General features: G+C 34.4%; 44 protein-coding genes and 2 tRNA genes (1 of these 46 cut by a window edge). 32 read left to right on the top strand and 14 right to left on the bottom strand.

Annotated features, from left to right (window positions below):
• Positions 1-133 precede the first annotated feature (133 nt).
• Positions 134-979, top strand: coding sequence for a T9SS type A sorting domain-containing protein (locus tag EYD45_RS02900; protein WP_130962835.1), 846 nt, complete (start codon positions 134-136; stop codon positions 977-979).
• Between the two features lie 84 nt (positions 980-1,063).
• On the opposite strand, the gene EYD45_RS02895 is transcribed toward EYD45_RS02900, so the two are convergent.
• A complete protein-coding gene (locus tag EYD45_RS02895) occupies positions 1,064-1,510 on the bottom strand; it encodes a universal stress protein (protein WP_130962834.1) in 447 nt (148 codons plus the stop codon).
• Positions 1,511-1,681: 171 nt separating this feature from the next.
• On the opposite strand from EYD45_RS02895, the gene EYD45_RS02890 reads away from it, so the two are divergent.
• Positions 1,682-2,140: an RNA methyltransferase gene (locus EYD45_RS02890; protein WP_130962833.1), complete on the top strand. Its 459-nt coding sequence runs from the start codon at positions 1,682-1,684 to the stop codon at positions 2,138-2,140.
• On the opposite strand, the gene EYD45_RS02885 is transcribed toward EYD45_RS02890, so the two are convergent.
• The 7 genes from EYD45_RS02885 to tsaD form a co-directional block, all read right to left on the bottom strand.
• Positions 2,130-3,314 (bottom strand): class I SAM-dependent methyltransferase, encoded by a 1,185-nt coding sequence (locus EYD45_RS02885; protein WP_130962832.1) that lies wholly within the window; start codon positions 3,312-3,314, stop codon positions 2,130-2,132. The two genes, EYD45_RS02890 and EYD45_RS02885, sit on opposite strands and share 11 nt — an antisense overlap.
• Positions 3,315-3,321: 7 nt before the next feature.
• On the bottom strand, positions 3,322-4,410 hold the full coding sequence (locus EYD45_RS02880) for an AI-2E family transporter (RefSeq protein WP_130962831.1): 1,089 nt from the start codon (positions 4,408-4,410) through the stop codon (positions 3,322-3,324).
• 52 nt (positions 4,411-4,462) lie between these two features.
• Positions 4,463-4,963: a TrmH family RNA methyltransferase gene (locus tag EYD45_RS02875; protein WP_130962830.1), complete on the bottom strand. Its 501-nt coding sequence runs from the start codon at positions 4,961-4,963 to the stop codon at positions 4,463-4,465.
• 433 nt (positions 4,964-5,396) lie between these two features.
• On the bottom strand, positions 5,397-6,038 hold the full coding sequence (locus EYD45_RS02870) for a DUF4159 domain-containing protein (RefSeq protein WP_130962829.1): 642 nt from the start codon (positions 6,036-6,038) through the stop codon (positions 5,397-5,399).
• 4 nt (positions 6,039-6,042) lie between these two features.
• Entirely contained in the window at positions 6,043-6,747 is a 705-nt protein-coding gene (locus EYD45_RS02865) for a 16S rRNA (uracil(1498)-N(3))-methyltransferase (protein WP_130962828.1), read from the bottom strand.
• Entirely contained in the window at positions 6,748-7,386 is a 639-nt protein-coding gene (locus EYD45_RS02860; RefSeq protein ID WP_130962827.1) for a peptidylprolyl isomerase, read from the bottom strand.
• 110 nt (positions 7,387-7,496) lie between these two features.
• Complete coding sequence (gene tsaD, locus EYD45_RS02855; protein ID WP_130962826.1) at positions 7,497-8,519, bottom strand: tRNA (adenosine(37)-N6)-threonylcarbamoyltransferase complex transferase subunit TsaD; 1,023 nt, start codon at positions 8,517-8,519, stop codon at positions 7,497-7,499.
• 196 nt (positions 8,520-8,715) lie between these two features.
• On the opposite strand from tsaD, the gene EYD45_RS02850 reads away from it, so the two are divergent.
• The 5 genes from EYD45_RS02850 to EYD45_RS02830 all read left to right on the top strand — a co-directional run bounded on the left by EYD45_RS02850 (position 8,716) and on the right by EYD45_RS02830 (position 17,468).
• On the top strand, positions 8,716-13,128 hold the full coding sequence (locus EYD45_RS02850) for a translocation/assembly module TamB domain-containing protein (RefSeq protein ID WP_233702498.1): 4,413 nt from the start codon (positions 8,716-8,718) through the stop codon (positions 13,126-13,128).
• Positions 13,129-13,273: 145 nt separating this feature from the next.
• Positions 13,274-14,260, top strand: a complete 987-nt coding sequence (pfkA, locus tag EYD45_RS02845; RefSeq protein WP_130962825.1) for a 6-phosphofructokinase — start codon at positions 13,274-13,276, stop codon at positions 14,258-14,260.
• An 18-nt stretch (positions 14,261-14,278) separates the two neighbouring features.
• Entirely contained in the window at positions 14,279-15,280 is a 1,002-nt protein-coding gene (gap, locus tag EYD45_RS02840; RefSeq protein WP_130962824.1) for a type I glyceraldehyde-3-phosphate dehydrogenase, read from the top strand.
• An 82-nt stretch (positions 15,281-15,362) separates the two neighbouring features.
• A complete protein-coding gene (locus tag EYD45_RS02835; protein ID WP_130962823.1) occupies positions 15,363-16,223 on the top strand; it encodes an N-acetylglucosamine kinase in 861 nt (286 codons plus the stop codon).
• A gap of 9 nt (positions 16,224-16,232) precedes the next feature.
• Positions 16,233-17,468, top strand: coding sequence for an ABC transporter ATP-binding protein (locus EYD45_RS02830; protein ID WP_165453874.1), 1,236 nt, complete (start codon positions 16,233-16,235; stop codon positions 17,466-17,468).
• Between the two features lie 4 nt (positions 17,469-17,472).
• Here the strand turns inward: EYD45_RS02830 and EYD45_RS02825 are convergent, their stop codons facing one another.
• Positions 17,473-18,513, bottom strand: a complete 1,041-nt coding sequence (locus tag EYD45_RS02825; protein ID WP_130962905.1) for a GMP reductase — start codon at positions 18,511-18,513, stop codon at positions 17,473-17,475.
• Positions 18,514-18,633: 120 nt separating this feature from the next.
• Here EYD45_RS02825 and EYD45_RS02820 point away from each other — a divergent pair, with 120 nt between their 5' ends.
• A complete protein-coding gene (locus tag EYD45_RS02820; protein WP_130962821.1) occupies positions 18,634-20,070 on the top strand; it encodes a response regulator in 1,437 nt (478 codons plus the stop codon).
• A gap of 4 nt (positions 20,071-20,074) precedes the next feature.
• Here EYD45_RS02820 and EYD45_RS02815 read toward each other — a convergent pair whose 3' ends face one another.
• Together EYD45_RS02815 and EYD45_RS02810 are read right to left on the bottom strand one after the other, a co-directional pair.
• Positions 20,075-20,455 carry a RidA family protein gene (locus EYD45_RS02815; protein ID WP_130962820.1) on the bottom strand — a complete coding sequence of 127 codons (381 nt, stop codon included), beginning with the start codon at positions 20,453-20,455 and terminating at the stop codon, positions 20,075-20,077.
• A 39-nt stretch (positions 20,456-20,494) separates the two neighbouring features.
• Entirely contained in the window at positions 20,495-23,278 is a 2,784-nt protein-coding gene (locus EYD45_RS02810) for a putative LPS assembly protein LptD (protein ID WP_130962819.1), read from the bottom strand.
• Between the two features lie 159 nt (positions 23,279-23,437).
• Here EYD45_RS02810 and EYD45_RS02805 point away from each other — a divergent pair, with 159 nt between their 5' ends.
• From EYD45_RS02805 to EYD45_RS02780, 6 genes are read left to right on the top strand one after another with little or no spacing between them, the layout of a single operon-like run.
• A complete protein-coding gene (locus tag EYD45_RS02805) occupies positions 23,438-24,526 on the top strand; it encodes an N-acetylmuramoyl-L-alanine amidase family protein (RefSeq protein ID WP_130962818.1) in 1,089 nt (362 codons plus the stop codon).
• 51 nt (positions 24,527-24,577) lie between these two features.
• A complete protein-coding gene (locus tag EYD45_RS02800) occupies positions 24,578-25,519 on the top strand; it encodes an MlaD family protein (RefSeq protein ID WP_130962817.1) in 942 nt (313 codons plus the stop codon).
• A gap of 17 nt (positions 25,520-25,536) precedes the next feature.
• Complete coding sequence (locus tag EYD45_RS02795; RefSeq protein ID WP_130962816.1) at positions 25,537-26,850, top strand: (Fe-S)-binding protein; 1,314 nt, start codon at positions 25,537-25,539, stop codon at positions 26,848-26,850.
• Positions 26,843-27,181, top strand: coding sequence for a hypothetical protein (locus EYD45_RS02790; protein ID WP_130962815.1), 339 nt, complete (start codon positions 26,843-26,845; stop codon positions 27,179-27,181). The genes EYD45_RS02795 and EYD45_RS02790 overlap by 8 nt, the downstream gene beginning before the upstream one ends.
• Before the next feature lie 43 nt (positions 27,182-27,224).
• The gene (locus EYD45_RS02785; protein WP_130962814.1) at positions 27,225-28,013 is read left to right on the top strand and encodes a (Fe-S)-binding protein; all 789 of its coding nucleotides are present in this window, start codon (positions 27,225-27,227) and stop codon (positions 28,011-28,013) included.
• A gap of 44 nt (positions 28,014-28,057) precedes the next feature.
• Entirely contained in the window at positions 28,058-28,540 is a 483-nt protein-coding gene (locus tag EYD45_RS02780; RefSeq protein WP_130962813.1) for an ABC transporter ATPase, read from the top strand.
• A 43-nt stretch (positions 28,541-28,583) separates the two neighbouring features.
• On the opposite strand, the gene EYD45_RS02775 is transcribed toward EYD45_RS02780, so the two are convergent.
• Together EYD45_RS02775 and EYD45_RS02770 are read right to left on the bottom strand one after the other, a co-directional pair.
• Positions 28,584-29,333 carry a C40 family peptidase gene (locus EYD45_RS02775; protein WP_130962812.1) on the bottom strand — a complete coding sequence of 250 codons (750 nt, stop codon included), beginning with the start codon at positions 29,331-29,333 and terminating at the stop codon, positions 28,584-28,586.
• An 8-nt stretch (positions 29,334-29,341) separates the two neighbouring features.
• Positions 29,342-30,523, bottom strand: a complete 1,182-nt coding sequence (locus EYD45_RS02770) for an acetyl-CoA C-acyltransferase (RefSeq protein ID WP_130962811.1) — start codon at positions 30,521-30,523, stop codon at positions 29,342-29,344.
• A gap of 127 nt (positions 30,524-30,650) precedes the next feature.
• On the opposite strand from EYD45_RS02770, the gene EYD45_RS02765 reads away from it, so the two are divergent.
• From EYD45_RS02765 to EYD45_RS02730, 8 genes are all read left to right on the top strand, one after another.
• Positions 30,651-32,699, top strand: coding sequence for an HD family phosphohydrolase (locus EYD45_RS02765; RefSeq protein ID WP_130962810.1), 2,049 nt, complete (start codon positions 30,651-30,653; stop codon positions 32,697-32,699).
• A gap of 95 nt (positions 32,700-32,794) precedes the next feature.
• Positions 32,795-32,878 (top strand) — tRNA-Ser (locus tag EYD45_RS02760).
• Positions 32,879-32,898: 20 nt separating this feature from the next.
• Positions 32,899-32,973: transfer RNA gene (locus EYD45_RS02755), tRNA-Pro, on the top strand.
• A 259-nt stretch (positions 32,974-33,232) separates the two neighbouring features.
• Positions 33,233-35,749 (top strand): nitrite reductase large subunit NirB, encoded by a 2,517-nt coding sequence (gene nirB, locus EYD45_RS02750; RefSeq protein ID WP_130962809.1) that lies wholly within the window; start codon positions 33,233-33,235, stop codon positions 35,747-35,749.
• 26 nt (positions 35,750-35,775) lie between these two features.
• Complete coding sequence (nirD, locus tag EYD45_RS02745) at positions 35,776-36,153, top strand: nitrite reductase small subunit NirD (RefSeq protein WP_130962808.1); 378 nt, start codon at positions 35,776-35,778, stop codon at positions 36,151-36,153.
• A gap of 237 nt (positions 36,154-36,390) precedes the next feature.
• On the top strand, positions 36,391-36,975 hold the full coding sequence (locus EYD45_RS02740) for a DUF4202 domain-containing protein (RefSeq protein ID WP_130962807.1): 585 nt from the start codon (positions 36,391-36,393) through the stop codon (positions 36,973-36,975).
• Positions 36,976-36,987: 12 nt separating this feature from the next.
• Complete coding sequence (locus tag EYD45_RS02735) at positions 36,988-38,802, top strand: sensor histidine kinase (RefSeq protein ID WP_130962806.1); 1,815 nt, start codon at positions 36,988-36,990, stop codon at positions 38,800-38,802.
• Between the two features lie 56 nt (positions 38,803-38,858).
• Positions 38,859-39,239: a RidA family protein gene (locus EYD45_RS02730; protein ID WP_130962805.1), complete on the top strand. Its 381-nt coding sequence runs from the start codon at positions 38,859-38,861 to the stop codon at positions 39,237-39,239.
• A gap of 79 nt (positions 39,240-39,318) precedes the next feature.
• Here the strand turns inward: EYD45_RS02730 and EYD45_RS02725 are convergent, their stop codons facing one another.
• Positions 39,319-40,569 (bottom strand): multiheme c-type cytochrome, encoded by a 1,251-nt coding sequence (locus tag EYD45_RS02725; protein ID WP_130962804.1) that lies wholly within the window; start codon positions 40,567-40,569, stop codon positions 39,319-39,321.
• Between the two features lie 157 nt (positions 40,570-40,726).
• Between EYD45_RS02725 and EYD45_RS02720 the strand changes: the two genes are divergently transcribed.
• From EYD45_RS02720 to EYD45_RS02675, 10 genes are all read left to right on the top strand, one after another.
• Positions 40,727-41,392: a response regulator transcription factor gene (locus EYD45_RS02720; protein ID WP_130962803.1), complete on the top strand. Its 666-nt coding sequence runs from the start codon at positions 40,727-40,729 to the stop codon at positions 41,390-41,392.
• 541 nt (positions 41,393-41,933) lie between these two features.
• Positions 41,934-45,455 (top strand): nitrate reductase, encoded by a 3,522-nt coding sequence (locus tag EYD45_RS02715; RefSeq protein ID WP_130962802.1) that lies wholly within the window; start codon positions 41,934-41,936, stop codon positions 45,453-45,455.
• A complete protein-coding gene (locus tag EYD45_RS02710; protein WP_165453873.1) occupies positions 45,455-46,894 on the top strand; it encodes a rubredoxin in 1,440 nt (479 codons plus the stop codon). The genes EYD45_RS02715 and EYD45_RS02710 overlap by 1 nt, the downstream gene beginning before the upstream one ends.
• A gap of 72 nt (positions 46,895-46,966) precedes the next feature.
• Entirely contained in the window at positions 46,967-47,704 is a 738-nt protein-coding gene (locus EYD45_RS02705; RefSeq protein ID WP_233702496.1) for a Crp/Fnr family transcriptional regulator, read from the top strand.
• A 431-nt stretch (positions 47,705-48,135) separates the two neighbouring features.
• A complete protein-coding gene (locus tag EYD45_RS02700; RefSeq protein WP_130962800.1) occupies positions 48,136-51,459 on the top strand; it encodes a hypothetical protein in 3,324 nt (1,107 codons plus the stop codon).
• A gap of 13 nt (positions 51,460-51,472) precedes the next feature.
• A complete protein-coding gene (locus EYD45_RS02695; RefSeq protein WP_130962799.1) occupies positions 51,473-52,723 on the top strand; it encodes a hypothetical protein in 1,251 nt (416 codons plus the stop codon).
• 577 nt (positions 52,724-53,300) lie between these two features.
• On the top strand, positions 53,301-54,692 hold the full coding sequence (locus tag EYD45_RS02690) for a CmpA/NrtA family ABC transporter substrate-binding protein (RefSeq protein ID WP_130962798.1): 1,392 nt from the start codon (positions 53,301-53,303) through the stop codon (positions 54,690-54,692).
• 135 nt (positions 54,693-54,827) lie between these two features.
• On the top strand, positions 54,828-55,934 hold the full coding sequence (locus tag EYD45_RS02685; RefSeq protein WP_130962797.1) for an ABC transporter permease: 1,107 nt from the start codon (positions 54,828-54,830) through the stop codon (positions 55,932-55,934).
• A gap of 252 nt (positions 55,935-56,186) precedes the next feature.
• The gene (locus EYD45_RS02680) at positions 56,187-57,035 is read left to right on the top strand and encodes an ABC transporter ATP-binding protein (protein WP_130962796.1); all 849 of its coding nucleotides are present in this window, start codon (positions 56,187-56,189) and stop codon (positions 57,033-57,035) included.
• Between the two features lie 7 nt (positions 57,036-57,042).
• A protein-coding gene (locus EYD45_RS02675) for an ABC transporter ATP-binding protein (protein WP_130962795.1) crosses the window boundary here: on the top strand, positions 57,043-57,671 show its 5' portion. Its footprint extends 199 nt past the window's final position; only the first 629 of its 828 coding nucleotides appear in the window; it begins with the start codon at positions 57,043-57,045; its stop codon lies beyond the right edge, outside the window.

The raw sequence follows: 57,671 nt of genomic DNA, 5'->3' as shown, positions 1-57,671 counted from the left end.
TAATTTATGTTGAGAATCATTAATCTCATCAAAAAGAGTAATATCGTTTATGTTTTGATAATTATTATCCATTAAAACCCAATAGGGTTTTTCTAAATTTAAGGGATAATTAACAAACTAAAATATAGATATTATGAAAAAAACTACATTATTTAATTTATTCTTTTGTTTTTGCGCCTTTTATGGTTTTGCACAAACCATGGTGGATGATTTTGAATCTGGAGCTGGTGGATTAGTTTCAAATGCCGGAGGAATAACTACCGCTGTCGTTGCCAATCCAGACCCTTCAGGTATCAATACTACTGCTAATTGTATGGAGGTTAAAAGAACGGGGGCGCAATGGTGGATTATTGGTGGAGTTAATGTTACTCCAGATTTAGCTATCTCTGATACCGAAACCAAATATGTAAGTATGATGGTATATTATCCTGCACAACCAGATTTAGCAATTCGTTTTGATGCACCTGATGATAACTCAAATGGAACAGGTACTGTTAGAGCTTTAAACGCCTATACCACTCCCAATCAGTGGCAAGAAATTGTTTTTGAAATAAAAGACAATGATACAGGATCAACATCGTTTACACACGGTACATTATTTAGACTATCAATTCATCCAGATATGGGGTTCGAAAATGTCCCAGCAGGTCAGGTGCTTGATACTGGAGGTACAATAGCAGGATACATAGATCAGATTCAAATTTTAGATTCAAATCCTTTAAGTAATGATGAATTTAAACTAGAAAATGACATTTCAATATATCAAAACCCTTCATTATCTAGTTTTAGAGTAGAAACGAGAAACAATATTAAGATTTCTGATGTATCGCTTTATGATATGTTAGGAAGTAAAGTAAAAAATATCTCTAAAGTAGACACTAACGCATACGACATGAGTGATTTATCTTCAGGCTTGTATATTGTTAAAATTATTGACGAAAGAGGTCTATCGGTAAGTAAAAAATTATTAAAGCAATAAATCGCAGAGATTCAAGCTTAAGTTTGAATCCTGTAGAGGTTAAACGAATCCTCACCAACCTTGGTGGGGATTTTGCTTTACCTGTCATTTTTCTTCTACAGGAACCAGTAAAACTGGAATATCTGATTTTTTAACAATACTATCAGAAACACTTTCTAAAAAAAACTTGAAAATAAAACCATGTTTATTGTTTCCAGTTATGATCAAATCGATATTTAACGATTCAACTTTTTCCATGATGGTTTCAATGGTTTGCCCTTGCACCATTAAAGCTGCAGATGATATGCCTTTTTCATTAAGCGCGTCAGAATATTTCTGGATTAACCTTCGTTCTCTTTTTAATACTTCAGCTCTGGCCTCTCTTTCATCATTCGGCCTGGTACCACTAGTGTATTGTACAAAATCAGGCTCTGGTGCTGCAATATGAATCAGCCAAATTTTTGAATGGAATTTTTCAGCCAAAGTAGTGCCCATATCTATTAATTTCTGAGCCATCTCGTCGAATTCTATGGGTATTAATATATTTTTCATAATTATATATTTTGGATTGAATAAAATTTAAGAAAATTTATGAAAAAATTAGATGATAATAGTCAGTATTTCAATATTTTAAGATTTTTTAGGTTGCAGTAGTAATTTTGTTGCGAGCTGATTTTAGATAACATTGCTTGATACAATTGTATCTTTTTTATTTTTAACCTCATGAATGATAATTTTGTAAATGAGTTTTTTGGTATCGGAATCCAAAATGGAAAGACACCAGAAAATTTAGGTGTGCTATGGCGTTCAGCTCAGAATTTGGGTGCTAGTTTTATTTTCACCATTGGGAATAGATATGCAAAACAGGCTTGCGATACCCACAATGCCGTTAAGGCTATACCGTATTTCCATTATGATACGTTTAAGGAGTTTTACAATAATTTGCCCAAAGGTGCGAGGTTAGTAGGAGTAGAGCTTACTGACAAAGCCGAACCTTTAGAAACATTTCATCATCCAAGGCGCTGTGTATATTTGTTAGGTGCAGAAGATCACGGATTGTCAAAAGAAGCTGTCGAAAAATCGCATTTTTTGGTAAAGTTTAAATCTCAATTGAGCTTAAATGTTTCCGTAGCTGGAAGTATTGTAATGTATGATAGAGGTATCGATAAGCCTAGATCTTAACTTTTTTACAAGCAATGATTATTTTATTGCCTTCGATATTGGTTGTGAAAAAGAGATAAGTATCACCACCGTCCTTAATTTTCAATTTTTTCCGAATGTTTTCAACCCTGTCTGGGAAGTTTCTTGTAGTTACATTGGCTTTATCGATATTTAAAGTTTTGAAGGCTTTTTTATTATAAGGAATTACAGTTTCAATTTTAAAAATTCTTCCAGGGAAATCCACTAAGGTTTCACTAGTATATAAGTGAGAATGCGGATGTAATTTATATACATCTAATTGGTGTGAAACTTGATGAAATGCACCAGACTTTAAAATGGCAGCATTTGGCTCATATAAATAGCTTAGAGGCATACTAAGCTTGGGTTCAGTTGATTTTTCGTCTTCAAATTTAAAATTGAATCTGTCAACGGCATCACTTTTAATATCGACAGTATTTATTGAAATGGAACCTTTAAACTCCTTTTCTAAAATCCATAGCAATTCCTTTACCTCATTGCTAACAGCTACAATATGAATGGACTTCACGTATTTTAGTTCATTTATGCCTGAAGAAATATCCAGTAGCGGAGAGGTTTTAATTAAGATGTGGTTTGAATGTTGAAATAGTAAGTCTAAATGTTTTGGAATATCAGGCAAGCAATCTTTTAGGAAGAATACCTTTCCTTTTGTACCATGCCGTCTTGATGGGTCGCAATAAATCCAATCGAATTGGGATTTTATTTCGGAAAGAAACGCAATACCATCCGTATTTTTAACCTGAACATTCTTGACATTGAGTTGAGAATAGTTATGTCTTGCAATGGATGATAATTCACTATTTATTTCACAATGCATGACATTTTTAAAGCGTTTTGCAAAGTAATAACAGTCAACACCAAAACCTCCTGTTAAATCGATTATAGTTTCTCCTTGGAGTAATTCTGATTTGTATTTTGCAGTGACTTCGGAAGATGTTTGTTCTATATGAAGCTTATTCGGATAGTAAATACACTCTTTTTGAAACCAAGATGGAAGCTTCTTTTTACATCGTTTTTTAGCTTCAATTTGATTAACAATTTCAGAAGTTTCTATGCCTTCAAAATGTGTGCCTTTTAAAAGTATTGAATTTAAGTCTGATTCAATATTTGATTTTATAAATTCCTGAATTTCAGTATTTAAAATTAACTTATTCAAACTAAAACTATAAGTTTTTAGTTAGTTTTTTAACGATTTTATTTTCTGATAAAAACGCTTTTAGAATGACTTTAATGGCAGTATAAGCGGGTACGGCAATTATTAAACCAATAACACCAAATAAAATTCCAGTAATAAGAATGACCAAGAAGATTTCCAGCGGATGTGATTTTACACTTTTTGAGAAAATGATGGGCTGACTTCCAAAATTATCAACCAGTTGACCGATAGCAAAAACAAGAAGCACCCAAAAGGTTTTGGGTAAAATGATGTCGCTAAAGCTTTCACCTAAATTACTGGTCATTGTTAGTGTAATCATTAGTACAGCCCCAATAACTGGACCAACATAGGGTATTAAATTTAGAAGTGCGCAAAGGAAAGCAATTACCACGGCGTTTTCGACGCCAATAATCAACAACCCAATCATGTAAATAATAAAGAGGATTAATATTTGAAAAATTAAGCCCACAAAGTAACGAGATAGTAAATCTTTAATTTTTGTAGATGATGTTTTCCAACGACTTTCCTTGTTGTCAGGAATTAACGTTAAAATGCTGTTTTCAAACAGCCTGCTGTCTTTTAAAAAGAAAAAAGAGATAAAAAGTACTGAAAACAGGCCAATACTGAAACTCCCTAAACCACCTATTACTGAATTCAAGAAATTTGGAATCAGTGAAAAATCTATTTTTGATAATAAATTTGACTCTTTCAGTGATTGTTCCACGTCAATTTGATGTAAATCGAAATAGGTAACAATTTCGGTGTATAGATTTTCGATATTACCTTGAAGCTCTTCAATATTTAAAAGTGATAAATTTTGCCCCTGTTTTATGATTAGCGGAATAAACAAACTTACTAGCCCAATAAAAATTCCTAATAAAAGTGTCATGGTTACCACGACTGCAATAGTATTTTTAAATTTCAATTTACGCTCTAGAAACAGGACGATAGGCCTGCCAATAAGAGAAATAACCGCTGCAATGGCAATATAACCTATAACCGATTGTATTTGGTAAAGGAAATAAAGTAGAAGTGCGATACCGCAAATAATGGCAATGGCTCTTAAAATACCGTTGGCGATGGTGTTTGAATTCATGAAGTAAATATAAACAATGAAGTTGTAAGCATGAAAGGGAAGTAAAGAGATTTTACCTTAACTGCTTTGTGATCTCATAAAGAGCGATATTGGTGGCCTGTACAACGTTCATACTACTGTTTTGACCAAACATGTCAATGTGAACTATCTTGTCCGATAATTTCAAGATGTCTTCTGAAACCCCGAAATTCTCATCTCCAACCACTAGAACAATAGGTTTTTCAATAGAGAATGAAATTTGATGAAGAGGTTCACTAGAACCTGTAATTTCCAAGGAAATCACTTCACAACCTAATTTTTTGTGTTGCTTAACAATTTCTAAAGCTGAGTTTTCAATTTGAAAATCTACTACCTTTTCAGTAGCTCTGGAAGTCTTAGTCATCTTCCTTCCTAACGGAATGTGTTTTCCACAGAGTACAAGCTTTTCAATACCAAAAGCATCTGAAATTCTAAATAAACTACCAATGTTTGGTGCGTTTGTAACATTGTCGCAAATCAACGTAATGGGAAATATTCTCTTTTGGAAATTTGTATTGTAGTGGGTGAGTTGCATTATAAAAAGAACGCTTTGTTTTTAGCGCGAAATGGTAATGGATTTATTATGTCCTAGAAGTAAATATAAACAGAACATTAAAAAAATAATAAAGAGCAAGACTTTTAAAACTACTTTACATAATTTTCTAGGTGATAAATCGTTATTTGAATCAATTTCAAAAAATAGTTCGACAAACATGATTAAAAGTTCTTTCATTATAAGTAAATGACTATTCTAAATGAAAGGGTTTTCCGCATTCATAACTCATGTGAGAAGGAATTCCAAAACAGCAAGTAACCCCTTTTGGGTAGTGTATATGGATATTAGAGAAGCCCGTTGAATATGTATGGCTATTTATTTGTACTAAAGAATTAAAAATAAAAATTGATGCAATTAATATTGCAAAAAGCTTATAACGTAATTTGAATTGCCTCATATTCAAAAGTACTATTTAATTCTCAAAAGCATACTTCACGATATTAGCACCCATTCTTAATGCTTTTTGTCTTACATCTTCAGGGTCATTATGCACTTCGGGATCTTCCCAACCATCGCCTAAATCGCTTTCAAAGGTGAAAAGCAGTATCAATCTATCTTCATGAAAAATACCGAAAGCTTGTGGACGCTTGCCATCATGCTCATGAATTTTTGGCAAACCGTTTGGAAATTTATAAGCACTATTAAAAATTGGGTGGCTAGAAGGTACTTCAACTAAATCTTTATTAGGAAATACTTTTTTAAGCTCTTTTTTTAAAAATGGTTCCATGCCATAGTTGTCATCAATATGCAGAAAACCACCAGAAATCAAATAATTACGTAGATTTTCAGCATCATCTTCAGTAAAAAACACATTACCGTGACCAGTCATATGTAAAAAAGGATATTGAAAAATATCTGTACTTCCTGTTTCAACAGTTTCCGGTTGTTCTGTAATTTTCGTTTTGATGTTTTCATTACAGAATTTTATCAAGTTTGGCAACGCTGTTGGATTACTATACCAATCGCCTCCACCTTTGTACTTTAAAACGGCCAGTTCTTGGGAAAACGACGCAAGGCACAACAGGTAAAAGATGAAAGAAAAAATTAGTTTCATAATATTACTCATTAACAAAAGCAACAGAATGGCACGCTACAATAGCTGCGGTTTCTGTGCGTAATCTTGTTCCGCCCAAAGTTACTGGAATAAAATTATGATTTAAAGCCAATTCTATTTCTTTTGTGCTAAAGTCGCCTTCGGGTCCAATTAAAATGGTAACATCGGTTTTTGGGTTTAGTTGTTTTTTTAACGATTTCCTGTCAGTCTCCTCGCAATGCGCAATAAACAAATCGCCTTTAAATTCGTTTTCCATAAATGATTTAAACGTAATGGCATTATTTAATTTTGGCATATAACAACTTAAAGATTGCTTCATGGCAGATTGTAAAATACGCTTAAAACGTTCAGGTTTAATCATTTTACGTTCGCTATGGTCGCAGATGATAGGTGTTACGGTATCGATACCTATTTCAGTAGCTTTTTCTAAAAACCATTCATAGCGGTCGTTCATTTTGGTTGGAGCAACAGCTAAATGTAATGTGTAATCTTTTTGTTTTTGAAATGTTTTTGAAATTATAGAAACCAAACATTTGTTTTGGGTGGCTAAAGTGATTTCTCCAGTAAATAACCAACCTTTCCCATTAGTGATTTTAAGTACATCACCAACTGATTTGCGCAACACTTTGGCAATATGCTTGCTTTCATCCCTAGGAAAGGAAAAATCTTTTGAATTTTCGTTGATGTCTGGGCTGTAGAAAAGTTGCATCTAATCTAAAGGTTCTACAATTTTTAAAACTTTTATTTCTGAAATTTCTTTTGGTTCATGAGATTGTAATACCAAATAATACCACTGTTTTGAAGGAATATCAACAGAGTAAATATCTTCAAGACCATGATTGTCTAAAATTATGGCATTCTCTAATTCAGTAGGCATACTTCCTAAGGTAAACCATCCCGTATCTCCTCCCTTTTTGCCATTCTCATCCATGGAATATTGATTAGCTAGTGTGCTAAATGGAATACCGTTTTTATGCTTTTCTATTAGATTTTCTCTCAGTTTATCGATACTTTCCAGATTGTAGGTGTTTCCATCTAAAAAGATATAGTTCACGCGATAATAGGTGTTTGTGGTCTTTTCTAATATTTTGTAAATGGTTTTTTCGTTTGCTGCTTTTTCTGTTTTTACGTTGCCCTTTTCCAGTTGAAATAATGCTTTTGCTAGTTGGGACTTGTGTTTTTCTTCATTAAAAGTAAAAATTTTACTGTTGAAGGCATATTTATCTTTTATGAATTGTTTGGCTTGTTCTTGAGTTTCAATATCGGCAAGTGCTGCTTCTGTTTCATCTTGAGCGGATATTTGGAAAAAAACGGATAAAAAAACGAATGTAAGTAGGTGTTGTTTCATGTTTAGTTTAAGTTTTATCAAAAATAAATTTTAAACAAAACAATATGTTTTCAACTGCAGGAAGTTTTTAAGAATTGGTTGTTTACAACTTATTTTCATTGCAAACTGGTTTATATTTTCAACCTTGCAGAAGCCATCACATCCTGTTCTGCAAAATCACTTTCAAGAAATTTCAAATATCCAACTATAGCTATCATAGCGGCATTATCGGTGGTGTATTCAAATTTTGGAATGTAGGTGGTCCAACCAAACTTTTGTTCGCCATCTTTCAGAGCTTTTCGTATACCAGAATTAGCCGAAACACCGCCACCAATTGCAATATGATGTATACCCGTTTCTTTTGACGCTTTTTTCAGTTTATCTATCAAAATACCAATAATGGTATATTGAATGGACGCGCAAACATCGTTTAAATTTTCTTCTATAAAATTTGGATGCGCTTTAGTTTCTTTTTGAATAAAATATAGAATAGCAGTTTTTAAGCCGGAAAAACTAAAATTTAATCCATCCACTTTAGGTTTAGTAAATGGGAAAGCTTTTGGGTTTCCTAATTGCGCGCGTTTATCAATTTCAGGGCCAGCAGGATAGCCCAGCCCTAAAATTTTCCCGCTTTTATCGTAAGCTTCTCCAACGGCATCATCAATGGTTTCACCAATTACGGTCATATCAAAATAGTTATTTACTTTCACAATTTGTGTATGTCCGCCTGAGATGGTCATCGCCAAAAAAGGAAAAGGTGGTTTTTTAAAATTTTCTTCTTCAATAAAATGTGCTAAAATATGCGCTTGCATATGGTTTACATCAATTAATGGAATATTAAGGCCGTAAGCCAAAGATTTTGCAAAAGAAGTACCTACCAACAAACTTCCCATAAGCCCTGGGCCTCTTGTAAATGCAATGGCACTTAAATCTTCCTTGGAAATACCCGCTTTTTCAAGAGCTTGGTCTACCACGGGCACAATGTTCTGTTGGTGTGCCCTAGAAGCTAATTCTGGTACTACGCCGCCATAAGCCTCGTGTATTTTTTGGCTAGCCACAACATTGCTTAAAACCTTACCGTTTTGTATTACAGCAGCCGATGTGTCATCGCATGAGGATTCAATTCCAAGAATATAAATATTTTGTTTTGCCATTACTGAATATTAGGCACAATAATTGTTAATTTTGAAATCGAATTTACATCCGTTTTCATTTAAAAAATCGTAAATACAAAACTAGGCATTATTTCAATGTTAAATAAGCTAAGTTTTATGGTTTATTGATAAACTAATTTTAAACAAGTACAAGATTAAAAAAGCACTTAAAATATTATACAAAGTTATTGCAATAGTGTTATTGCTCTTTGTTATTTTGGTGCTTATCCTTTCTATTCCATCGGTACAAACAAGTTTAGGTAATTACGCTACACAACGCCTAAACGAAGAATTTAAAACTAATATTAATATTGAAAAAGTAGGCCTTCAGTTTAATGGTGATGTAGAACTGAAGCAAATTTATGTTGAGGATTTTAAGCAAGATACACTTATTAGTATCCAAGAGTTGAATACTTCCATACTCAGCTTTTCAAACTTAGTTAATGGTCAATTGGTATTTGGTGATATAGATGTTATGGATTTGATATTAAATATTAAAACCTACGAAGGCTATAAAGATACCAACCTTGACATATTTGTAGCAAAACTAGAAGGGGATAATCCTAAAAAAGGTGATGGTAGCTTTTTGTTGTCTTCCAGTGACGTATCCATTTACGACAGCACATTTAGGCTTTTGGATGAAAATAGAGAAACCACAAAGGTGTTGGAATTAAATAGTTTAAATATTAACGCGACCAATTTTTTAATTAGAGGGAGTGATGTTAGCACACGGATAAACACCCTGTCTTTTGAGGATAGTAGGGGAGTTTTTGTTAAAAACTTAATGACCAATTTTAAGTATACGCTATCAAGTATGACATTTGATGCGTTGGAAATAAAAACGGATAATTCTGTTTTAAAAGGCGATCTAAAATTCTTTTACAAAAGAGAAGACTTGCAGTTTTTTACGGATAAAGTTTTGGTTGAAGCTTCTTTTAAGGATTCAAATGTGTTAATGGATGAATTAAATACATTTTACGATGAATTTGGAAAAAACCAAGAAACTACCTTTAGTGTAAATCTATCCGGTACTCTTAATGATCTAAAGGCTGAAAATCTTGAGCTAAATACAAGCAGCAATACTTTAGTTTATGGTGATATTAATTTTAAAAACCTATTTAGTAAGGCATCCAATGATTTTTTAATGGATGGTAAATTCTCAAACCTCACTTCAACCTACAAGGATTTAAAGGCGTTATTGCCTAATGTTTTAGGTGCTGCAATTCCGTCGTCTTTTGATAGATTGGGGAAATTTAAAATTACAGGAAACTCGCAGATTACGGCTTCGGAGGTGGATGCCAATATTAGGATGAATACTGAGCTAGGATTTATTAAATCCGATCTTCATATTACCAAAATAAACGATATTGATAATGCATCCTACAAAGGAAAAATGGTACTAGATACGTTTGATTTAGGCACTTTTATTGAGGACCCTAAAGTAGGGCAAGTATCTCTCAATTTAGACGTAAATGGACAGGGGTTCCTTGCGGAAACCATAGACACAGAAATAAAAGGAGATGTATACGCTTTAAATTACAATAACTACAACTACAATAAAACTCAGGTTTCAGGCAAAATAAGAAATAAGATTTTTGATGGTATTTTACTGGTTAATGATGATAATCTGAAACTGAAGTTTAATGGTTTGATTGATTATTCTGAAGCTGTAAACAAGTACGATTTTGAAGCTGATGTAGATTATGCTGACTTAAATACTTTAAACTTTGTAAAAAAGGATAGTATTTCAATATTCCGAAGCAAGGTTAATATGAATATGAACAGTAGCAGTCTTGATGATGCCTATGGTAGAATAACATTTAGGAATACATCATATAGAAACGAACATGATGCTTATAACTTTAAGAGTTTTAAGATCGCATCGCGTTTTGAGGGTAAAACCCGCTATGTTGATATTGATTCTCCAGATATTATAGAAGGAGGTATAAGCGGAGAGTTTAGAGTAAGAGATATTGTAAAACTTTTAGAAAACTCCGTTGGCAATATTTATACCAACTATAAGCCTTATGAAGTAGCAGATAATCAAAGAATTGACTTTAACTTCAAAATTTACAACAAAATTATAGAAGTTTTTTTCCCAGAGGTTGAACTTGGCAAAAACACATTTATACGAGGAAGCATTCAAAGTGAAGCGGACCAATTTAGGCTGACGTTTAAATCTCCAAAAATTAAACTTTTAGAAAATTTCGCAAATGATATTGAGCTTCAAGTGGATAATAGAAACCCATTGTTCAATACCTATGTTGAAGTGGATAGCATTAATACCAAATTTTATAATGCATCTAAATTTAGCTTGATTAACGTTACTGTTAATGATACGCTTTTCATGCGATCGGAATTCTCGGGAGGCAAACGAAATAACGATAAATTTAACCTTAGCTTTTATCACACAATTAACGAGGATAATAATTCAGTAATTGGTTTCAAAACCTCTAATGTTACAGTTAAAGACTATAAATGGTATATCAATGGAGGCGATGATAAATTCAATAAAATTTCGTTTGCCAAGGATTTGTCATCCATAAATATAGATAGGTTGAATATAAACCATGGTAGGGAGGAGGTAACCTTATCAGGTTTTATAAAAGATTCTACAGAAAAGGATTTAAAATTGAAATTCAAGGATGTACTACTTTCAAAGATAACTCCAGACATAGATAGTTTAAGACTAAATGGACGCGTGAATGGAAAGCTGGATATTTTGCAGAAAAATGGGAGTTATTTACCCAATTCAACCGTAGTTATTGATAATTTTAAGGTTAATAACTTTCCACTGGGAGATTTTAATGCACAAATTATAGGTAATGATGACCTAACAAAGTATAACGTTGATGTCAGTATAATTGATGATGTTAAAAGTACTTTTGCTGCCATTGGAAACATTAGCGTTAAACGTAATAACGCAGATATTGATGTAGATTTAGAGTTCGACCGATTTAATCTAAGTCCACTAAATCCATTGCTAGCTGGTGTTTTATCAAACATACGAGGCGAAGTTTCAGGAGATGCAAATATTATTGGAGACCTAAATAGACCTGATATAATAGGAAACTTAAATGTAAATGACGGCGGTTTTACAATACCATATTTAAATGTAGATTATAAGTTTAATGATAACGCAAAAGTAGGGTTAGATAATCAAAGTTTTGTGTTTCAGGATATTCTTCTTACGGATACTAAGTATAATTCTACAGCACGATTAAATGGAAAATTAAGTCATATTAATTTATCTGATTGGAGATTAAACTTAGGGCTTTCTACTGGCAGATTTCTAGTTTTAGACACTCAAGAAACAGAGGAATCTCTCTATTATGGTACAGGTTTTGTAGGCGGAACCGCTAGTATTTACGGCCCAACAGAAGAATTAGTGATAAAAGTAGTAGGCGAAACCAAGAATGGAACAGTGTTTAAAATTCCGTTATCCGATACAGAGTCATTCGGAGATAATTCCTTTATTCACTTTATAACACCAGAGCAAAAGCTGGCAAGGGAAAAAGGCGAAGAATTTGTTTTAGAGGATGTTGAAGGCTTAGAATTGGATTTTGATTTAGATGTGACTCAAGATGCCGAATTGGAGATTATTATTAACAAGGAAACAGGTCATGCGCTCAAAGGGCGAGGTGTAGGTGGTGTTTTGGTAGAAATCAATACTAATGGAAAGTTTGATATGTGGGGGGATTTCTCTGTGTTTGAAGGTGTATATAATTTTGCATATGGTGGCTTGGTTCAAAAGCAATTTATAGTGCAACCGGGTGGTACTATAGCTTGGAACGGTGATCCATTACGGAATACAACAATAAATATGTTGGCAACCTATAAAACCCAAACAAACCCTTCACCACTGCTTGACAATCCCATCAATAGAAGTATTCCCGTTGAACTGAATATTACATTAACAGGTGATTTAGAGCGCCCAGATCCAACATTTGATTTTGAATTCCCTAATGCAAATTCTACCATTAAATCAGAGTTGCAATATCGTTTAGATTCAGATGACGAACGTGCAAATCAGGCGCTATACTTTTTAGCAACAGGCGGCTCTTTTCAAAATAGAGGTTCAGGAGAACTTAATGTTTCAGGTACCATTGCCGAACGTTTGAATGGTATCGTAAATGGAATCTTTTCAAGCGAAGATGGTAAGGTGAACTTCGGTTTTAATTATGAAGCAGGCCAAAATAGGCCAGATTATCAAACAGACGACAGGGTAGTGGCCACATTTCAAACACAAATAAACGATAAAGTATTTTTTAACGGGAGTGTTGGTGTGCCAGTAGGAGGTGCAGGAGAAACACAAACAGTAGTTGCAGGGGATTTAGAAATCAATTTCTTATTGAATGAAGATGGTACCTTATCAGCTAAGGTGTTTAATAGAGAAGTGGATATCCAGAGTTTTGGTCAAGATATCGGTTACAAACAAGGTGTTGGATTGTCCTATAATGTAGATTTTGATACCTTCAAAGAGCTTATACGAAGTTTATTCAAAAAGAAGCCAAAACCCAAAGAGGTTACAAAAGAGGAAACTCAAGAAAAAGAAGCCGAAGCACTCCCCAGTTTTATTACTGTAAAATCATCCAAAAAAGAGGATTAAACCACTGTTTGACTGCTATTTTAGTTGGTAAATCAAGTTTTATTATTAACTAAAACGTTATAGTTTTATTATATCATTAAAATATGACATATGTTATAAAAATATGGTATTTGTTTAGTAATTTTACCTCGAAATAAAGGAATTGATGTCTAGAAAAATTAAGAAAATAGGTGTTTTTACTTCTGGAGGAGATGCTCCTGGAATGAATGCCGCTATACGTTCAGTAGTTCGAACGTGTGCTTTTCACAATATTGAATGTGTAGGGATTTACAGAGGTTACGAAGGACTTATGGAAGGTGATTTTGAGCCTATGGGTCCTAGGAGTGTGAAAGGTATCATAAATAAAGGAGGAACGATTTTAAAGTCTGCCCGATCAAAAGATTTCCGTACAAAGGAAGGACGACAAAAAGCTTTTGAAAACTTGGTTAAGGCTGAAGTTGATAGTTTAGTTGCAATTGGGGGTGACGGTACGTTTACGGGGGCTATGATTTTTAATCAGGAGTTTGATTTCCCGGTTATGGGTATCCCTGGAACCATAGATAATGATATCTTTGGGACATCCCATACCTTAGGTTTTGACACAGCGCAAAATACTGTGGTAGAGGCTATCGATAAAATTAGAGATACTGCAAGTTCTCATAACAGATTGTTTTTTGTTGAAGTTATGGGGCGAGATGTAGGGCACATCGCACTTAACGTTGGTATAGCTGGTGGTGCAGAAGAGATTTTAATTCCTGAGGAAGATTTGGGATTAGATCGTTTGGTTGATTCGTTAAACAAGAGTAGAAAATCAGGTAAATCTTCTAGTATCGTTATCGTTGCTGAAGGTGATAAAATAGGTAAAAACATATTTGAACTTAAGGAGTATGTTGACGAAAATATGGAAGGCTACGATGTTAGGGTATCTGTGTTAGGACACATGCAACGCGGTGGGTCACCATCATGTTTCGATAGAGTACTGGCCAGTAGAATGGGTGTAAAAGCTGTAGAATCCTTAATGGAAGGCAAAACAAATTACATGGTAGGTTTAAAAAACAATGTGATGCAATTAACACCATTGGATCAAGCCATAAAAGGAAAATCAAAAATTAACTTAGAATTACTTCGTGTCTCAGATATAATGAGCACATAAACATTAATAAATAAGAACATGTCAAAATTAAAAATTGGAATTAACGGATTTGGAAGAATAGGTAGAATCGCTTTTAGAGTAGCAGCTTCTAGACCTGATATTGAAATAGTTGGAATTAATGATTTATTAGACGTTGAGCATTTAGCGTATTTATTGAAGTACGATTCTGTTCACGGAAGATTCAACGGAACTGTAGACACTAAAAACGGTAACCTAGTAGTTAACGGAAATGAAATTAGAATTACTGCAGAGCGTAACCCAGAAGATTTAAAGTGGGATGCAGTAGGGGCTGAGGTTATTTTAGACTGTACAGGTATTTTCACAACTTTAGATAAGGCTCAAGCACATATTAAGGCAGGAGCTAAGAAAGTTGCAATTTCTGCACCATCTGCAGATGCACCAATGTTTGTTATGGGTGTAAACCACAAGAAAATTACTGCTAGCGATACTATCGTTTCAAATGCATCTTGTACCACTAACTGTTTAGCGCCTTTGGCTAAGGTTATCGATGATAGCTTTGGAATTGTAGAAGGTTTAATGACAACTGTGCATGCTACCACAGCAACACAAATGACAGTTGACGGCCCATCCAAGAAAGACTGGAGAGGTGGTAGAAGTGCTTTAGCTAACATTATTCCATCTTCTACAGGAGCTGCCAAGGCAGTAGGTAAGGTGATCCCAGAATTAAATGGAAAACTTACAGGTATGGCATTTAGAGTGCCAACTCCTGACGTCTCTGTTGTTGATTTAACAGTAAGAACTGAAAAATCTGCATCTTGGGAAGAGGTAAAAGCAGCTTTAAAGTCTGCCTCTGAAGGTGAGTTGAGCGGTGTTTTAGGATATACTGAAGAGAAAGTAGTATCACAAGATTTTGTGTCAGAACCAATGACAAGTGTGTTTGATGCAGATGCAAGTATTGCATTAAATGATAATTTCTTTAAATTAGTTTCTTGGTACGATAATGAGTTTGGGTATTCAACTAAATTAGTTGACTTAGCTCAATATATCGCATCTGTTTAAAATAAAGGTAAATAACTCATAACTCCACAGAGTTATTGTGTTTTGCACAGTAGCCTGTGGAGTTTTTTATATAAAGTAAATTATGATTTTAATTGTAGATAGCGGTTCTACAAAGTCAGACTGGTTGGCTGTAGATAACAACGGAAATAAATTAATGGAGAAGATTAGAACCAAAGGTCTTAATCCCGCCATTTTAAGTGAGAAAAAACTATTTAAAATCATTAATAAAAGTAGTGAGTTAATTGATAATAAAGAAAAAGTAACCCACGTGTTTTTCTACGGTGCAGGGTGCGGTACAGAAAATGCCAGAGAATTATTATCGGATGTATTAAAAGCTATATTTGACAATGCCCACGTTGAGGTAAACGAAGACACCTTGGCCGCTGTTTATTCTACAATAAGCCATCCAAAAGAAGCTGCTGTGGTTTGTATTTTAGGAACAGGATCTAATTGTAGTTATTATGATGGTAACACATTACACCAAAGAGTAAAATCCCTGGGCTATACCCTTATGGATGATGCTTCGGGTAACTATTATGGCAAACAACTTATTAGAGATTATTATTTCAATCATATGCCAGAAAATGTAAAAATAGCGTTTGGTGCTAAGTATAATATGGATGCTGATTTTATAAAGTATAATTTGTACAAACAGCCCAGTCCTAATGCATATTTAGCAAATTTTGCAGAGTTTATGTTTTTGCATAAAGATTCAGATTATACTATTAAATTAATTAAGGATGGTATTCGGTTATTTGCTAAAAATATGATTATGCAATTTAAGGAGGAATTAAAAACCGTACCTGTACATTTCGCAGGTTCTATCGCATATTTCTCTCAAAAAGAAATTAGAGAAGTTGCAGATGAAATGGGATTTAAAGTAGGGAATTTTGAACGTAGACCTATCGATGGTTTAGTGCCTTTTCATACACAAAACTTATGATAAAGTATCGTGATAGAAGATCATATTGCAATTTATATATCAAATAAGGACGACAAAAAAGTTTTAATAAATAGAATAACTTCTGGGGATATTTTCCCTGAATTGGCATCTCAAAAGGGTGCCATTTTTTCTGAAACTATATTAAACAGATTTATTGACGAAGAAAGACGCCACGGGCATTTTGAAGTTGTTACTGAAACGAAAAATAGCCTTGAGCATTCATCAGAAGGAGAACGCAAAAGAGCGCTACTAAACCACATACTTTCAGGAGATACGTCGGATTACCTTGTTTTAGATAATGTATTTGATTGTTTAGATATAAAAGCACAGTCAAACATAAATAGAATTCTTACTGAAATAAGTGCCACAACCAAAATTATTCAAATCGCCACTCGCAAACGCGATATTTTAGAATTCATTGATGAGGTTTATTCGATTCAAGACAACACTTTGGAACTTTATTCAAATGAGGAGAACAACAGTAGAACAGACTATTTTGTTAAAGTATTACCGCAGCCATATAAAAACGAATTTCAATATATCAATCCTCTAGTTTCGCTGCGTAATTTAAAACTGAGCTATGGGGACAGACCAATTTTAAATGATGTGTCTTGGGAAATAAAACCGAACGAATTCTGGCAGTTAATTGGACCCAATGGTTCTGGAAAAAGCACTATTCTATCATTAATTTCAGGAGATAACCCCAAGGGCTATATGCAGGATATGACCTTGTTTGGGATGAAAAAGGGCAGTGGCGAGACAGTTTGGGATATAAAAAAGAATATAGGATTTTATTCTTCTGAGATGCTAAGAGGTTTTAAGCGAAAAGATACGATTGAAAGCATGATAGTTTCTGGGTTTCTGGACTCTATCGGGCTTTATAAATACCCAACCGACGTACAGCTTAAAATAGCGAGAGAATGGGTAGACTTGCTCAATATGACACCTATTAAAGATAAGAGTTTCCATTTTTTATCAAACGGACACAAGCGATTGGTATTGATTGCAAGAGCAATGGTAAAACATCCACCGTTATTAATTTTAGATGAACCCACTAACGGATTGGATGATAATGATGCACAAATCTTTTCGGAATTGGTAAACAAAATAGCGAAGGAAAGCAATACTGCTATTATTTATGTGTCTCACCGCAAAGAAGCGTATATCAACCCAGACTTTGTTTACGAACTTATTCCTCAAAAAACTGGTTCTATTGGAAGAATTTCAAAAGCTACTACGCTATAAGTTATTACTTTGTATAGACCTTATTCTCCTGTTCCGCAACTCTAATAAACGTTGTTCGCTTTGTAAGCTCTTTTAAACGTGAAGCCCCAACATAAGTACAAGTACTGCGCAATCCCCCTAAAATATCTTTTACTGTATCTTCTACCTTTCCACGATAAGGGACTTCAACAGTTTTGCCCTCACTAGCTCTATAATCAGCTACACCACCTGAGTGTTTATCCATCGCTGTGGACGAACTCATACCATAAAATTTTCTGAACTGTTCTCCATTTCTCTCAATAACGTCACCGCCACTTTCATCATGGCCTGCAAACATGCCCCCGAGCATTACAAAATCTGCACCAGCACCAAAAGCTTTGGCAACATCGCCGGGAGTTGAGCAACCACCATCGCTAATTATTTGCCCTCCTAAACCATGAGCGGCGTCGGCGCATTCAATAATTGCAGATAGTTGAGGATAGCCCACACCGGTTTTAATGCGTGTTGTACATACAGAACCTGGGCCAATGCCAACTTTTACGATGTCCGCACCAGATAATAATAACTCTTCAACCATTTCTCCCGTAACAACATTTCCAGCGATAATCACTTTCTCTGGGTGTTTATCTCTAGTTTGTTTTACAAAATCTGCAAAATACTCAGAATAACCATTTGCAACATCAATACAAATAAATTGTAATTCAGGATTTGCTTTTATATTTTCTGAAAGGCGTATCGCATCTTGTTTACCAATGCCTGTACTTACAGCGGTATAGTTCTCGATACCTTTTTCTGATCTACTGAAAAACTCAGTCCACTGTTCCTTACTATAATGCTTGTGCACGGTTGTAAATAGTTTTGCTTTAGAAAGTGCATTGGCCATTTCAAATGTACCAACAGTATCCATATTTGCTGCAATAATTGGAATTCCAGACCAAGTTATCGGACTGTGCAAAAATTTAAATTCACGTTTTAGGCTAACCTCTTTTCGGCTTTTTAGTGTTGATCGTTTTGGTCGAATCATTACATCTTTAAATCCTAACTTAATATCATATTCTATGCGCATTGCATTACTTGTTTTAATGATATTCAAAATTATGATTTTAAATCACTTGACGAAATTATATTTGATAACATCTATAAATTCATATTGTTTCGTATATTTAATGTCATCTAATTTTTAGCAATGAAATTCCCCCCAAAATCAAAACTAGGTTTTAAACTATGGACTATTGGCTTTATATTGGGTCTCGTTACTTTAGGAATTCTATTTTTTGCTGGCAGATATATTTCTGATAGTGCCGATTATTTTTCAACCTTATCCTTTTTACTTTTTATGCTCTTAGTTATTGTGGCTGGGGCTTTTTTATATACGCTAAGGTCTCAACTAGATAGTGATGTTGTAGAATCTTATTTGAATCAGAAAATTAATGAACTGGAAGAACAGCTGGAAGAGGCCAATGAGGATTCAGAGCATAAATCTGTTTACTTGGAGAATATGAGTCACGAGATTCGTATTCCCTTAAGTACAATTTTGGGTATGATTCGAATGCTTAAGAATACCGATTTGGATATTGATCAGAAAGCTCAAGTGGAGATTGCAGAATACTCATCAGAACATTTGTTGCAGCTTATAAATATGATTCTGAATAACTCTAAGGGTGTTGATACAAATTTAGAATTGGAACAGGTCCCCATCAGTTTACAATCAGACTTCACTAAATTGTTTAAAATATTCGAATATCAGGCATGGGAAAAAGGCTTAGAGTTTAGCTATAAATTTTTGACCAATAAAAAGCAGGACTTTTTACTGCTAGGGGATATTGGAAAAATTCAACAGGTACTGATCAATTTGGTTAACAACTCTATTAAGTTTACCAATAATGGTAAAATTGAGGTTACTATTGACCATAAAGTCACTTATGACGATCTGCAAGTAGTTTCGTTCTATATCAAAGATACCGGGATTGGTATGAGTAGTATAGAGCAGGACCAAGCTTTTGGAAATTTAGAAAATAAAAATGCTTCCCCAGCAGTAAAGCATTATAGAGGTTCTGGTATTGGACTGGCTGTGAGTAAAAAACTCGTAGAGTTAATGGGTGGAGAACTTAAGTTTGAAAGTAAGGAGAATGAAGGTTCTACCTTTTATTTCAGCTTGCAATTACAAAAAACATTAAATGTAATTACTGAGCCTCTAAAAGAAGCACCTGTTTTATTGAACAAGTATGATTTCAGATTTAGCGTTTTGGTAGCTGAGGACAACAAAATGAACCAAAAGGTAATTAAATTTTTATTAGAGCAGCACGGTGCTGAATGTACATTTGCAACCAATGGGTTGGAGGCTGTAAACCTCTACAAGGTAATTAATTTTGATATGATTTTTATGGATATTTATATGCCAGAAATTAATGGATATGAAGCGACACGAATTATAAAAAACTCTGATAAATATGCGAAAAATAATATTCCTATTGTAGCAGTTTCAGCGAGTGCTTTTGAAGAAGATATAGAAAAAGCGAAAGCTGCTGGTGTTGATGAATTTTTAGCAAAACCTATTGATAATGAAAAATTAAATAGTGTATTGAGAAAATATGCTTTAAAAAAGGAAGAGCAAGTATCTTAACTATTTATTTTACCGCTATCATACTTATTTCTACGTTTACATTTTTTGGTAATCTGGCAACTTGTATCGTTTCTCTTGCTGGAGCCGTTTCATCATTAAAAAAGCTTCCGTATACTTCATTGATTAAAGCAAAGTCATCCATATTATTTATAAATATTGATGTTTTAACTACATCCTCAAAAGTGTAATTCGCAGCTTCTAAAACTGTTTTTAGATTCTGCATTACTTGCATAGTTTCAGCTTTGATATCATCTAATACTAAATTGCCCGTTGAAGGATTAATAGCTATTTGACCTGATAGATACAAGGTGTTTCCACTTAATATAGCTTGGTTGTATGGTCCTAATGGTGCTGGTGCTTTATCGGTTGAAATAATTTTTTTCATTTTTAAATAGTTTAAAAGTTCAAATACCAAAGTTTGCAGCTATAGTGTTTGGTCAGGTTGTCTTCGTTGTTCGTATTTTAAGTCTTTAAGTATATTAGATTTTATACCTATGAAGAAATTCCATGAGCTTCTTGAGCTAAATGGCACCCAACTAAAATTCATACGCCAACTTAACAAATCACGTTCAAATCGCAATTGCGTGAAGGTGAAACCATTGTTTTTAAAATCGTATCCAGAAGAACCACCTACAGACCATTTTGGAGACAATTCAATATCTCCTGAAAACATTAAAGAGTGCGATGCTATTTCGCTATTCCGTCGCTGATTGGAGTAGTTTACAGCATAGGCTAATCTTAAACTCCAAGGCACCTTAAAGTTATAGAATTTATCATCTTCTTTCTTTTCATCTTTTTTAGCATTTGAATCAAATCGTTTGCTCGTAAAATCCTCTGCGCGTCCAAATAAATCATCGGCTCTACCACCGTTTCTAATATTCTCTTCTATACTGGCATCTCTTGAGTTGTCCTTTTTCTTATTATCACCTTTGCTAGAAAGGGTATAGCTCATATTCATATTGGCACTGGTAAGCCTAAATAAGCTGCCTCCATTATCAATATTAAAGGTATTAATTCTTCTATTGTTGTTATCAAGTGCGTAAGGATCTAATGTAGCACTAAAGTTTACACTCAATTTTCTATCAAATAGTTGCGTCCCCCCATTGATTCTTACGGGGCTCCATTGCAAAGAATCTCCGGCGAAATTATATGCAGTTGATACATTCAAATTATTTAAAAGCATTACTTTTTTTGGTTCGGTTTTGGTAGAGTCCTTATCTCTTACTTTTGCCTCAAAATTGTTTGATAATGAAATACCCATCGAACTGGAAAATCGTCTGTTTGGCACCCCAAATAAACTTTGCTCAAAACGTGTAAACTCTACATCATCGCGCGTAGCACCATCAGCAGTTACAACTTCAGTTTCATAACTATCGTAATACCTGTCAAAAGCTGGATTAATATTATAGCTAATCGCTGGACGCATCACATGCCTTATTGCCTTAATTTTTCTATCCTCTCCTTTCTTTTCAAAATTAAACATACCATAAATAGTTGTACCAATACTGGTGCTAAAATTGTAGGTCCTGTAAGAATCAAATCCACGAATTGTGTCTGTTATGGTTTCTCTTGTTTCAAAATCAAAACGTCTATCAATGGTATTAAATGTCCAAACTTCATTAAAATTGCTACTTGCACTTACGCTAAAGTGTTTAAATACTTTAAAGTTGGTGCTTAGAGGTATGGAATGCTGAAAACCTGCTTTAGCATCATCAAACATTTCTTTTTTAAAGAATAAAGAATCGGTAGTTTGAATTCTATTTTCCCCCCTTACATTATATTGAAAGTTAATATTTTGAATCAATCCTTTTTTAGTTCCAGATTTTGGAGCAAAGGGAAAAATACGCCCCATATTACCTTGAAAGGTGGGAAGCGTCATATTTATCTGCTGTGTTTGCGTGTTTTGTGAGTGTGTAGCCGTTACACTAAAATCCACTTGTGGTTCTCCTTGAAATGTTTTAGAATATGATACAGAAGAAGCCAAGGTGTTATTTAAAAAAGCACCTGTTGTAGCTTGATTTAGCGAGGCCCTATAAAACGTACTGCTTCCCAGGTTTACGGAAGCTGAAAAGCGGGAGTTAGGACTTGCCTTAGCATCTTGACTATGAGACCATCTAAGGTTGTAAACTGTAGTTTTTGAGTAATCAGGGAAACCGCGTTCACTAGTTATTAAGTTTTCATACCTAAACCCAAAATTGCCTCTAAACTTATAACGCAGTGCATAGGTGCTTTCACCTCTGATACCATAACTACCATTGGTGTAATAATCTCCCATAAGTGCCAAATCTACATGAGGGCTGATTGCAAAATAATAGCCACCATTCTGCAAAAAATACCCACGCTCATTTTGTTGCCCAAACGTTGGAATTAAAACACCTGAAGCCGAAGTGTTAGCCGGCCTTTGTGGAAAGAAACTAAAAGGCATCCATATTGGCGTTGGTACATCATAAAAATACATTTGTGCTGGACCGGTTACAATTTTTTTCTTCGGAACAATTTTAGCCTTTTTTAGTAAGATGTAATATTCAGGATCTGCTAAATTCTCTGCAGTTGTATATTTGGCATCCTTTATAAAGTAAACCGAATCGTTCTCTTTTTTGGTAACCTCTGCAATTACAGTACCTTCTCCCTGTTCAGTAATACTATTATAAATTAGAGCCTTTTGAGTCTTTGTATTAAATCGGATGGAATCAGGTTTTACAACATTTCCAGCCTGATCAAAAACAGGTGCTTGAGTATATTCTCCAGTGGAGTCTACAATCCCTCTAGCATATACCTCATTTTTTTTATAATCTATAGTAATATCCCCAGCTTTAATGTTAAGGTCTCCATAAGTTATTTCTGCCTGATTGTACAAGTAAAGTTTTTGTTTCCTCTGATTCATAGAGGTATAATCCTGGGCTCTGTATACTACAATATTTTCTAAAAACTCTTTCTTTTTAGGTGTAATGGAATCTACAAGCGTTGTGTCTTTTGGCGTATCTGGAAGTTCAGGTTTTACAATGCTGTCAAGAGATTTTACTACCGTATCAAGTTTTTTTTGAGGTTTTGGCTCAATAGGCTCTCCCTTTTTTGGGATGTCTTGGGCGAAGCTAAAAGTGTTGATAAACACTGTAAAACTCAATGCAAAAAGTATTTTAAACTTGTTTGTACGCAACGCTTTTAAATGTATTTTTGTAAAAGTATGGCTCGGTTTTTGAAATGCCAAAATTACATATATTTTTCTGGCTTTAATTTATATTTCTTTAGAAAAATTTCTATTTGAAATAAACCAATTTATTAAGCCGTTTAAAGCTTATAAGAATATCAAAAACTGAACCTTTTTTGGGTAAAATTGAATTTATATTCAAAACTTAAGAATTACCACATGAAAACGAACATGATATTACGTTTCGTATGTTTTATAATAGTATTAACATTTAGTTTGTCTATTAATGCGCAGCTGAAAAACAAATTTGTTGTTGTTTTAGATGCGGGGCACGGGGGAAAAGACCCTGGGAATTTAGGTAATGGCTACAGGGAGAAGGACATTGCATTGAAAGTTGTGCTTGAAGTAGGCAAGCAATTGGAGAAAAACCCAAACATAGAAGTTATTTATACAAGGAAGAAGGATGTGTTTGTGGATTTGTTTGTAAGAGGTAAAATTGCAAATAAGGCAAAGGCTGATTTATTTGTTTCTGTGCATTGCGATTCTCATACGTCTCAAGCCTATGGTGCAGGAACATTTGTTTTAGGGTTGCATAGAAATAATACAAATTTTGAAGTTGCGAAAAAGGAGAACTCCGTAATTTTTATGGAGGATGATTACAAGAAGAATTATGCTGGATTTAATCCAAACTCGCCAGAAGATGCAATCTCAATTATATTAGGACTTGAAGAGTATTTAGACCAAAGTATTTATCTCGCAAAACTGATTCAGGATAATTTTGTAAAACTAAACAGGAAAAACCGAAAAGTTAAGCAAGCAGGGTTTATCGTTTTGCACCAAACCGTAATGCCAAGTGTTTTAGTTGAGCTAGGATTTTTAACTAACAATAGAGAAGGGAGATATTTAAACTCCAAAAAAGGGCAATTAGAAATGGCTAATTCAATTACGGATGCCGTATTGAAATACAAAAAATCAATCGACCAAAATACGGTGAATGTTGTAAATGATACGGAGTTAGTTGAGGAGCAAGAAATGAAATTTGATGGTGTCACCTTCAAAGTTCAAATTGCTGCAAGTTCTAGAGCACTAGAGCCTAAACCATATAATTTCAAAGGGCTAAATGATATTTCCAGAATCAGTCAAGGTAATTTATATAAATATTTCTACGGCAATACATCGGATTACAATAAAGCCAAGTCTTTAGTAAAAGAAGCAAAAGCAAAAGGTTATGCTACTAGTTTTGTAGTTGCGTTTAAGGACGGTAACAAAGTCCCATTGGCCAATGTTTTAAAAACAACATCAAATTAATAACTTCCTATCTAAATTTATTTTAAATTTGTTTTTAAAAGAAAGCAAATTTTGAAAATATCTAAAGAAGTAAAAACAGGCATTCTAGTGTTGTCTGGAATTATACTGTTCATTTTTGGATTCAACTACCTGAAAGGGAAAAATCTACTTGATTCTTCTAGGACATTTTATACTGAATACGATAATGTTGAAGGTGTTGTGGCATCAACACCTGTTACAATTAACGGTCTTCCTGTGGGTAAGGTAATGAATATAGGTTTTAAAGGCGATGGTTCTGGGAAACTTGCTGTAGAACTCGTGGTTAACAGTGATTTTGAGTTTTCTAAAAACAGTCGTGCAGAATTATACGAGACAGGTTTGATAGGAGGAAAGGCAATAGCTATAGTTCCTGCTTTTGATGGTGCAGAAAATGCTAAAGACGGAGACAATCTTGCTGGGGGTGTTAAGGCTGGTCTTAGCGAATTAGTTAATCAAAGATTGACGCCATTGCAAGAGAAAATTGAAATTATGATGGTGGGTGCAGATTCTTTACTTTCAAATTTAAATGAAGTTTTTGATGACAAAACCAAGGCTAATCTTAGAGCAAGTATTTCAGGTTTAAACGATATTATTCAAAACTTTAAAGAGGCATCAAAATCTATTGACGTTTTAATTGTTAAAAATCAAGAAAAATTAGGTAATACCCTAAGTAATGTAGATAGTATTTCTTCAAATTTGTCTAAAACTACTGCGCAACTAGCAGAAACAGATTTAAAATCTACTGTTAAGCAACTAGAAGAAGTGTTGCAAAATTTTAAAGACATAAGTGGCAAGATTAAAAATGGCGAAGGCTCAATAGGCAAATTGTTAAATGAAGATGCGCTTTACAATAATCTAGAAGGTGCTAGTTTACAATTGAAACAGTTGCTAGAAGATATCAAATTGCATCCAGCGCGTTACAGACGCATATTATCTAAAAAGGAAATTCCCTACGAACCGCCGGTTGAGAAATAAAAGAACTAAATTTAAGTATGCAGTATTTGCCTAACATATTATTTGCTATTGCCTTAGTATTAGGGATTGGCTATTTTACAAAAAACGTTAAAAAGCTAATTAGAAACATCAAACTTGGAAACGAGGTTGATGCTTCTGATAACACATCCCAACGTTGGAAAAACGTTGTTAATATAGCTTTAGGACAAAGCAAAATGGTTCGTCGTCCAGTTTCTGGGTTGCTACATGTAATTGTTTATGTCGGTTTTATCATCATTAATATTGAGGTATTAGAAATCATAATTGATGGATTATTTGGCACACACAGAATCGGCTTAAAAATATTGCCAACTTCGGTTTATGGTTTTTTAATCGGTTCTTTTGAGGTTCTAGCATGCTTGGTTTTTATTTCGGTTATTATTTTCTGGATAAGACGAAACGTTTTAAAGCTAGCACGTTTTTGGAAAAGTGAAATGACCAGTTGGCCCAAAAACGATGGTAATATCATCCTATATTTTGAAATGGTGTTGATGACACTTTTCTTAGTTATGAATGCAACAGATTTAGAATTTCAAGCATTAAATTCTGGAAATATAGTAAGTCAGTATATAGCACCATGGTTTTCTAGTTTGTCAGAAACTGCACTTCACACGATTGAACGCACAGCTTGGTGGTTGCACATCTTAGGGATTTTGATATTCCTTAATTACCTTTATTTTTCCAAGCACTTGCACATACTTTTGGCGTTTCCAAATGTGTATTTTGGAAGAATAAAACCTCAAGGCGAATTCAACAACCTTGAAGCAGTGACCAATGAAGTTAAGATGATGATGGATCCCAATGCAGACCCATTTGCCACACCAGCAGAGGGTGCGGAAGAGGAGGTGCCTGCAAAATTTGGTGCAAGTGATGTGCAGGATTTGAATAGGATTCAATTGTTAAACGCTTATACCTGTACGGAATGCGGACGTTGCACCAGCGAGTGTCCTGCAAATCAAACTGGAAAAAAACTGTCGCCAAGAAAAATCATGATGGATACCCGTGATAGACTTGAGGAGGTTGGAAAAAATATTGACAGCAACAAAGGCGAATTTAAAGATGATGGCAAACAACTATTAGATGACTATATCACACGGGAAGAGTTGTGGGCGTGTACTTCATGTAACGCCTGTGTAGAAGCTTGTCCTGTAAGCATAAATCCGCTGTCTATTATATTAGAGATGCGTCGTTATTTGGTGATGGAACAGTCCGCTGCCCCAGCAGAACTCAATAATATGATGACCAATATTGAGAACAATGGCGCACCGTGGCCATACAATCAAATGGATAGACTAAATTGGGCCAATGACTAAATTCTGCATATACGCGATATGTCTGTTAATGATGAGTTTTGACAGTAGTTTTGGCCAGAATTTTAGAAAAGATTCATTACAATTTAAAGTTTATACAATTGCATCTTTTAAAGATTCAAAAGTAAAGAATATTAAGGTTGATAAGGTTTTATGCGATTATTGTTCAGAAGCACAGTTTACGACCTTAAAGCAAATGAGTATAAAATCATCAATGAAATTAATTGAGAAGCCTAAGTATAGATTAATTAATGGCGAAAAGCGACTAGCGATTTACATTAGGGTAAAAAGAGAGAATTTTGCCAAGTTAAAACATAAAGATTCACTTAGATAATGTTATTTAATTGAATTAACGATAATACTTAATTCTAGAGAGTATGAGCGAAACACTTAAAGTCCCCACCATGGCTGAATACATGTCACAAGGTAAACAACCCGAAGTTTTGTTTTGGGTAGGTTGTGCTGGAAGTTTTGATGATAGGGCAAAAAAGATAACAAAAGCTTTTGTAAAATTACTGCATAAAGCTAATGTAGAATTTGCTGTTTTAGGAACTGAAGAAAGTTGTACCGGAGACCCTGCAAAACGTGCAGGTAATGAGTTTTTGTTTCAAATGCAGGCTGTGACCAATATTGAGGTGCTAAACGCTTATGAGGTGAAAAAAATAGTAACAGCTTGCCCACATTGTTTCAATACTATAAAAAACGAATATCCAGAACTTGGCGGTAATTATGAGGTAATGCACCATACGCAGTTCTTAAAAACGCTGTTGAATGAAGGAAGACTAACTGTTGAAGGTGGTAAATTCAAAGGAAAACGTATCACATTTCACGACCCGTGCTATTTAGGACGTGCAAATAATATTTATGAAGCTCCTAGACAACTAATTGAAAAACTTGAGGCGGAATTGGTTGAAATGAAAAACTGTAAGCGCAATGGCTTGTGCTGCGGCGCTGGGGGCGCACAAATGTTTAAGGAACCAGAAAGCGGGGAAAAAGATGTGAATGTAGAGCGTACCGAACAAGCTCTTGAAACCAAGCCAGAGATAGTAGCAGCAGGATGCCCATTTTGCAATACCATGTTAACCGATGGTATGAAAGCCAAAGAACGTGAAGAAGTGCAAGTAATGGATGTAGCGGAGTTAATTGCTAATGCTGACGATTTATAAATAGTTGTTTTGAAAACAATTGAGACCCATAAATCACTAAAAAAATGCTAGTAGATTTTAATACATTACCAGAAGAATCTAGAGTTTGGATATATCAAGCCAACCGTTCATTTACGCCAGAAGAGCTAGCGGACATTAAAAATAAGTTAAATGTTTTTATAGAAAACTGGACGGCTCATGGAAGTGATCTTCAAGCAGGTTATCTTATTAAATATAAAAGATTTATAGTAATTGGATTAAACCAAGACTTAAATAGTGCAACAGGATGTTCTATTGATGCTTCCGTACATTTTATTCAACAATTAGAGAAAGACTATAATGTTGATTTAATGGATAAAATGAATGTGTCGTATAAACAAGGAGAATTTATAGCCCATAAGTCTTTGGTCGATTTTAAAAAGATGGCTAAAGAACGTGCTGTTTCTAAAAATACTATTGTTTTTAATAACTTAGTAAACAACATTGCAGAGTTTAAGGAAAACTGGGAAGTGCCGGCTAGTGAGAGTTGGCATTCACGGTTTTTGTAAATCTTTCGTATTTCTCCCGAGAATAATAAAGTTTTCTGAATAACTAAACTATCTTCTTAATCACACGCAACTTATGTGTATGTGTCCTATTATCCACATTGTAAATACCAGAATGGTCTAATCTATCTATCCTTACTTTTCCGTGTGCATGTATGATGTAATTGTCCTTCATAATAATACCCACATGAATAATTTCGCCATCTGCATTATCAAAAAATGCTAAATCCCCAGGTTCGCTTTCTTCTATAAAACTAAGTGCTTCACCTTGTGTTGCTTGTTGTGATGCATCTCGCAGCAATTTATAGCCATTCAGTTTATAAACCATCTGTGTGAAACCAGAACAATCAATACCAAAAGGTGTCTTTCCACCCCATAGATAAGGGCTGTTTAAGTATAGGAATGCCGTTTGAATGATATTTGCTTTATTGATAACACCTTCAGTAATATTACCATCAAACCTGTGTTTTAAAAGGGATAAGCCATTTAATGTAGAACCTAATTGAATTGGGTAAATTTGCTCGTTTTCATCTTGAACAAATTCAACCAAATCCATTGAAAGTTTTAAGGATTCAGAGTTAAGCTTTTTATAGTCATCGGCTTCAATATCTGCATATTGCTTATTGTCAACCCACCCTTCATACTTATCAAAAGCCAAACGGATTTTGCTCCAGCTTTTTCGCTTTTCAATCACCTTAAACCATTCGCCATATAAAACCTGAGATACCAACTCACTTTTATCGGAGGCTTCAAATCGTAATGGAACGATACTTAAATTACAAATTCCGTATTGCATTAGGGCGATTAATTGCGTTCAATTACCATAGCAGTAGCACCACCACCACCATTACAGATAGCTGCAGCACCAATTTTGGCATTGTTCTGTTCTAGAACGTTTAGCAAAGTAATTAAAATTCTAACACCAGAGCAACCTAGTGGGTGGCCAAGAGATACAGCGCCTCCATTGATGTTTACTCTATCATCACTTAATCCAAGAATTTTCATGTTGGCTAATGCCACTACAGAAAAAGCTTCATTAAACTCAAAATAATCTACATCCTCTTGGGTTATTCCTGCTTTGGCTAGTGCTTTAGGTAAAGCTTTCGCCGGAGCCGTTGTAAACCACTCAGGTTCATGTGCTGCATCAGCATAACTTTTTATAGTAGCCAAAATATCTAAGCCCAATGCTTCAGCTTTGCTTTTACTCATTAAAACCACGGCACCCGCACCATCATTAATGGTAGAGGCATTTGCAGCTGTAACTGTACCGTCTTTTGTAAAAGCAGGACGAAGGCTTGGTATTTTATCTAATTTCACTTTAGTAAATTCTTCATCTGTGTCAACTACTAGCGGTTGTTCACCTCTGCGTTGTGGCACTTCAACAGGAACCACTTCGTTTTTAAATTTACCTGCATCCCAAGCGGCTGCGGAGCGTTTGTAAGATTGTATTGCATAGCTATCCTGATCTTCGCGAGAAAACTTGTATTCCGTAGCGCATGCATCGGCACAAACACCCATAGCATTTTGGTCATATGCATCCACTAATCCATCACGTTGTAATCCATCAATTAAGCTGCTTGGTCCAAACTTAGTGCCAGTTCTAGCGTAAAGATAATGGGGGATTAAACTCATGTTTTCCATACCTCCTGCAACCACAACCTCTGCATCGCCCAAACCAATAGCTTGCGCTCCATGCATCACTGCTTTCATTCCAGAAGCACAAACCTTATTAATGGTTGTACAAGGCACGGTATCAGGAATTCCAGCCCCTAAGGCTGCTTGTCTCGCAGGTGCTTGTCCATTTCCGGCTTGCACCACATTTCCCATAAATACTTCGTCAACTAGTTCTGGTTTCAAATTAATCCTGTCCAACGCGCCTTTTATGGCAACTGAACCCAATTTGGTAGCTGGTACAGTTGATAAAGCACCTAAAAAACTACCTATTGGCGTTCTTACAGCAGACACAATAACAACTTCTGAATTCATAACTTAAGTTTAAAATTGATATGGCGAAAATAATCAATTTTTAACAGATAATATGAGTATTAATTGGATTAAAGGATAGATGGTAACACCATAGAATTTCTTACATTTGAAAATATTCTTGCCAAATATGAAAGACTTCATAAATAAACTTTACAGAAATCATTCTTTGATATATAAAGTTTTATTGTTTGTATGTACTACGTTTTTAATAGTGTATTTATTCCCGAAAAGCGGAAAGTTTAAGTATAGTTTTGAAAGAGGAAAACCTTGGCAATCGGAAAACTTACTGGCTCCTTTTGATTTTGCCATAAAAAAGGCAGAGGATGAGATCAATAAAGAGAGAAAGGCTATTGAAAGTCAAGCACCGTTGTATTTTGATGTCGATAATGCTGTGAAAACAAAAGTGCTTCAGGATTACGAAATGTTGTTTTCAGAAGTGTTTTCAGATTCTCTTCCTGCGCCTAATCTTAATGCATTAAAAGATGCTGGACGCACTATTTTGGAAGACATATACAATTTTGGAATACTCTCAGACAGCTATACGTTTCAAGATGAAAGACTTGTTGAAATAATAAGTGGAAATGTAAAGCAAAAAAATACCGTTTTTGGCAATTTGATTCAGCAAGATGAAGTGAAATCTTTTATTGAAAGAAAGTTAACTTCTGAGGGATTAGATAGTTATGCTTCTAAGTTCACATCACTGTTTTTTGATGTCATTGAGCCGAATCTCACCTATAATAAATCATTTACAGAAAAAGCACTTGAAGATGAATTTAGTAAGATATCCTATACTCGTGGTAGTGTAGAGCGAGGTACTTTAATTATTTCGAAAGGGGAAGTCGTTGAAGGTGATAAATTCCAAAAACTTAAATCGCTTCAATCTGAATATGAGTCTCAAGTATGGAATGAGTCCAATTACAACTGGATATTATTCGCCTACACACTACTTGTTGCGTTAGCATTGTTAATGTTGCTATTATTCTTAAGGAAATATAGGTTAGAAGTTTTTGAAAATAATACGAAAGTTACTTTTATTTTCTTCAATATACTCCTAATGGTGTTTATTACCACATTGGTAGTAAACTACAATTCTGAGTATTTGTATGTGGTGCCTTTGTGTATGTTGCCTTTGGTTTTAAAGGCATTTTTTGATGCGCGTCTGGGTATGTTTACCCACGTAATAACGGTTTTGTTATTAGGTTCAATTGTACCCAATAGCTATGAGTATATGTTTTTACAAATTCTAGCGGGCATTGTAACGATATTAACAGTCTCAGAACTATACAAACGTGCAAACTTATTTATATCAGTAGGTCAAATTACACTTATTTATATCATTGCTTACTTTGCCTTTTTTGTTATTCATGAAGGTAGTATTGAAACTATTGATTTGAACACGTTTTTGTTGTTCATTCTTTGTGGGCTCGCTACGCTTTTTGTGCAGCCCTTAATTTATGCTTACGAAAAATTATTTGGTTTAGTCTCTGATGTATCACTTTTGGAGTTGTCTGATACGAATACCAAATTATTAAAAGAACTATCAAACGTATCACCTGGAACATTTCATCATTCTTTAAACGTTGCGAATTTGGCTGAAGCTTCGGCTAATGAAATAGGAGCAAATGCAATGCTAGTTAGGGTAGGAGCTTTGTATCATGATATCGGTAAAATGGTAAACCCCAATTATTTTACTGAAAATCAATCTACGGGAATCAATCCGCATGATGAGTTGTCTTCAAAAGAGAGTGCAAGAATCATCACAGATCATGTCATAAACGGGATTGAAATAGCCAAAAAAAATAACTTACCAGATAGGGTAATTGATTTTATTAGAACACACCACGGTACCAGCGTTGTGTATTATTTCTATATGAAAGCCAAAGAGATTGATGCGGAAATAGATTCTGATTTATTCAGATATCCAGGGCCAAAACCGTTTAGTAAGGAAACAGCTATTTTGATGATGTGTGATAGTGTAGAAGCAGCCTCTAAAAGTTTAAAAAACCCAACCTCTACAAAAATAGACGCATTTGTTGAAAATATAATCAACAAACAGATTGAAGAAGAGCAATTCTTGAATGCGAATATCACTTTCAAAGAAATTCAAGCCATAAAAAAAGTATTAAAGCACAAGCTTGCAAACATTTACCATTTGAGGATAGAATATCCTGAATAATTTTTTTAAAAATTCAATTAAATAGTTGCGTTCTTATAATGTTTAAATTACATTTGCATCCGCAATTTTACTTGCAAAAGTTCTTTATAGAATTAGGAGAGGTGCCAGAGTGGTAATGGAGCAGATTGCTAATCTGTCAACGCGTAAGTGTTGCCCGGGTTCGAATCCCGGTCTCTCCGCAAAAATTAGATAACCATATCGGGGTGTAGCGTAGCCCGGTTATCGCGCCGCGTTTGGGACGCGGAGGTCGCAGGTTCGAATCCTGCCACCCCGACAAAACAAAGCCTTTGTAAAATACAAAGGCTTTTTTATGCACTAGACACAATACTATTTGTGTTTCCAATATTTTTAGAATAGTGTACTCCATTTTATTCAGATTTCTGTAAAAACTAAACCTTTAATTTTACTATAAGACAATTATTGACATTTCAATTTTAGAAATCAATAATAATTGGATTGTCTACGTAAATTTCTCAGTAATATAGAATAAAAAATAAGTATAAATACTTAGTTTTGTTTTCAAATACGTAATTATGAAACAAATTATTGTAGTTGGAAATGGAATGGTTGGTTATAAATTTTGTGAAAAATTTGTGGCTAATGCAGCAAGTATTGGTTTTAAGATCACTGTTTTTGGAGAAGAACCAAGACCAGCTTATGATAGAGTTCATTTGAGTGAATATTTTGAAAATCAAGATGCAAAGGCCTTAGAGATGGCCCCTGCTAGCTGGTATGCAGAGCATGGAATAGAATTAGTTACTGGCGAACGCGTTTCAGATATAAATAGGGCAGAAAAAATAATAACTACAGCAAAGGATAGAGAATTTGCATACGATTATTTGGTGCTAGCCACAGGATCTTCTCCCTTTGTACCTCCAATAAAAGGGGTTGAGAAAGAAGGTGTTTTCGTTTATAGAACTATTGAAGATTTAGAAGGCATGATGGCTTATGCTGAAAAGATAAAAACTGAAAAACCTAATGCTAAAGCTGCTGTTTTAGGTGGTGGTTTATTGGGTTTAGAGGCTGGTAAAGCCGTTATGGATATGGGGTTAGAGCCTCATATTGTGGAGTTGGCTCCTAAGTTAATGCCACGACAATTAGATTCTAGAAGTTCACAGGTTTTAAAATTGAAATTAGAATCTATTGGTTTAAATATTCATTTGAGCAAAGCAACCAACCAGATACTAGGTAATGGCAGTATTACGGGAATGGAGTTTGGTGAAGACGATATACTAGATGTTGATATGCTCATCATTTCAGCAGGTATTAGACCACGGGATGAACTTGGTAGAGCATGCGGGTTGGAAGTTGGAGTTAGAGGAGGAATTATTGTTGATAACACCATGAAAACCTCAGATGACAGCATTTATGCTATTGGCGAAATTGCACTCTATAACCAAATGATATATGGTTTAGTAGCTCCGGGTTATGATATGGCTGATATTGCTGTAAAACAAATTCTAGCCGAAAATGATGCTATTATGCCATCTGATATTGATATGTCTACTAAATTGAAATTAATTGGAGTAGATGTGGCTAGTTTTGGTGAGCCATTTATGCCTGCATCAAAAGGACATTCCATCATTTTTGAAAATAAAACACAACATTTATATAAAAGAATTAATGTAAGTCTTGATGGTAAAAAACTTCTTGGAGGCATATTGGTTGGTGATGCATCAGATTATAACATGTTACATCAGATGTACTTGAATGGTATGAAAATTCCAGAAGACGCATCTCAATTAATTTTACCCGCTAGTGATGGCGCAGCGTCTTTTGGTGACGTAACCGATTTGCCTGATGAAGCCCAAGTATGCTCATGTGAAAGCGTTACAAAAGGACAAATTTGTGGTGTTATAGAAAGTGGGGAAGCTACAGATTTAGCAGGTGTAGTAGGTTGTACCAAAGCAGGTACAGGTTGTGGTGGTTGTAAACCTATGGTCGCAGATTTAACCAATGCAACACTTAAGGCTCTTGGTATTGAAGTTAAAGATTCAGTTTGCGAGCATTTTGATTATAACAGGCAGGATTTATATAAAATTATAGAAGTAAAAGGTTATACCAAGTTTAATGAAGTATTGGATAACCACGGAAACGGGGGTCATGGTTGCGAATTATGTAAACCACTTATAGCCTCATTAATGGCGACTATTCATGCAGATACTGCAAATAAAGAGTATGCTATCCAAGATTCAAATGATAGATTTTTAGCTAATATTCAGCGTAATGGTACGTATTCTGTTGTACCGCGTGTTCCAGGAGGAGAAATCACACCAGACAAGCTAATTGCTTTAGGTGAAATTGCTAAGAAATACGATTTATATACTAAGATTACAGGTGGTGTTCGCGTTGATTTATTTGGTGCTACTTTAAATCAGTTGCCATTAATATGGAAAGAATTAATAAGTCATGGTTTTGAAAGTGGGCATGCTTATGGTAAATCCTTAAGAACCGTAAAAACTTGTGTGGGCTCTACATGGTGTCGATACGGGATGGACGAAAGTGTAAGTTTTGGTATCGAATTAGAAAACCGTTACAGAGGTATCCGTGCGCCTCACAAAATTAAAGGCGGAGTGTCTGGATGTATTAGAGAGTGTGCCGAAGCTAGAGGAAAAGATTTTGGTTTAATTGCGGTTGAGGGTGGCTGGAACTTATATGTTGGTGGAAACGGTGGTGCAAATCCAAGACATGCAGAATTATTTGCTGAACAAATAGATAACGAAAGGGTAATTAAGTATTTAGACAGATATTTAATGTTTTACATGAGAACTGCTAAACCTTTACAACGTACTGCCGCATGGCAAGAACGATTGGAAGGTGGGCTAGACTATTTAAAAGACGTAATTATTAACGATAAATTGGGTATTGCAGAGGATTTAGAAAAAGAAATGCAAACTCTGGTAAATAAGTTTGAATGTGAGTGGACACAAGCTGTTAATGATCCTGAAATGATGAAGCGTTTCAATCACTTTGTAAATAGTAAAGAGGAAGATGATAATCTGGTTTTCGTCCCAATGCGTGACCAAAAAATGCCTGAACCTTGGGTATAAGTAGTCAACATTAAAAACAAAATAAAATGGTAGAAATTCTTGATAAATATTGCACAACAAACCTAGAAGACGTCAAGGTATGGTTTAAAGCGGCATCAGTTGAAGATTTTCCTCAAGATGGAGGAGCCTGTATAAAATACAAGAATAAGCAAATTGCAGTATTCAATTTTGCAAGAATAGCGAAGTGGTATGCCTGCCAAAACTTATGCCCACATAAAATGGAAATGGTTTTAAGTAGAGGTATGATTGGTGATGATAAGGGTATTCCTAAAGTTGCTTGTCCGTTGCATAAAAAAACATTTTCGTTGGAAAATGGTGAAAATTTAAATGGAGATTTAGGTGCTATTGCTACGTATCCTGTAAAAATTGAAGACGGTCATGTATATGTGGGTTTTACAGAATAGATTAAAATTTACAAAAGCATGCGGTAATTTATGAAGAACTAATATTCAAAGGTTATTAAATTACTAAGACGAATTTTGAATGTTCTTCATTTTACCGCAGTTGCTTTATTTACTGCAAGTTTAATTTAAAATGAAAATAAATTTGTCCGACCAAATAAAAATTCCAAAATCTACCACATAATAAAAAAGTGTAATTGTGTATCTTGGCTTACATAGAATTTAATACTAAAGTTAATCATGAAGCCCACACGTTTTGAAACCGCTATTGCGCTTATAGATAAAGCTAATTCTGAAGATATAAACACTTACGATGTTGCAGGCATACAATATCCAAAAGAGTTATTGTATTCCCAACGTATGACACGGAAGTTGTTGCAATTTAAACCAGATGCATCTAAAGCACTGCAAATCGCAGCAAGAGCACAACATATTTGCCGCTGGAAAATAGCTAGGGATGAGTATCCCATGGACCGTGTAGGTTATTTAAAATGGCGTGAAACCTTAAAAAAAATGCATGCAGATTTAACCGAAGATATTTTACGACAAGTAGGTTACGATGATATTTTTGTTGATAGAATCAGAAAAATAATCTTAAAAAAACTCATCAAAAAAAATGAAGAATCCCAAGCACTAGAAGATACCATCTGTTTGGTGTTTTTAGACTACTATTTTGAGGAATTTGCTGAAAAACATCCCGATGAAAAGGTAATCGACATTCTTCAAAAAACTTGGGTAAAAATGAGTGAAGACGGCCAAAAAGAAGCTCTAAAACTGAATTTTTCTGAAAAGTCTTTAGCTTTAGTAAAGCAGGCTATATCTTAAAAATTAAAGAATATGGCAAAAAACGGCAACTCATTAGACCAGCGGACTTTTGATAAACTACGCCGTTTGTATATTATTGGCTTTAGTACTATTGCACTTTCTGTAATTATAAGCCAGATCTTAATTAGAAACCATCTTAGTGGCCAAAAAAGTGATTCTAAAGTTATAAATGTAGCCGGGAGGCAACGTATGCTAAGTCAAAAATTGACTAAGGATGTTGTTGCGCTTTTAACTTTAACGCAAACAGACAAAAGAAATGCTATTAAACAGAATCTGAAAGAGACGCTAAATTTGTGGGAACTATCACATCATGCATTACAACAAGGTAATGATAGTTTGGGTTTGCCTAGAGATAATAGTAAGATTATAGCTCAGAAATTTAGGGTTTTGAATCCTGTTTTTGATTCGGTGAGTTCTGCTTCAAAACGTATCATTAGTAGAATTGATGATAACCCGTCTTTATTTTTACAGGAGTATGTAGCTGATATTGAAAAAGTAAAAGCTTATGAAGGTGAATTTCTAGAACAAATGGATGCTATTGTTAATCAATATGAAAAAGAAGCAGAAGCTAAAGTAGCCTGGTTAGGCAATTTGGAATTATGGCTTACGTCACTGACATTGTTGATTCTCTTGGGCGAGTTTTTATTTATCTTTTGGCCAGCAGCAAAATCGGTTAGATACACTTTAAAAAAATTATTATCTGCGGAGAGAAGGGCGAAAAAAATGGCGTTTGATGCAGACGAATTGAGCAAAGCCAAGGAAAAATCCATACAGGAGTTGAGTGCTTTAACCAGAGCGATGGATGATACACTTTTATTTGCAAGAATCACACCCTCCGGCAACATGGTTCATATTGGCAATAAGTTCTCACATTTATTTAGTTTCTCTAAGTTTAATAATGCTGAATTATTTTGGAATGTACTATCGCATAAAGAAAATGAACAAGAAGCTATTGAGAATATTATAACTAAATATAAGAAAACCGGATGGCAAGGTGAAGTAAAAGGTACAACAAAACCTAATGAAGATATTTGGCTAGAAATGGCTGTAATCCCTTTTAACGCAACCGAAGAGCGATCAGAATTACTCATTATTGCTTCAGAAATCACAGAAAGAAAGTCTGCACAATTGGAAATCGATCGCTTAACGGAAAAGAGTTTTGAGGAGAAGATGAGTCAACAAAAAATCATTTCTAGTAAGATTATTGAAAACCAAGAAAAAGAACAAAATCGTATTGCTAAAGACGTACATGATGGTATAGGGCAAATGTTAACGGGTTTAAAGTATAATCTAGAAAGTATTGATACTAAAGATGTAAAAAAGGCCACTGCTAAAATTGAGCATTTAAAAGAGTTGACATCAAATATTATCAAAGGTGTAAGAACAGCAACATTTAATTTAACACCACCAGAATTAACAGATCATGGTATTGTACCAGCATTAACTAAATTAGCACATGAGTTAGGTAGGTTAACAGGTAAAGAAATTGTGCTTTTTAATAAAACCGATTTTAATCAAAGACTAGATTCGCTCTCAGAAATTAATATATATAGAATAGCTCAAGAAGCTATTAATAACGCTATAAAATACGCTGAGTCTACTCATATTATAGTGTCTTTGTCTCATAGTAAAAACATGCTAAGTGTTGTAATAGATGATAATGGTAAGGGCTTTAATCCTGATAAAGTACGAAAGATAAAAACAGGAGATGGCGGTATGGGCATGACGTTTATGCAAGAGCGCATAAAATATATAGATGGTCGATTATTTTTAACTTCTGAAAAAGGTAAAGGTACTCGAGTTACTTTAAACATCCCGCTAAAATAAAAGTCGCTTGTTACTATTCTGAGCATGTCTCGACATCTCAAAATTTTACGTTAACAATGAAAAGAAAATTAATAAGTTCAGGCTCTACATTTGAAGAAAAAATAGGGTATTCTAGAGCAGTAGTTCAAGGTAATTGGGTATTTGTCTCAGGAACAACTGGATATGATTATCGAACAATGACTATCAGTGATGATGTTGTTCAACAAACAGAACAATGCATGATAAACATAAAGCATACTTTAGAGCAAGCACATGCTAGTTTGTCTGATATCGTTCGGATAACCTATATATTACCTGATGCTGAAGAATTTGAAAAATGCTGGCCAGTACTTCAGAAATACTTAGGTAACATCAAACCTGCTGCTACAATGTTTTCTGCTGGTTTAGCTGACAGTAATATGAAAATAGAAATTCAAGTCACGGCTCTAAAATCATAATTTATTAATAGTTATGGTCTTTTAAGCTATAGTTGCATCACTATAGCTGTAATACCAAGAAGTACCTAAGCTATCACTATTATAAACTATCAATGTATTGATTTATTTTACTTTTTGATGTCTGATTTATGGATATAAAATGACTGCGAACTTTAACCTGAACCAAGCCACTTTCATTTTGAATTTTTAAAGAGTTAGACTTTAACATGGGCATGTGACAATCGATACAATTATTCTTGGTTTGCATATCAGCAACCTCGGTTAATCCACATTCAATATTTTGATGCGTATGACAGTTTATGCATTTAGCATTAAACATACTTAAATTGCCTCTTTCATTGCTATGTGGACTGTGGCAGGTATTGCAGTCCATCGTTTCAGTTTTTTGAAAACACTTACTAGCTTCTAAAAGTTCTACTTGATTGCCGTGAACATCTAATTTCGATTTATATTTTGCTCTGTAATAATCTCTAAAATCCTTAACTAAGTAATTGTCAAGCGTATCGCCCAAAACAAAATGAAATTCTTTATTTGGCGCTTTTGTTTTAGATCCTGAATGGCACAAGGCACACATATCCATTTTTTGCTGTCGCGATAATTGACTTTGTTTAACAATATGTTTTCCTATCGTGTCATTTGGGAATTTGTTTTGGTACTCCACGTGTTTTTTAGCTGGCCCATGACACCTTTCACAATCTACGCCTAAAATCATACTGCGTTTTGAAAGTTCATACTTAGTTTCACTGCTCGCAGTTGTTTTTGCAAAAGTAGCATGACACTCTAAGCAACTAACAGAAATTGGTCTAGGCTTTGCAATAGTATGTTCTTTATATCCTGGACTATTTATCCATTGCTTAGTGGGTACAAAATATGATGTTTGTAGCTGAAACAGTTTATCCTTTTGCCAACTAAAATATGATTGTCCTTTTACACCAGAACCGATAACCATATCAATTTTATGTTCTTTTTCAATGGTATTTAAACTGTCATTTTTCAGCGTTTGATAAAAGCCATCTTGTTTTTCATTTATTGTAAAACTATGATGTTTTCCTATCTTGAGTTTATTGTTATTGGCTTCATAAATACCTTTGATAGTAGTATCTGTAGCCATGGTAGAAGTTAAAAAATGTGCAGAAGTCATGTGCTGTTTGTAAATATCTTCATGACAGCTAATACAGGCTTCAGACCCTGCAAATTTAAGTCCGTTATGGTGTTCTAAATCTTGTCCAACAGAAAAGTACTCATAATTATAAGTGCTCTTTTGTTGATATACATAGAGCACTGTAATCACTGCACAAATAAAAACCGCTAGAATTCCCTTTTTTATCACTCTATAAAACTACAAAATTGAGGTAGTATACTTCTTGATTTTTTTTTGAAGATCTATTATCAACATCACTATTAAAAATGAGGTACTCAATACTTCACAAATGATTAATACGTAATATTACTTATTTTAGTACCTTTGAAACGCACAATGATTACGTATGGATAAAATTAATGTTGTATTAGCGGACGATCATATTTTGGTTAGAGACGGTATAAAAGCACTTCTTGAAGACCAAAAAGGCATAGACGTTATAGATGAAGCGTCTAACGGAAAAGAGGCTTTAGAGGTTATTAGTAAAAATAAACCTCATGTGCTAATAGTTGATATTAGAATGCCAGAAATGACAGGTATTGAGGTTGTTGGAGAAATCAACAAATCTGGCTCTGATGTTAAAACTTTAGTGCTTTCTATGCATGACTCTGAAGAATACGTAGTGCAAGCCATTCAAGCAGGTGCAGATGGTTATTTATTAAAAGGAGCTAGTAAAGAGGAATTTATAAAAGCCCTAAATAAAGTAGCTTCTGGAGGTAAATATTTCACCGGAGATATTTCGGCAATTATCATGAATAATTTTGTGAATGGTAATACAAACGTTGCGGTAGCACCAAAGCCTGCACCCAAAGTAGATCCGTTCAATCTTACCAAACGCGAAAAGCAAATTTTGGACTTGGTTTTAGAATTGAAAAATAATAAGGATATTGCAGACGAACTTAAAATAAGCAAACGTACTGCCGAGGTACATCGTTTTAATTTGATGAAAAAATTAGAGGTTTCTAATTTGAAAGAATTGACCGATAAGGCTAAGGAGTTTGGGTTGGTTTAGCCGAAAAATAATTCATTTTTGAGACAATACAAAGATTATTTCATAAACCTTATTAAACATAACCCCAAATATTCTGGGGTATGCTTTTTACTTATAGCTTTTCTATTTGTGGCTTAAAATATAAAAAAATGAGCCAATAAACTTTGATAATAGAAATATTGCATTATGGAATGTTTTTATTAATGGATGGGCTCTTCTTATAATACTCTTCATTTTTAGTTTTTTTTGTTGTTTGGTTAAGCATTTTATTCAAATCTTCATTTCTTTTTTCTTTTGATTTTACCAAATCCACAAAATCAAGATATCCAAATTATCAACTTCACATAAATTTGTAAATACGTAAAATTTAGCATTAAAATTAAGTATTAATACTTAGATTTGTAAGTGTGCTAATGTTCTGTTGCATTAAATATTAATTTTATATGTGGTTTTTATCAAATCTAAAATTTAAAAGGTCTTTTTTACGGTATTCAGAATAATAAAGTTAGTGCTTGCTTTCGAAAAATAAAATATAGTAATTAGTGTAAAATGTTGGTTTGAAATGATAAAAAGCGAAGTAAAAACTACCTGTTCATATTGTGGAGTTGGCTGTGGAATCATTGTTAAGAAAGATGCCAATAACCAAGTATTTGTTGAGGGGGATAAGGATCATCCTGTAAACAAAGGCATGTTATGTTCTAAAGGCATGAATTTGCATTATGTAGCTAATGATACTTCCGATAGAATTTTATATCCTGAAATGCGCTGGAGTAGGTCTCATCCTAGAGAACGTGTAAGTTGGGATGATGCTTTAGATAGAGCTGCGAGCGTTTTTAAATCGATAATAAAAAAACACGGTCCAGATAGTGTTGGATTTTATGTTTCCGGACAAAGTTTAACCGAAGAATACTACATCGCTAATAAACTCACCAAAGGTTTTTTAGGTACAAATAATATAGATACAAATTCGCGCTTATGCATGAGTTCTGCTGTGGTAGGTTACAAAAAAACGTTTGGAGAAGATAGTGTACCTATTTCTTATGCTGATATTGAATTAGCAGATACATTTTTAATTACTGGGGCAAACCCAGCATGGTGTCATCCTATTTTATTTAGACGATTAGAAAAACATAAAGAGGAAAATCCAGATATTAAAATTATAGTTGTAGACCCTAGAAAAACGGATACAGCTAATTTTGCAGATATACACTTACAACTACTACCAGGAACCGATGTTATGCTTTACAATGCCATTGGAAGATGCTTGTATAAACGTGGTTTAATTGATGAAGATTTTATTAAAAATCATACTGAAGGCTTTCAAGATTATAAAGATTTAATCTTTAAAACCTCATTGAAACAGGCTTCAAAATTATGTGGCGTACCAGAAAAAGATATACGTAAAGCTGCTGATATTATCGGACTTTCAAAAGGCTTTATCAGTATGTGGGCCATGGGTTTAAACCAAAGTGTGGTAGGAACGGATAAGAACGTATCGCTATTAAACCTATCTCTAATCACAGGACAAGTAGGAAAACCAGGAGCAGGTCCTTTTTCATTAACAGGACAGCCTAATGCCATGGGAGGGCGCGAAGTAGGAGGAATGGCAAACCTTTTGGCGGTTCATAAAGATTTAATGAATGAAGAGCATAGGCGAGAAGTAGCCCAGTTTTGGGGTGTAGATCAAATTAACCCGAAACCCGGACTAACGGCTACTGAAATGTTTGATGCTTTAGAAAGTGGAAAAATGAAAGCCGTTTGGATAGCTTGTACTAATCCACTCGTGAGTTTACCAAATTTAAATCGTGTAGAAAAAGCCATGAAAAACGCTAAGTTTGTTGTGGTTCAAGATATATCTCATAAATCTGATACCGTAGCTTTCGGAGATTTGGTGCTTCCTGCTGCGGCGTGGTTAGAGAAAGAAGGTACAATGACAAATTCCGAAAGGCGAATTTCATACTTACCAAAGGAAATTGAAGCTCCTGGAGAAGCTAGACCAGATGTTGAAATCTTTTGCGATTTCGCACAACGTATGGGCTTTAGAGGATTTGATTTTAATAGTGCTAGTGAGATTTATGATGAGTACGCCTCTATGACTAAAGGTACCAATATAGATGTATCTTACTTAAACTACGATAGGCTTAAAAATGAAGGTACATTTCAATGGCCTGTACCAGAGCACAGACATCAAGGAACCTCTAGATTGTTTGAAGATAAAAAGTTTTATACGCCTTCTCAAAAAGCTAAATTCAACGTACCTACATCAATTATTAATACATCGGTATTACCGAATGCTAGCTATCCACTCATTTTAACAACAGGAAGAATAAGAGACCAGTGGCACACTATGACGAAAACTGGTAAGGTGTCACGTTTAAAAACACATTATCCTACTCCTGTTTTAGAAATTCATCCAGTAGACGCCTATTTATACAAAATAAAAGATGGCGATATCACAGAGATAAAAAGTGAGAATGGCGAAGTTAGAGTGCGTGCAAGCGTTACCGAAAATATTAAAAAAGGCGTTGTATTCTTGCCAATGCATTGGGGTAAACAACTGCAGAGTAATTTAAACCGCACCAATAATTTAACAAATACGCATGTAGATCCAACTTCAAAAGAACCAGATTTTAAGTTTACACGTGTTATAGTTTCAAAATACAAGAAACAGGCAGAAAAAATTATCATTGCAGGTGCAGGTGCTGCGGCGTTTCGTTTTGTTCAAAATTATCGCGAGCAAAATGAAACGGACGAAATACATGTATTTTCAAAAGAACCTAATCTGTTTTATAATAGGGTATTACTTCCAGAATATGTTACAGAAGAATTATCATGGGAACAGCTTTTAAAAATTAAAAAAGCAGAACTTGATAAGCTAAATATACATTTGCATCCCGAAACTTACATTACTAAAATTGATAAAACAGCTAAAACAGTTACAGATAGTAATGGTGGTAATCATAGTTTTGATAAACTCATACTAGCAACAGGTAGTCGTGCTTTTGTGCCAAAAGATGTGCAAATAGATTTACCAGGACGTTTTACCATGCGAAATAAAATTGATGCCGATAAATTTAAGAAGCATTTAGATGCTACGGGACTTCCTCCAGAAGAACAGCATGTAGTAATTGTCGGCGGTGGTTTACTTGGTTTGGAACTAGCTGCAGCAATGAAGCATAAAAACGCTAAAATTACCATTATACAGCGTGCATCACGTTTAATGGAGCGTCAGTTAGATAAAGTATCTAGTAAATTATTGGCTTTAGATGTACAAGAACGTGGTATTCAAATTTATTTTGATAATGAAGTAAGTACGGTGTTTGATGATGAAGACACTGGCGAATTAAACATCACTTTAAAAAGTGGAAAATATATAACAGCCAATGCTATTGTGTATGCTATTGGTACAATTCCTAATGTGGATATTGCAAGAGTAAACGGTATTGCGTGCAGTAGGGGTGTTAAGGTAAATCAACATTTACAATCTTCGCATCCCGATATTTTTGCAATCGGAGAGATAGCAGAATTTAATAATCAATTATTCGGAATTACATCAGCAGCAGAAGAACAGGCCAATATTTTAGCCAACTTTATTGCAGGAGATGTTAGTAGCTCATATAATGGTTCAGTATTAATGAACATTTTAAAGTTTAACGATTTGAACTTATGTAGCATTGGAGATATTAGCGTACCTGAGCATGACGATAGCTACGAAGAAATTATTTTTACAGATATCAAGAAACGTTACTATAAAAAATGTATTGTAAAAGATGATCTTTTGATTGGTGCCGTTTTAATGGGGGACAAAAACGAATTTGCCGAATTTAAAACCATGATTGAGAGCAAAATTGAAATGGCCGATAAGCGAAATTCATTGCTTAGAGGGGCTTCTAATGATGCGCCTATTATAGGAAAACTGGTGTGTTCTTGTAGCCAAGTAGGGCAGGGTAATATAGAAGAAACTATCGCTCAAGGCTGCACAGATTTTACAGAATTATGTAACAAAACAGGTGCAGGTATAGGTTGTGGTAGTTGTAAAACAGAAGTTAGAGAGATACTTCAAAATTCAAAAGTATTAGCATAATGGAACCATACAGATTAATGATAAACGGTGGTGTATTATCGTCAGGAGAATTAAAATACATTTGTGAAGCTGCTGAAGGTTTAGGGTTGGATGCCATTTCTTTTGGATCACGACAAGACATTATTTTTCCAGAGGAAATAGATGAAAGTAAGTTTAGTCAATTTGATAAAATACAATTTGTAAAACCTAAGCGAGATGGTGTAGAAAATATAGCGTCATCGTATGTGTCTTCAGATATTTTACCTAGTACCTCTTGGTTAACTAGTGATAGGTATCTATATGTTTTAGAGCAGTTTAAACACAATCCAAAACTTAGAATTAATGTTATAGATCCTAAACAACGCTTAGTGCCTTTGTTTACAGGAAACGTGAACTTTATTGCTTCAAGGCATGAAGACTATTGGTATTTATATTTAAGACTTCCTAGTTGGCAGGACACTAAAATGTATCCTGCATTAATTTACAGTTGGGATATGGACAAGGTAGAACAAGCCATTGAAAATATTCTGATTGAAGAACCTGAAACCGTTGAAATGGTATTTGATTTAGTCAATGATGCTGTTGAAACCAATAACAGAACGGTTGACAAGCCATTAAAAGTACCATTTTACCCATTTCCGTATTATGAGGGGATGAATCGCATAGGTACAGATCGCTATTGGTTAGGGCTATATTGGAGAAATAATCGTTATGATTTGAAGTTTCTAAAGGCGATGTGCGATTTATGTTCTGAGAATAAAATAGGTAAAATTTCCATCACACCATGGAAGTCCTTTATCGTAAAAGGAATTCCTGCAAAACACAAATTGCAATGGGAAAAGCTTTTGGGCAAATTCGGTATCAACGTACGGCATTCTATGCTGGAAATGAATTGGCACGTACCTGTAAACGACAAAGAAGCGTTGAATTTAAAAAAGTACTTGGTCACTAATTTCGATCAAAACGATATCAGCACCTACGGCTTAACGTTTGGAATTACAAGCTACGATAGCGATACTTACAATTTTACGTCCATAGTCATTGAAAAAAACAGGCCACCTCAAGTTAATGGTGTTTTTAAAATTCGAGATACCTATAACTTACTTCATGCCAAAGACTTTGATCCCAATACACGTGAATATATCATGCACGTTCAAGATGTAGATATGGTGGAGCTTCCAGGATTGCTAATGGAATTGAGTAAATTATATTTTGAGCAATTAGGCGTTGAGAAAGAAAAAGAGACGTTGCCTGAAACGCCAAAAAAAAGCGAGGAAGAGGAAGTGTATCAGTGTTCGGAATGTTTAACGGTGTATAGCGAAGTCTATGGAGATATCACACAAGATATCCCTCCCAATACACATTTTGAAAATTTGCCAGAAACTTACGAATGTTCAATTTGTGAAGCACCAAAAAGTAGTTTTCGGAAGAAAGCCTTTCAAATTTTAAGAAACTCCTAAAAATTATCTAGAATTATTAAAATTAAGTATTATTACTTAATTTTAGACAGACAAATAAGTTATTTTAATGTTTTGAGTCTCATAAATACACCATATAAAACCAAATCTGATACCCTATGTAGCACTTGTAACAATCCTAATTGTTTTATTCATAACCACAACAAAGCACTTTTTAGTTCCAATTTACAAAAGCACAACACTGTTTTAAAATGTAAAAAAGGGCAGCAATTTATTATGGAAGGTGCGCCGGTAAACGGACTTTTTTTCATTAAAAGTGGTACCGTAAAAGTATTTAGGACAGGGATTAATGGTCGTGAGCAAATCGTACGCTTTGCGAAACCCTGTGAGATTATTGGTCACCGTGGCTTTGGTACACAAGAATTTTATTCCATTGGCGCCATAGCCTTACAGGATACAAAACTGCATTATTTTTCGAAAGAACACCTTAGGGAAACCTTATTGGCAAACCCTAAGTTCGCTTATGATATGATGCTGTTTTATGCCAACGAGCTTAACCGAAGTGAAAACAAGGTGAAATCTATCTCACAAATGACGGTGCGTGAGCGCGTTATTGATTCCTTATTGTACATTCATCGTAAGTTTGGGGACTTAAGAGGATTTATAAATTTACCACTTAGTAGAAAGGAGTATGCTGACTACGCTGGCACTACCGAGGAGCAAGTTATTCGTGTATTTTCAGCACTCAAAAAAGAAAAACTCATTTCAGCAAGTGGCAGGAAGATTGGGATTATCAGCATTGATACCCTTAAAAAGGAAATCGACGACCATAATTACTTTTTAGATAGTTGATTGTTCTTATTACTTGCCTAAATACTATTTATCAGGGGGTTTGTCCAGTTTGGTGAGACTTTCTGATATATCTTTTCTCACATCTTACCTAACTCATTTCAGGATCTCATCAGTTTAAGTCATCCAGCATTCATATAATCTTTAACTACTAAATACTCTACATAAATGGTGTCGCTGCAATCCCTAATGCAGTTATGTTTGCTAGTATCATTATGAGGAGCGCTGCGACAAGAAAACTTGGATTTCTATATGTATTGTTTTAGATTACAAAGTTATTTAAACCCTTAATTTTTGTATTTTTTTTAAAACTACGTACAAGTACGTATTGTTTTTTCTGTAGAAAAAACCGAACTTAACATGTTGATAGACTTGTGTTTATCTAAACAATATCTCTATCTAGGCTTTTATGGTAATTTTTAACAATAGTTCTTATGAAACTAAATTCAGATGTCTTTAAGTTGACAGTCTTAAGGAGCCCAAAAAAAATAAAACCTACTATTTCCAAGGAGCATCTAAAAGTCGTCAAACCAGGTGATGAATTACCAGTATACTCGGAAATATTAAACTATATTGATGATAATGCAACAGTAGAAGGCTACCATGATTTGCTTAGTCGATTATCAAAGTCATCAATTTTAATTCGTTCTGCAGAAGAGTTTAACTATCCGCATTTAGAATTTATGAAGTCCATTGAGCGCATCAATGAATTAAACAATGGTGAATTCGAATCTACCTTTAAAAAGATTTACGGTAATTCGATTTCCAAAATAATCGTTCAGCAAGATTTTAAAGATGAAAGAATTAGAATAATTGACACTTTACTTTTCAAATTGGTATCTGGGTATAGATCCAATGTTCAAATTGAATCATTAGATGTTATAGCCAGATATTTAAATTTATTTAAGTACTCTCAAGAAAATCCAGGGGTTATAAATGACAAGAAAAATATAAAAGAGTTTATTAGGCAACCTTTGTTGCTTCCTCAAAATAGAAATCCAATACAATTTATAAATGAATTTTACTTAAATAAACAACGCGCAAAACGGCAAAAGGATCTTGAGGCAGAAAAACAGAAACGCAAACAAAGACAAGAACAACGTAAGAGAATAGATACTTATAAAAAAGCTGCAGACGAAATCCAAAAAGTTCATGCTAACTATTTAAATGCAATACGTACCAAACAAATTTTAAGAGAAGAGAACAAAAAATCTTTGAATATAATCCCAAGACAACTTATAGATCAACTTAGTCCAGAAACCCAAGAAGTTTTGAATGAAAATAATTTCAATCTTGATCATATTAATGGTGCAGTAATAGTAAATGGCGTTAGGAATATGAGCCATGGAAATATCAATATTGATTTAGGAAAATGCGATACTTCAGACGAACCCAGAGATACACTAAAACCATCAAGGATCAAACCCAAGTTAAATCCACCATTAATAGGAGATTTATTAAAAGTAAGGCATAAACTTGTTGGGTATTCTACAAACGAAATAGCTTATATAGAGAATGTTCTTAAAGGTGAAAAAAAAGAGAAAACTCATAGAACTTTAGACAGCACGGAAGAAACAATACTTGAAGAAACAGAAACTGAGAAATTTCAAGAAAACGAGTTTAGTACAAATGAACAATTTGAAATACAAACTGAAGCAGATAACACCATTGCAAAAGATGCTTTTGTTAATGGGGAAATTAGCAGAGAAGCATTTGGAGCTACAATAAGTGTGTCAGGTGGCGCTAGTATATCTTCAGAAAAATCACAGTCCATGTCCTCTTCAAAAGCTAAGGAGCTAATGAGTAGGGCGGTAAATAATGTTAAAGAAAGGGTGTTCTCCAGTAGAAAGTTAGTCACATTAAAAGAAAAGGAAATTACGAATACCCATAAAATTGATAATTCTCATAGTGATAGTGAACACATCAACGGTGTATATAAATGGGTAAATAAAATTTATAGAAACCAACTTGTAAATTACGGTAAACGCCATTTTCTAGAATTTATGGTTCCAGAACCAGCCTCCTTTGTGTTATTTAGCGAAAGCAATAAAAGTAAACACCTAAAGGAAAGTTATCCTGAACCTCCTGTTGTTTGTGTAAATGGGAAAACCAAGGATTTAAAACCAGAGCATTTAGACGAATTCACCTATAGCTATTGGATTAAGGAATATGGTGTTGAAGAGATTGCCCCGCCTCCACCTGAATACTTATTCAAGATGAACGAGATGACTACCAAAGTAGAGGTGAATCAGAATTATCAACAAGGTTTTGAAATTAAGACAATAAATTCTATTAAAAGTATTGCAATCCCAGAGGGTTATATACCAGATGTTATCGATTATGAAATATCTGGAGTTAATGGGCATGCCCGGTTTACTAGAGCTAATGATAGTGACAATGATCGTAAAGATCAAATGGCATTTAAATTTAACATTGGTGGAGATGAGGTGTTTAATATGATTTATAATGAGGAACTTTTGGCTGCTACTGCTGACAACCGTATTGAATATCAAACACTCAGGAAAAAATTGGAACTAAATTGGTCAGAGTTATTCGAAGACGACGGAAAAACCAAGAAGCCTAATACAGCTTATGACGTAAAAGGAAAGATTAATGACTCTATAACCCTGAGTGATTATCTGGAAAGTGAAGGATATACTTTTGCCAATCTCGAAGACGATCAGGACACGACCGCAGATTCTGATTCTGTGTTTGTTAATTCTGGAATCCCTATTAGTGTGATTGGTTATTCCAGCCTGTTTTGTGTTAGCAGTTTTAAATTAAATGTGAGTTTTAAAAGGACAGATGCAAAATTTAAACAATGGCAAATTGAGACTTACAATAGAATTATTGAAAAATACAACCAATTAGTAGAAGAGGTCAAAGAGCAAATATCCATCTTTGATGTTACTAATACCGATTTTGGTACAAACCCTCTTGTAAATAGAGATATTGAAGAAATGGAATTAAAAAAAGCCTGTATTTCAATTCTTTCCAATCAGCATTTCAATGCCTATGGCGCCATACAAGACGATGCAGAATTTGGATATCCGAAGATTGATTTTTCCAAAAACTTTGAAGAAAACGAAAGTGTTAAGTTTTATGAGCAAAGCTTTGATTGGGGAAATATGCTATATGCCTTTTATCCTTATTATTGGGGAAGAAAAGAGGGTTGGATTAACAAGCTTAATTTAAAGGATAATGATCCTCTTTTTGAAAAGTTTCTAAAAGCAGGTTACGCCAGAGTTTTGGTGCCAATTAGGTTGGGATTTGAGCGTCAGATATACAATTCTAATATGATTAAAATTGAAATTCCTGATATTGATTCCTCCTATTTAATGGAAGATGAATTTGCTGAAAATTCTTTGGCAATAATTGAAGAGATTACCGATCAGTATGACTTAGAAGGAGAAATAGGGACAGGTTTTCTAAACGTTGAAAATGGCAATGCCATAGTCGTTGGGGTGAATACAAATTTTAGGAATGACGAATCTTCAAATTTTAATCCTACAAATCAAATAGGTAAAAACACTGATTTAAAGACAGATATAAACCGTGAGATTATTATTGGAGATGAGGAGTACATCATAAAGAATGTAATTTCGCCAACTGAAATCGAAATAAACAAACCTTATCAAGGGGAATCAGCGGAGGGAGTTAGATTTATAATTGGCCCTAAAATCGTGGGACCTAGTTGGGAATCTGTGGTTCCTTCTAAATTAATTATTTTAAAAGGCAGATTAGATATAATTAATTAAAATTTTTGATATTTTGAGTGAGAATAACAATGAAGAGTTAATTGATACTCTTGAAAATTGTATAAATCAATTTCAAGTTTTGAAAGGAAAATTAAGTTTAGAACCAGTTTGGGCAATTTTAAAGGTTTTGGCAACAAAAGATAAAGTTCACGATGCAAGGTATGCTAGCCTAATTAATTCTAAAAAAAGTGGTGGTTTTTGGACTGATTTCATTTCAACATTAATTATCAATAATTTATTTGGACAGGTTTTAAAGAAAGGGGTTTCGGCATTGCTCAGGACTACAGTTTGGACAGAGAAAATTAAACTTGAATTTGCTTCAAAAGCACCCAAAACAAGGCCATTGTTGCCGCCTTTATCCCATGTGTCAAGGGTGCCCCTAAAAAGCGGTCTTGAGGTAAGTTGGGATAAAACAATAGAAGAATTTCTTGGTAAAAGAACTTCTACTGCTTTGACAAATATTGCTAATGATCTTGGTAAGCATTCTCTAAACCACATAAAGAATTATTCCAGTTTCGTAAGTGCAAATCACGAACCAGGAATTTATGAGGCAACAGAGATTATGAAAAAAATCTCTGAATACTATAAAGAAATATGTGGTAATGCAGTGAATGATATCAAACGATATGTAAAAATTATCAAAAATGGAAAAGTCTATATACCAGCTGCTTTTTTTGATCCAGAAATAAAAGATAAGGAGTCAAATTTAGTTTTTTACAAACCTAAAATTAACCTAAGATTAGAAATCAAGGAATGGTTAAAAGTCTACAATAATATATTAGAACTTAATAATAAATTTGAATCGTTACAATTAGATTTAAAACTATCAGCTATGATTTGGTCAATTGTTTTACCATTAAATTTATATGATGTTAAAAAGGAACGAATATTGATAACAGACACTACAATTGAATACGGCGATTCAGGTGGAGGGCCTCCTAGATATAGGCAATTGTTTATATATCCTCCATCTGGAGGGTTAATACTGGCTAATAAGGACCGCGATGAAGCTCTTATAAATGAACTATTTAAACGGTTCCCTTATAAAGATTGTAAGGTTTTAAATCGGACATTTAAAGAAACCTTCATAGATGATGAATGGTTTCAAAAACAAACAGAACATATAAAGGCCATATATTTAATGAAGTTTTTTACGGATATGAGAAATTCATTTGACAGATTTCTAAAAAAAATTAAAAAATCAACTACTAAATCAATTCCTAAAGGATTAATAGCAAGTATTGATGGACTGCCGGAGTTTTAATTTAGCACAAAATATGTTACTAATAACTTATTTCAGAATTTTTATTACAAAGTTTAAGGTTTTCACCAATATTGTATTACTTACTTTAAATTTCAGAAAATGTACAATTTAGTTTAGACAACCTATTTAATTTTTGTTGTCCTGTCACATCACTCTTCCAATTTTATGCAAAATCAGCATTTCGAGTTTCTTATATTCCAAATGTTCAACAAGAAGGCCTACAGATATATTTAGCAAAAGATAAAACGTTCATTTAAATAGCAAAACTACGTAGTATCAATCACAAAAATCCACAATTTTCTGTTCAACCTTTCCCATTCTAAGTAAAACATACGTAAAATGTTATTAACATTAGCATGTTTATACGTAGTAGTTTACGTAAATCTACCTGTGTAAAAAATCATTTAAAATTATTGGTAATGAGTTAGTTGTAATTAGAATCTGTGTTTTAGCAGGTTGTTTTATGGATAAAAAGAGGTGTGTTTATGGGGTTTAACATGGGGTATATCTAAATGTACTTATATATTTGCTTAAAAATTAAGTATAAATACTTAGAAAACAGTTAAAAACTATAAATATGAAATCTCTATTAAAACGTACCTCTTGGATTTTACCCTTAGCAGTGTTACTATTTGCTTGTGGTGGCGAAAAGAAAAAGGAAACTGTTGTAGCTGAAGCTACTCCAGCAAGTACAACAAAAACATTAGAAATTGAAAAACCACAATTAACCTTTGGGTTTATCAAATTAACAGATATGGCACCTTTAGCTATTGCTAAAGAAAAAGGGTTCTTCGAAGATGAAGGCTTATTTGTTTCTGTTGAAGCACAATCTAATTGGAAAAACGTATTAGATCGTGTTATTGATGGTCAATTAGACGGTTCTCACATGTTGGCAGGTCAGCCAATTGCTGCAGGCGCAGGTTTTGGTCGTCAAGCAGAATTAGTTACGCCATTCTCTATGGATTTAAATGGTAATGGTATTACAGTATCTAACGATGTTTGGTCTAAAATGAAGCCAAACGTACCTAAAGATGCAGATGGTAAACCAATACACCCTATAAAAGCAGATGCACTTAAACCTGTAATTACTGAATACAAAAACAGTGGTAAGGCATTTAAAATGGGTATGGTATTCCCAGTTTCTACGCATAACTACGAAATAAGATATTGGTTAGCAGCAGCGGGTATCCACCCAGGTATGTATACTGCTGATAACGTACAAGGACAAATTGATGCTGAGGTTTTACTATCTGTTACACCTCCGCCACAAATGCCTGCAACGCTAGAAGCAGGTACTATTTATGGGTACTGTGTAGGAGAGCCATGGAATCAACAAGCGGTATTTAAAGGTATAGGTGTACCAGTTACTACCAACTATGATATTTGGAAAAATAATCCAGAAAAAGTATTTGTAATGACTAAGAAATTTGTGGATGAAAACCCTAACACTGCAATTGCTGTAACTAAAGCGTTAATTAGAGCAGGGAAGTGGCTAGACGAACCAGGAAATAGAGCAGAGGCTGTAAAAATATTATCTATGAGTCAATACGTAGGTGCAGACGAAGCGGTATTAGCAAACTCAATGACAGGTACTTTTGAATTTGAAAAAGGCGATAAGCGTGAGATGCCAGACTTTAATGTATTCTACAAGTACAATGCAACATACCCATTCTATTCTGATGGTATATGGTTTTTAACGCAAATGAGACGTTGGGGACAAATTCCTGAAGCTAAGCCTGCAGATTGGTACGCATCAACTATAAAAGATATTTACAGACCAGATATTTGGACTAAAGCTGCTAAACTTCTAGTAGAAGAAGGTAATATTCCTGCTAGTGATATTCCAACAACTGATGGGTACAAACCAGCTACTGGAGATTTTATAGACGGTACAACGTATGATGCTAAAGATCCTATTGGATACATCAACAGTTTTGAAATTGGTAATAAAGACAAGGCTGTACAGTAATAAGATAACATTTGTCATTCCGAGCGAAGTATGAGGAGGAATCTCATCATTACTTTTGAGATTTCTCGTCACTCGTTCCTCGTTCTGTCGAAATGACAATACACAAACACTAAACACTATCTAAATAAAAGAATCATGAAGCAAAGTGTAACATTAGGAAAAGTAACCAAATTTATGGGATTAGGCTTTTTAAGTACATTTAAAGATCTATTCACGGGGAAGCTAGAAAAGGAAGATTACAAAGCCTTTTTACGTAAAGTCATTGTACCTGTTGCTTCCGTTCTATTATTTTTAGGATTATGGCATTTAGGCGCAAAGGCGCTTTACAATGTTGAAGCTGAATTTAGAATTGAGAAAGCACTAAACGAACAGGGGCAAGCTGCAGCAGACGACATGGCTGCTTGTATTGCTAGTGGCGATACGAGTTGTCAGCCTAACACCTTGCCGTCACCTTCACAAGTTTGGACATCGTTTCAATCGTTACTTAACGACCACGCCTTAATTAGTGCAGATAAAGCTGCTTTTAAAGAAAAAACTGCAGCCTTAAATGAAAAACGTGTTGCTGAAGGTAAAGATCCTATTGTGTATACGGGACGCCCATCATTCGTAGATCAAATCTTTAGAAGTTTAAAAACCGTTTTTGCAGGGTTCTTTTTAGCGTTACTTATTGCTGTGCCTCTTGGTATTTTTATAGGGTTGAGTCCAACTTTAAAAAGTGCGTTTAATTGGTTTATTCAAATTTTTAAACCTGTATCGCCAGTAGTTTGGTACTTATTAGTGTTTATGATTGTAAAAACATTATTGATTGATTCTAGTGAGGATAGCTCGTTTAGTATTTCGTTTATAGCAGTTGGTTTATGTTCTATGTGGGCCACATTGGTAAACACGTCTATGGGAGTTTCATCTGTAGATAAAGATTACATCAACGTTGCTAAGGTTTTAAAATTAGGGAATTTCCAAAAGGTTTTTAAAATAATATTACCATCGTCTTTACCATTAATTTTTACAGGTTTAAAAATTACCTTATCTGTAGCGTGGATGGTATTAATTGCTATTGAGCTTTTAGCACAAAGTCCTGGTTTAGGATTGTTTGTTTGGGAAGAATTCCAAAATGGTGCAAACGACTCCAACGCCAAAATTATAGTAGCCATGTTTGTTATTGGTATTATTGGTTTCTTATTAGATCGCTTGATGTTATCGATACAAAACTGGGTGTCTTTTGAGAAGACTGATGCGATATAATATGATGGATGACTGATGACCGAAGACCGAAGTTTAGCTCGTTTGCGGATATACTTTGACTTGGAATTGAAAAATAAAGTTGGCGGATAAACCCGCGTTAGGGATTGAACGGCATGTTGGAGCTCCTCGCAGAGAGCGACTAGTGAAAGCCCGACCCTTGTGGTAACGCCCTAAAAATGTTGAATTGTTTAAATGTTTAATCGTATAATCGGTTAAACGTATCAACGAATTAACGATTAAACACTATTAAAAATGGCATACTTAGAATTAAATAATGTTTACAAAACCTACGGAACGGATGAGAACGCTACCGAGGTGCTATCTAATATTAATTTATCGATAGAGGAGGGCGAGTTTGTAGCGATTGTGGGGTTTACGGGAAGTGGAAAAACTACCTTGGTAAACTTAATAAATGGATTGCTTGAGCCAACGAAAGGCGAGGTGTTGTTTAAAGGGAAACCTGTTGAAGGTACAAGCCATGAGCGAGGTGTTATTTTTCAGAATTACTCGTTGCTACCTTGGTTAACAGTTGAACAGAATGTGTTAATGGCGGTGAAAGAGGCGTTCCCAAAACGCGAAAAAGCGGTATATAAGCGTAAAGCGGCATACTATATTGATATGGTTGGTTTAACGCCTGCTATAAATAAACTACCTAAGGAATTATCTGGTGGGATGCGACAACGTGTGGCGGTGGCTAGAGCACTATCTATGAAACCTGATATGATTATTATGGATGAACCTTTAGGGGCCTTGGATGCTTTAACCAGAGGAACGCTGCAAGACCAGATATTAAATATTTGGGGTAAAGATAAGCGTACAGCGTTGTTGATTACTAACGATGTGGATGAAGGTATTTATATGGCAGACCGTATTATACCGCTTCGTCCAGGACCAAATGCAACTTTAGGGCCTGAGTTTAAGATTGATATTGAGCGCCCACGTGATAAGACAGCAATGAACGACAACCCTAATTATAAGAAAACAAGAAATGCGATTATTGAGTATTTAATGGATATTGGGGAAGAGCGTAAATCTCAAGTTTCTGAAGCGTTTTTGCTTCCTGATTTAGCACCAAAAGATTTTGTTAACCAATTTAGATAAGCACATCATGAGCACAATAATTGAAAATAAAGACACTATTATTACTAAAACTTCTGGATTTCCTTCTAAAGATGTGATGCTAGATTTAAAAGATTTGAAAAAAGTGTATCCAACACCAAAAGGTGATTATGTGGTGTTAGAGCATTTAAATCTTCAAATAAAAAAAGAAGAATTTGTTACCATTATTGGGCATTCTGGATGTGGTAAAACAACTATGTTGTCTATGATTGCAGGATTGAATCCAATTTCTGAAGGAAACATATCCGTATTAGGTAAGCATATTAAAGGCCCAGGTCCAGATAGAGGTGTTATTTTTCAAGCGCCTAGTTTAATGCCTTGGATGACGGCTTTACAGAATGTGATGCTAGGTGTAAATCAAGTATTTCCACACGCTACAAAAGCGCAACGTAACGACATTGCAAAGTATTATTTACAGAAAGTAGGTTTAGAAGATGCTTTTAATAAGCGTGCATCAGACTTATCGCAAGGGATGCAACAGCGTGTTGGTATTGCTAGAGCCTTTGCTATAAAACCTAAAGTATTATTACTGGATGAACCATTTGGTATGCTAGATTCGTTAACCCGTGGTGAATTACAGGATACTTTAATTGACATTTGGAACAAAGAAAAAATTAC

The sequence above is a fragment of the Hyunsoonleella flava genome (genome assembly GCF_004310325.1).
Taxonomy (GTDB): domain Bacteria; phylum Bacteroidota; class Bacteroidia; order Flavobacteriales; family Flavobacteriaceae; genus Jejuia; species Jejuia flava.
Note: the sequence above shows the minus strand (reverse complement) of the source record. Positions and strands in the feature narration are given on the sequence as shown.

What these genes read in the sequence shown, in the direction of transcription:
- EYD45_RS02900 (WP_130962835.1), top strand. Translation starts at nt 134, where the DNA reads ATGAAAAAAACTACATTATTTAATTTATTCTTTTGTTTTTGCGCCTTT.
- EYD45_RS02895 (WP_130962834.1), bottom strand. Translation starts at nt 1,510, where the DNA reads ATGAAAAATATATTAATACCCATAGAATTCGACGAGATGGCTCAGAAA.
- EYD45_RS02890 (WP_130962833.1), top strand. Translation starts at nt 1,682, where the DNA reads ATGAATGATAATTTTGTAAATGAGTTTTTTGGTATCGGAATCCAAAAT.
- EYD45_RS02880 (WP_130962831.1), bottom strand. Translation starts at nt 4,410, where the DNA reads ATGAATTCAAACACCATCGCCAACGGTATTTTAAGAGCCATTGCCATT.
- EYD45_RS02875 (WP_130962830.1), bottom strand. Translation starts at nt 4,963, where the DNA reads ATGCAACTCACCCACTACAATACAAATTTCCAAAAGAGAATATTTCCC.
- EYD45_RS02870 (WP_130962829.1), bottom strand. Translation starts at nt 6,038, where the DNA reads ATGAAACTAATTTTTTCTTTCATCTTTTACCTGTTGTGCCTTGCGTCG.
- EYD45_RS02865 (WP_130962828.1), bottom strand. Translation starts at nt 6,747, where the DNA reads ATGCAACTTTTCTACAGCCCAGACATCAACGAAAATTCAAAAGATTTT.
- EYD45_RS02860 (WP_130962827.1), bottom strand. Translation starts at nt 7,386, where the DNA reads ATGAAACAACACCTACTTACATTCGTTTTTTTATCCGTTTTTTTCCAA.
- tsaD (WP_130962826.1), bottom strand. Translation starts at nt 8,519, where the DNA reads ATGGCAAAACAAAATATTTATATTCTTGGAATTGAATCCTCATGCGAT.
- pfkA (WP_130962825.1), top strand. Translation starts at nt 13,274, where the DNA reads ATGTCTAGAAAAATTAAGAAAATAGGTGTTTTTACTTCTGGAGGAGAT.
- gap (WP_130962824.1), top strand. Translation starts at nt 14,279, where the DNA reads ATGTCAAAATTAAAAATTGGAATTAACGGATTTGGAAGAATAGGTAGA.
- EYD45_RS02835 (WP_130962823.1), top strand. Translation starts at nt 15,363, where the DNA reads ATGATTTTAATTGTAGATAGCGGTTCTACAAAGTCAGACTGGTTGGCT.
- EYD45_RS02825 (WP_130962905.1), bottom strand. Translation starts at nt 18,513, where the DNA reads ATGCGCATAGAATATGATATTAAGTTAGGATTTAAAGATGTAATGATT.
- EYD45_RS02820 (WP_130962821.1), top strand. Translation starts at nt 18,634, where the DNA reads ATGAAATTCCCCCCAAAATCAAAACTAGGTTTTAAACTATGGACTATT.
- EYD45_RS02815 (WP_130962820.1), bottom strand. Translation starts at nt 20,455, where the DNA reads ATGAAAAAAATTATTTCAACCGATAAAGCACCAGCACCATTAGGACCA.
- EYD45_RS02805 (WP_130962818.1), top strand. Translation starts at nt 23,438, where the DNA reads ATGAAAACGAACATGATATTACGTTTCGTATGTTTTATAATAGTATTA.
- EYD45_RS02795 (WP_130962816.1), top strand. Translation starts at nt 25,537, where the DNA reads ATGCAGTATTTGCCTAACATATTATTTGCTATTGCCTTAGTATTAGGG.
- EYD45_RS02790 (WP_130962815.1), top strand. Translation starts at nt 26,843, where the DNA reads ATGACTAAATTCTGCATATACGCGATATGTCTGTTAATGATGAGTTTT.
- EYD45_RS02785 (WP_130962814.1), top strand. Translation starts at nt 27,225, where the DNA reads ATGAGCGAAACACTTAAAGTCCCCACCATGGCTGAATACATGTCACAA.
- EYD45_RS02780 (WP_130962813.1), top strand. Translation starts at nt 28,058, where the DNA reads ATGCTAGTAGATTTTAATACATTACCAGAAGAATCTAGAGTTTGGATA.
- EYD45_RS02775 (WP_130962812.1), bottom strand. Translation starts at nt 29,333, where the DNA reads ATGCAATACGGAATTTGTAATTTAAGTATCGTTCCATTACGATTTGAA.
- EYD45_RS02770 (WP_130962811.1), bottom strand. Translation starts at nt 30,523, where the DNA reads ATGAATTCAGAAGTTGTTATTGTGTCTGCTGTAAGAACGCCAATAGGT.
- EYD45_RS02765 (WP_130962810.1), top strand. Translation starts at nt 30,651, where the DNA reads ATGAAAGACTTCATAAATAAACTTTACAGAAATCATTCTTTGATATAT.
- nirB (WP_130962809.1), top strand. Translation starts at nt 33,233, where the DNA reads ATGAAACAAATTATTGTAGTTGGAAATGGAATGGTTGGTTATAAATTT.
- nirD (WP_130962808.1), top strand. Translation starts at nt 35,776, where the DNA reads ATGGTAGAAATTCTTGATAAATATTGCACAACAAACCTAGAAGACGTC.
- EYD45_RS02740 (WP_130962807.1), top strand. Translation starts at nt 36,391, where the DNA reads ATGAAGCCCACACGTTTTGAAACCGCTATTGCGCTTATAGATAAAGCT.
- EYD45_RS02735 (WP_130962806.1), top strand. Translation starts at nt 36,988, where the DNA reads ATGGCAAAAAACGGCAACTCATTAGACCAGCGGACTTTTGATAAACTA.
- EYD45_RS02730 (WP_130962805.1), top strand. Translation starts at nt 38,859, where the DNA reads ATGAAAAGAAAATTAATAAGTTCAGGCTCTACATTTGAAGAAAAAATA.
- EYD45_RS02720 (WP_130962803.1), top strand. Translation starts at nt 40,727, where the DNA reads ATGGATAAAATTAATGTTGTATTAGCGGACGATCATATTTTGGTTAGA.
- EYD45_RS02715 (WP_130962802.1), top strand. Translation starts at nt 41,934, where the DNA reads ATGATAAAAAGCGAAGTAAAAACTACCTGTTCATATTGTGGAGTTGGC.
- EYD45_RS02710 (WP_165453873.1), top strand. Translation starts at nt 45,455, where the DNA reads ATGGAACCATACAGATTAATGATAAACGGTGGTGTATTATCGTCAGGA.
- EYD45_RS02700 (WP_130962800.1), top strand. Translation starts at nt 48,136, where the DNA reads ATGAAACTAAATTCAGATGTCTTTAAGTTGACAGTCTTAAGGAGCCCA.
- EYD45_RS02690 (WP_130962798.1), top strand. Translation starts at nt 53,301, where the DNA reads ATGAAATCTCTATTAAAACGTACCTCTTGGATTTTACCCTTAGCAGTG.
- EYD45_RS02685 (WP_130962797.1), top strand. Translation starts at nt 54,828, where the DNA reads ATGAAGCAAAGTGTAACATTAGGAAAAGTAACCAAATTTATGGGATTA.
- EYD45_RS02680 (WP_130962796.1), top strand. Translation starts at nt 56,187, where the DNA reads ATGGCATACTTAGAATTAAATAATGTTTACAAAACCTACGGAACGGAT.